Source organism: Motilimonas sp. E26, from assembly GCF_021278025.1.
GTDB lineage: Bacteria > Pseudomonadota > Gammaproteobacteria > Enterobacterales > CBDFNC01 > Motilimonas.
The window spans coordinates 1-57,671 of record NZ_JAIBHJ010000003.1; the positions used below are offsets into that span (position 1 = coordinate 1).

Annotated in this window: 52 protein-coding genes and 1 pseudogene; 30 read left to right on the top strand and 23 right to left on the bottom strand. The window is 43.2% G+C overall.

Annotation, left to right across the window (positions count from 1 at the left end; translation table 11 throughout):
• The 11 genes and pseudogenes from K1M91_RS02810 to K1M91_RS02860 all read left to right on the top strand — a co-directional run.
• A pseudogene (locus tag K1M91_RS02810) lies at positions 1–234 on the top strand (hypothetical protein); the annotation flags it as partial.
• 262 nt (positions 235–496) lie between these two features.
• On the top strand, positions 497–1,609 hold the full coding sequence (locus K1M91_RS02815) for a DUF6708 domain-containing protein (protein WP_232800046.1): 1,113 nt from the start codon (positions 497–499) through the stop codon (positions 1,607–1,609).
• 144 nt (positions 1,610–1,753) lie between these two features.
• Positions 1,754–2,113, top strand: a complete 360-nt coding sequence (locus K1M91_RS02820) for a hypothetical protein (RefSeq protein WP_232800047.1) — start codon at positions 1,754–1,756, stop codon at positions 2,111–2,113.
• Between the two features lie 11 nt (positions 2,114–2,124).
• Positions 2,125–3,405, top strand: a complete 1,281-nt coding sequence (locus tag K1M91_RS02825; RefSeq protein ID WP_232800048.1) for a hypothetical protein — start codon at positions 2,125–2,127, stop codon at positions 3,403–3,405.
• A 498-nt stretch (positions 3,406–3,903) separates the two neighbouring features.
• A complete protein-coding gene (locus tag K1M91_RS02830) occupies positions 3,904–4,119 on the top strand; it encodes a hypothetical protein (protein ID WP_232800049.1) in 216 nt (71 codons plus the stop codon).
• 202 nt (positions 4,120–4,321) lie between these two features.
• Complete coding sequence (locus tag K1M91_RS02835; RefSeq protein WP_232800050.1) at positions 4,322–5,296, top strand: hypothetical protein; 975 nt, start codon at positions 4,322–4,324, stop codon at positions 5,294–5,296.
• A 45-nt stretch (positions 5,297–5,341) separates the two neighbouring features.
• Entirely contained in the window at positions 5,342–5,713 is a 372-nt protein-coding gene (locus K1M91_RS02840) for a contractile injection system protein, VgrG/Pvc8 family (protein ID WP_282561077.1), read from the top strand.
• A 276-nt stretch (positions 5,714–5,989) separates the two neighbouring features.
• Complete coding sequence (locus K1M91_RS02845; RefSeq protein ID WP_232800051.1) at positions 5,990–6,955, top strand: hypothetical protein; 966 nt, start codon at positions 5,990–5,992, stop codon at positions 6,953–6,955.
• A gap of 630 nt (positions 6,956–7,585) precedes the next feature.
• Positions 7,586–8,314 carry a hypothetical protein gene (locus K1M91_RS02850; RefSeq protein ID WP_232800052.1) on the top strand — a complete coding sequence of 243 codons (729 nt, stop codon included), beginning with the start codon at positions 7,586–7,588 and terminating at the stop codon, positions 8,312–8,314.
• Between the two features lie 115 nt (positions 8,315–8,429).
• Positions 8,430–8,807: a VOC family protein gene (locus K1M91_RS02855; protein WP_232800053.1), complete on the top strand. Its 378-nt coding sequence runs from the start codon at positions 8,430–8,432 to the stop codon at positions 8,805–8,807.
• A 113-nt stretch (positions 8,808–8,920) separates the two neighbouring features.
• On the top strand, positions 8,921–9,412 hold the full coding sequence (locus K1M91_RS02860) for a hypothetical protein (protein WP_232800054.1): 492 nt from the start codon (positions 8,921–8,923) through the stop codon (positions 9,410–9,412).
• 161 nt (positions 9,413–9,573) lie between these two features.
• Here K1M91_RS02860 and yegQ read toward each other — a convergent pair whose 3' ends face one another.
• The 3 genes from yegQ to ppk1 all read right to left on the bottom strand — a co-directional run bounded on the left by yegQ (position 9,574) and on the right by ppk1 (position 15,303).
• On the bottom strand, positions 9,574–10,953 hold the full coding sequence (yegQ, locus tag K1M91_RS02865) for a tRNA 5-hydroxyuridine modification protein YegQ (RefSeq protein ID WP_232800055.1): 1,380 nt from the start codon (positions 10,951–10,953) through the stop codon (positions 9,574–9,576).
• Between the two features lie 313 nt (positions 10,954–11,266).
• Complete coding sequence (locus K1M91_RS02870) at positions 11,267–12,400, bottom strand: Na/Pi symporter (RefSeq protein WP_232800315.1); 1,134 nt, start codon at positions 12,398–12,400, stop codon at positions 11,267–11,269.
• A gap of 719 nt (positions 12,401–13,119) precedes the next feature.
• Complete coding sequence (gene ppk1, locus K1M91_RS02875; RefSeq protein ID WP_232800056.1) at positions 13,120–15,303, bottom strand: polyphosphate kinase 1; 2,184 nt, start codon at positions 15,301–15,303, stop codon at positions 13,120–13,122.
• A 416-nt stretch (positions 15,304–15,719) separates the two neighbouring features.
• On the opposite strand from ppk1, the gene K1M91_RS02880 reads away from it, so the two are divergent.
• The 7 genes from K1M91_RS02880 (at position 15,720) to K1M91_RS02910 (ending at position 27,208) form a co-directional block, all read left to right on the top strand.
• Positions 15,720–17,945: an ABC transporter permease subunit gene (locus tag K1M91_RS02880; RefSeq protein ID WP_232800057.1), complete on the top strand. Its 2,226-nt coding sequence runs from the start codon at positions 15,720–15,722 to the stop codon at positions 17,943–17,945.
• A gap of 13 nt (positions 17,946–17,958) precedes the next feature.
• Positions 17,959–19,611 carry a phosphate ABC transporter permease PstA gene (gene pstA / locus K1M91_RS02885; RefSeq protein ID WP_232800058.1) on the top strand — a complete coding sequence of 551 codons (1,653 nt, stop codon included), beginning with the start codon at positions 17,959–17,961 and terminating at the stop codon, positions 19,609–19,611.
• 35 nt (positions 19,612–19,646) lie between these two features.
• On the top strand, positions 19,647–20,465 hold the full coding sequence (gene pstB, locus K1M91_RS02890; protein ID WP_232800059.1) for a phosphate ABC transporter ATP-binding protein PstB: 819 nt from the start codon (positions 19,647–19,649) through the stop codon (positions 20,463–20,465).
• A gap of 16 nt (positions 20,466–20,481) precedes the next feature.
• Positions 20,482–21,186, top strand: coding sequence for a phosphate signaling complex protein PhoU (gene phoU, locus K1M91_RS02895; RefSeq protein ID WP_232800060.1), 705 nt, complete (start codon positions 20,482–20,484; stop codon positions 21,184–21,186).
• 167 nt (positions 21,187–21,353) lie between these two features.
• Positions 21,354–24,305: an HD domain-containing phosphohydrolase gene (locus tag K1M91_RS02900; RefSeq protein ID WP_232800061.1), complete on the top strand. Its 2,952-nt coding sequence runs from the start codon at positions 21,354–21,356 to the stop codon at positions 24,303–24,305.
• Between the two features lie 144 nt (positions 24,306–24,449).
• Complete coding sequence (fabV, locus tag K1M91_RS02905) at positions 24,450–25,652, top strand: enoyl-ACP reductase FabV (RefSeq protein ID WP_232800062.1); 1,203 nt, start codon at positions 24,450–24,452, stop codon at positions 25,650–25,652.
• Positions 25,653–25,774: 122 nt separating this feature from the next.
• Positions 25,775–27,208, top strand: coding sequence for an AraC family transcriptional regulator (locus K1M91_RS02910; protein WP_232800063.1), 1,434 nt, complete (start codon positions 25,775–25,777; stop codon positions 27,206–27,208).
• Between the two features lie 74 nt (positions 27,209–27,282).
• Here the strand turns inward: K1M91_RS02910 and K1M91_RS02915 are convergent, their stop codons facing one another.
• From K1M91_RS02915 to opgC, 3 genes are all read right to left on the bottom strand, one after another.
• Complete coding sequence (locus tag K1M91_RS02915; protein WP_232800064.1) at positions 27,283–27,657, bottom strand: PH domain-containing protein; 375 nt, start codon at positions 27,655–27,657, stop codon at positions 27,283–27,285.
• A gap of 283 nt (positions 27,658–27,940) precedes the next feature.
• Positions 27,941–28,381 carry a DUF2141 domain-containing protein gene (locus K1M91_RS02920; RefSeq protein ID WP_232800065.1) on the bottom strand — a complete coding sequence of 147 codons (441 nt, stop codon included), beginning with the start codon at positions 28,379–28,381 and terminating at the stop codon, positions 27,941–27,943.
• A 29-nt stretch (positions 28,382–28,410) separates the two neighbouring features.
• Positions 28,411–29,544: an OpgC domain-containing protein gene (opgC, locus tag K1M91_RS02925; RefSeq protein WP_232800066.1), complete on the bottom strand. Its 1,134-nt coding sequence runs from the start codon at positions 29,542–29,544 to the stop codon at positions 28,411–28,413.
• Between the two features lie 150 nt (positions 29,545–29,694).
• Between opgC and K1M91_RS02930 the strand changes: the two genes are divergently transcribed.
• Entirely contained in the window at positions 29,695–29,928 is a 234-nt protein-coding gene (locus K1M91_RS02930) for a DUF6500 family protein (RefSeq protein WP_232800316.1), read from the top strand.
• A 43-nt stretch (positions 29,929–29,971) separates the two neighbouring features.
• Positions 29,972–31,201 carry a DEAD/DEAH box helicase gene (locus K1M91_RS02935; protein WP_232800067.1) on the top strand — a complete coding sequence of 410 codons (1,230 nt, stop codon included), beginning with the start codon at positions 29,972–29,974 and terminating at the stop codon, positions 31,199–31,201.
• Between the two features lie 19 nt (positions 31,202–31,220).
• Here K1M91_RS02935 and K1M91_RS02940 read toward each other — a convergent pair whose 3' ends face one another.
• The 3 genes from K1M91_RS02940 to K1M91_RS02950 all read right to left on the bottom strand — a co-directional run bounded on the left by K1M91_RS02940 (position 31,221) and on the right by K1M91_RS02950 (position 34,157).
• Complete coding sequence (locus K1M91_RS02940) at positions 31,221–32,282, bottom strand: calcium/sodium antiporter (RefSeq protein WP_232800068.1); 1,062 nt, start codon at positions 32,280–32,282, stop codon at positions 31,221–31,223.
• Positions 32,283–32,420: 138 nt separating this feature from the next.
• Entirely contained in the window at positions 32,421–33,302 is an 882-nt protein-coding gene (locus K1M91_RS02945; protein WP_232800069.1) for an AEC family transporter, read from the bottom strand.
• Between the two features lie 165 nt (positions 33,303–33,467).
• Positions 33,468–34,157: a hypothetical protein gene (locus tag K1M91_RS02950; RefSeq protein ID WP_232800070.1), complete on the bottom strand. Its 690-nt coding sequence runs from the start codon at positions 34,155–34,157 to the stop codon at positions 33,468–33,470.
• A gap of 185 nt (positions 34,158–34,342) precedes the next feature.
• Between K1M91_RS02950 and K1M91_RS02955 the strand changes: the two genes are divergently transcribed.
• A complete protein-coding gene (locus K1M91_RS02955; RefSeq protein ID WP_232800071.1) occupies positions 34,343–34,642 on the top strand; it encodes a DUF6482 family protein in 300 nt (99 codons plus the stop codon).
• A 130-nt stretch (positions 34,643–34,772) separates the two neighbouring features.
• Here the strand turns inward: K1M91_RS02955 and K1M91_RS02960 are convergent, their stop codons facing one another.
• From K1M91_RS02960 to K1M91_RS02990, 7 genes are all read right to left on the bottom strand, one after another.
• Positions 34,773–36,758 (bottom strand): BCCT family transporter, encoded by a 1,986-nt coding sequence (locus tag K1M91_RS02960; protein ID WP_232800072.1) that lies wholly within the window; start codon positions 36,756–36,758, stop codon positions 34,773–34,775.
• Between the two features lie 351 nt (positions 36,759–37,109).
• Positions 37,110–38,816, bottom strand: a complete 1,707-nt coding sequence (locus K1M91_RS02965; protein ID WP_232800073.1) for a glycosyltransferase family 39 protein — start codon at positions 38,814–38,816, stop codon at positions 37,110–37,112.
• Entirely contained in the window at positions 38,816–39,484 is a 669-nt protein-coding gene (locus tag K1M91_RS02970) for a VTT domain-containing protein (protein WP_232800074.1), read from the bottom strand. The genes K1M91_RS02965 and K1M91_RS02970 overlap by 1 nt, the downstream gene beginning before the upstream one ends.
• A gap of 9 nt (positions 39,485–39,493) precedes the next feature.
• Positions 39,494–40,231 carry a glycosyltransferase family 2 protein gene (locus K1M91_RS02975; RefSeq protein WP_232800075.1) on the bottom strand — a complete coding sequence of 246 codons (738 nt, stop codon included), beginning with the start codon at positions 40,229–40,231 and terminating at the stop codon, positions 39,494–39,496.
• A 160-nt stretch (positions 40,232–40,391) separates the two neighbouring features.
• The gene (locus K1M91_RS02980; protein WP_232800317.1) at positions 40,392–40,802 is read right to left on the bottom strand and encodes a DUF1801 domain-containing protein; all 411 of its coding nucleotides are present in this window, start codon (positions 40,800–40,802) and stop codon (positions 40,392–40,394) included.
• Positions 40,803–40,824: 22 nt separating this feature from the next.
• The gene (locus K1M91_RS02985; protein WP_232800076.1) at positions 40,825–41,553 is read right to left on the bottom strand and encodes a glutathione S-transferase family protein; all 729 of its coding nucleotides are present in this window, start codon (positions 41,551–41,553) and stop codon (positions 40,825–40,827) included.
• Positions 41,554–41,852: 299 nt separating this feature from the next.
• Positions 41,853–42,647: a transporter substrate-binding domain-containing protein gene (locus tag K1M91_RS02990; RefSeq protein WP_232800077.1), complete on the bottom strand. Its 795-nt coding sequence runs from the start codon at positions 42,645–42,647 to the stop codon at positions 41,853–41,855.
• A 292-nt stretch (positions 42,648–42,939) separates the two neighbouring features.
• Between K1M91_RS02990 and K1M91_RS02995 the strand changes: the two genes are divergently transcribed.
• Both K1M91_RS02995 and K1M91_RS03000 read left to right on the top strand, forming a co-directional pair.
• Positions 42,940–43,794 carry a helix-turn-helix domain-containing protein gene (locus tag K1M91_RS02995; protein ID WP_232800078.1) on the top strand — a complete coding sequence of 285 codons (855 nt, stop codon included), beginning with the start codon at positions 42,940–42,942 and terminating at the stop codon, positions 43,792–43,794.
• A gap of 92 nt (positions 43,795–43,886) precedes the next feature.
• A complete protein-coding gene (locus K1M91_RS03000; protein ID WP_232800079.1) occupies positions 43,887–44,432 on the top strand; it encodes a YbhB/YbcL family Raf kinase inhibitor-like protein in 546 nt (181 codons plus the stop codon).
• A gap of 88 nt (positions 44,433–44,520) precedes the next feature.
• Here the strand turns inward: K1M91_RS03000 and K1M91_RS03005 are convergent, their stop codons facing one another.
• A complete protein-coding gene (locus tag K1M91_RS03005; RefSeq protein WP_232800318.1) occupies positions 44,521–44,931 on the bottom strand; it encodes a MarR family transcriptional regulator in 411 nt (136 codons plus the stop codon).
• 226 nt (positions 44,932–45,157) lie between these two features.
• Between K1M91_RS03005 and K1M91_RS03010 the strand changes: the two genes are divergently transcribed.
• Both K1M91_RS03010 and K1M91_RS03015 read left to right on the top strand, forming a co-directional pair.
• A complete protein-coding gene (locus K1M91_RS03010; protein WP_282561080.1) occupies positions 45,158–45,580 on the top strand; it encodes an organic hydroperoxide resistance protein in 423 nt (140 codons plus the stop codon).
• Positions 45,580–45,969: a DoxX family protein gene (locus K1M91_RS03015; RefSeq protein WP_232800081.1), complete on the top strand. Its 390-nt coding sequence runs from the start codon at positions 45,580–45,582 to the stop codon at positions 45,967–45,969. The genes K1M91_RS03010 and K1M91_RS03015 overlap by 1 nt, the downstream gene beginning before the upstream one ends.
• A gap of 139 nt (positions 45,970–46,108) precedes the next feature.
• Here the strand turns inward: K1M91_RS03015 and K1M91_RS03020 are convergent, their stop codons facing one another.
• The 4 genes from K1M91_RS03020 to yidD all read right to left on the bottom strand — a co-directional run bounded on the left by K1M91_RS03020 (position 46,109) and on the right by yidD (position 48,338).
• Positions 46,109–46,549: a hypothetical protein gene (locus tag K1M91_RS03020; RefSeq protein ID WP_232800082.1), complete on the bottom strand. Its 441-nt coding sequence runs from the start codon at positions 46,547–46,549 to the stop codon at positions 46,109–46,111.
• Between the two features lie 121 nt (positions 46,550–46,670).
• Positions 46,671–47,096, bottom strand: coding sequence for a nucleoside diphosphate kinase regulator (gene rnk / locus K1M91_RS03025; protein ID WP_232800083.1), 426 nt, complete (start codon positions 47,094–47,096; stop codon positions 46,671–46,673).
• A gap of 216 nt (positions 47,097–47,312) precedes the next feature.
• On the bottom strand, positions 47,313–47,852 hold the full coding sequence (locus K1M91_RS03030) for an isochorismatase family protein (RefSeq protein WP_232800084.1): 540 nt from the start codon (positions 47,850–47,852) through the stop codon (positions 47,313–47,315).
• 117 nt (positions 47,853–47,969) lie between these two features.
• Positions 47,970–48,338 (bottom strand): membrane protein insertion efficiency factor YidD, encoded by a 369-nt coding sequence (gene yidD, locus K1M91_RS03035; protein ID WP_232800085.1) that lies wholly within the window; start codon positions 48,336–48,338, stop codon positions 47,970–47,972.
• 351 nt (positions 48,339–48,689) lie between these two features.
• On the opposite strand from yidD, the gene K1M91_RS03040 reads away from it, so the two are divergent.
• From K1M91_RS03040 to K1M91_RS03050, 3 genes are all read left to right on the top strand, one after another.
• Positions 48,690–49,094, top strand: coding sequence for a hypothetical protein (locus K1M91_RS03040; protein ID WP_232800086.1), 405 nt, complete (start codon positions 48,690–48,692; stop codon positions 49,092–49,094).
• A gap of 148 nt (positions 49,095–49,242) precedes the next feature.
• Positions 49,243–50,244 (top strand): transposase, encoded by a 1,002-nt coding sequence (locus K1M91_RS03045; RefSeq protein WP_232800087.1) that lies wholly within the window; start codon positions 49,243–49,245, stop codon positions 50,242–50,244.
• An 848-nt stretch (positions 50,245–51,092) separates the two neighbouring features.
• Positions 51,093–51,509, top strand: a complete 417-nt coding sequence (locus K1M91_RS03050; RefSeq protein ID WP_232800088.1) for a GFA family protein — start codon at positions 51,093–51,095, stop codon at positions 51,507–51,509.
• Positions 51,510–51,720: 211 nt separating this feature from the next.
• On the opposite strand, the gene K1M91_RS03055 is transcribed toward K1M91_RS03050, so the two are convergent.
• Positions 51,721–54,189 (bottom strand): FtsX-like permease family protein, encoded by a 2,469-nt coding sequence (locus tag K1M91_RS03055; protein WP_232800089.1) that lies wholly within the window; start codon positions 54,187–54,189, stop codon positions 51,721–51,723.
• Positions 54,186–54,857, bottom strand: a complete 672-nt coding sequence (locus K1M91_RS03060) for an ABC transporter ATP-binding protein (protein ID WP_232800090.1) — start codon at positions 54,855–54,857, stop codon at positions 54,186–54,188. The genes K1M91_RS03055 and K1M91_RS03060 overlap by 4 nt, the downstream gene beginning before the upstream one ends.
• On the opposite strand from K1M91_RS03060, the gene K1M91_RS03065 reads away from it, so the two are divergent.
• Together K1M91_RS03065 and speA are read left to right on the top strand one after the other, a co-directional pair.
• Positions 54,856–55,464, top strand: a complete 609-nt coding sequence (locus K1M91_RS03065) for an arylesterase (RefSeq protein ID WP_232800091.1) — start codon at positions 54,856–54,858, stop codon at positions 55,462–55,464. The genes K1M91_RS03060 and K1M91_RS03065 overlap by 2 nt on opposite strands.
• A gap of 226 nt (positions 55,465–55,690) precedes the next feature.
• Positions 55,691–57,604, top strand: a complete 1,914-nt coding sequence (gene speA / locus K1M91_RS03070) for a biosynthetic arginine decarboxylase (protein ID WP_232800092.1) — start codon at positions 55,691–55,693, stop codon at positions 57,602–57,604.
• Positions 57,605–57,671 lie beyond the last annotated feature (67 nt).

Below are 57,671 nucleotides of genomic sequence, written 5' to 3' on the forward strand. Positions count from 1 at the left end.
GCGGTTTGGAACTTTATTCAATGCTACATGGATATCAGCCAGCCATTACCTGATTTACCGCAATTTGAGCCTTTTCGTCATACCGACCCCTTTACCAAAGCGTGGGATATAAAGCACAACCGCGACCCGCATTATTGGCGCAATATGAGCAAAAAAGAAATAAACCAAGCCTATAAGCGCCAGCACAGAATCAATGTTGAGCACGCAGAAGCAATTTTGCAGGGCTCTCAATAAAGTGGGGCTGTTTGATGATTAGGCTTGTTTTGCAAATAATGGCATAAAATTGTACCCATCAAGACTGCAGGGCTCATTCAGGTGCTGCCATTGACTTTTTACATGGATTCAATGAATTAGATGTCACAGTGGGCAATAAAGATATATCTATCAATTAAAATGAGTTAGGATTTTATGTTTTTGTGATATTGGGGGCTAGTGGGTGAGGCAAGTTACTCGTTAAGGCAAGCTTTCACTGCCCGCTATGTTGACGAGAGCAATCATGACAGATAAACAAGAAATGCCCTTTAAAGCGGGGCGCAGTGAAGTGCAAGGCACAGGGCAACGCATTACCTTAAGCCCCTTGCCAGTCGTCACTAACATCCCTAAGGCCAATGCCTGTGATTTATTAGCTAAGAAGTGCGACCATTATATTGATATCGGCGGGGCGAAGGGTAGCATTTTTCAGGCGCAATATGTACTTATCTTAGCTATTGTATTCGGCTGGGCAAGTTACAGTGCTACTTTTGGTATCAGCTTCTACAACTGGTTTGAATGGAAGCAAATATCGGAGGACACATGGGGGGTAAATGTAGCTTGGGATGCCATTATGTGGGATGAGGTCTTGACTTCTTTTGCTTATGCTAGCCCCGTTATTATTTTAGGGCTAGTACTCACCTTTGGGATAATTATCAGTAGCAATAAAGATATTGCCCGCGCTGCCCCCCTTCGCTTTCATCGCCAGCGCCGCGAGGTGATGTTTTCTCGTTGGAATGAAAAACTAAAACAAACCGAATACAAAGTGGTGCCTTGGGAAAAGGTGGTGGCCTTAGTAGGTCAAGGCAGTGGTTTTACCGGCCATGCCATGGTGCACAGTGCTACCTTGTTTATTGGCGCTAATGATGAAGACGATCACGGTCATTTTTGGTCTGCAGCGCAAGTGGGGGCGGGCAATATGCTAGTGGCAGCGGCGCAATGGGAAATGATCCGCCACTTTATGGAATACGGCCCCGATGACATCCCCGAGCCCAGCCCCGAAAGCTTCGCCGCTATTCGCCGAGAATACTGTGAAGGGCATAACTGCGAAGAAAAAGACATTCCCCTTTGGATCAAGATTTGGTGGTACGTGAACGGCACCCCGTTTGGTATTTTGTTAACCAACTACCGCCTTAAATATGTGATTCACCGCGGCGTCACCCCCGCCATGCAAGCTTGGAGCGAGCCGCTCCCCCGCGACCAATGGGCCAAACCATCAGCAGAACTGCAGCAAGCCAACAAACTTGTTAACGCCGAGTATCGCTACTATGGCAAAACCCTGTTAAATATCGGTGATATTGAGCTGCTGGCTAAAGCCAATAACGACGCTGAAAATAACCAAGATGTGAAGGCTTATTAACAAGAGCCCTTAATGAAGGAGGTTATGCAAAGTGCGGGCCGGTAGGAGCTGTATTTATACAGCGAAGCAGCGTGTTGAGGGTGGATTTTTCGCGATAAAAGAATCGCTCCTGATTTTGGTGGGTGTCCAACCTTTCCTCAGGAGTTGGTCGCCACTGATGAATTAGACAGTTATGACCGCGATTATAAAGTTAAAACACCGGCCGTGATCACCCAAGGGTGGTTAGATACCGATAATGGCACCGAATTTTTTCTTGCCGTGTCATGTTTAGGGCTAAATTTTGTTAACAAGGTGGATTTAGCGGTAAGGTATCGCTTTGAAGTAACAGAAAAGCTACTTGATTTTACAACCAAAGAAGAAATTGCCACTGTGATCAGTTTTCCTGCACAAGAGCCCACTGCGGATGATTTGGACTGGCTCTCTGAAAGTGAACAAAAAAATCAAGGGTATTTTATTTATCGTCGCTTGGAGCCTCAAAAGCATGACATTTTATTAACGATTTAGGCTGATTAAACATGTTAGATGAACACTACAGTGCCACCGCATGGCAACAAGATAAAGCAAACCAAGTTAAACGGCCAGAAACAGGATTGCGTTACGCCACTTGGAGCAAAGGGAGTATCAAGCTGCCTTGGTCACAGCACTATGCTAATGTTGAACCATATCACCAGCTATCATTTGGAGTTAACAACTCTAAAAGGATAGGTGCAGGTGAAATCGGCTGGAACCATTCTCGCCTTCAATACACAGATTATAAAGGCTTCACTTCTTTTTTAATGAACTTATTGGGTGGAGGGTATGTTTATGCTTTATTGGGAGTACTTTATCTTCTTTCAGGTTTCTTGTTATATTTTAGCAACTATGAAGATCCTACTCCTCCAAATTTAACGGATTTACTTATAACATTTAGCATTGTCTGTTTTGGCGTTAGTTGCCGCATTTTGTTTTCTTACTTAGAAAAACACCCCGAATGGTTTGCTACCGATAATGGCGATGGCTTTTTCCGCCAAACTGGCATGGTCAAGGTAAAAAAACGCTTTGGTTTAGTCAGTTACCCTTTTACCGATTTTGATGCCTTTGTCGATTTACATGTAGATACCACCTCAGGGCAAATTTATACCAATCTGGCCGTGGTACACCGCAATCAAAAGGCGGTGTTTTATCTTAACTTAGCCGGTGAGTTGCAGGCTACGCCGCAGCAGCATTACCTTTGTTGGGAAATGTTGCAACGTTTTATGGATGTCAGCCAGCCGCTGCCCGATATTCCCCAGCTTGAGCCCTTTAGGCCGTTAGACGCGACTACCGCTGCTCATGATAAGGCCACAGGCCGCAAAGCGGATAAATGGAAAAAAATGTCACCGAAATGGTTTGAGCAACGCGTGGCCAAGAAATTAAAAAAAGAGCAGACTCGCTTTAATTGGGAAGACATCCCCGACTTATTTGATCAGCAAACTCAGCAGCAAAAGCAGCAACAAGCCCTAAAAGCCGAGCAAGAGGCAGCAGCCTTAAAAAGCGGCAAGGTAAAGCGCTGTCCAAGCTGTAAAGAGCTGGTTGCCAAGCTGGCAGCAAGCTGTGAGCATTGCGGTTATCAAATAAACCAATACGACGCCAGCCAGTTTGTGATGACACTACACCAAGCTATCAATATGGGTGATTGGGCGATGGCCAAGCAGCACCTCGAGCAAGGCGCCGATGCTAATGGGGTTGACCCTAAAGGTCATACGCCGTTACAGATTGCAACTAAACGTGGTGATCAGTTAATCATTTCACTGTTATGTGATTACGGTGGCAAATAACATGTGGGTAAATACACATTAGATCCGCTATGTGAGGCGTGTTGAATCGACAAGCTGATTGACGTTTTCATTCACCCTGCAAGCCAAGTGCACGGCATCACCAGTGCGTTAGCTTTTTGCCGTGCCCGTCAGGACGAGATAGTAAAGTATGTCATTGTATTCAAATGAAAGCTATAAATCTGAATTTGCCAAAAGCTTGGCTCTAAATAAACCAACGCAGCTTGCTGAAACCTTGCAAAAGACCCGAAAGTTATATGCTGGTATACCTCGTAACTGGCTAAATAAAGAAAGTCTTGAAGAATTCATTAGAGAGGGGATGTAGATGAAGAAACGCTCAAGGAAGCACGTGAGGCCCCCATGTGTTTTGATCATGAGTATCTTAAAGTCCAGGCATTAGAGAAAAGGCGCGGCTTATATTATGTGCTGTTGACTCTTACAGGAATTGGGCGACTAGGTAGTGTTCATTTATTGCCAATTCTTATCGCTGTTTGGATGTACATGGGATACTTGTCATACTCAATGGGTGATGGCTATTGGATTGTTGTTGACAGCAGACAAGATGCCACCACAAGACGTTTTGATGAGCGCTCTGGACGCAACCCAAGATACTGGCGGGAGCTGAGTAAAGATCAAATAGAAGACGTATTATCACAACAGGATAAGTTAAATGAAGCCGTTTATCTTGCTCGTCTAAACCAGCTCAATGTGGCCTAACGCTAGAAGGTGAGCCTGTTTATTTGCTTATTAGTGGCCGTGTTTTCGTTTTTCCGGCTCCTACGCCAGATAATCCAATGCGTTATGATTATTTAAACCCAGAGCAAAACAACCCAGAGTTTGATAGCGTAACTTTCATCGGTAAACATGAATACTGGTTAAAGTCAGAGGATTTTCGCCCAGCAAAAACGAAGGAGACTTAATGTTTAAACAAATTAACCAGTACAGCCCTAAGGCTTATCGCGCTGACCAGGCTGCGAATTTAGCGATTAGCCAGCCAACTCGTTTTGCTCAGCCGCTACAGAAAAGTGCAAGGTTAACGAAGGCCATCCCTGAAAAATGGCTAAATCAAGAAATACTAGAGGAATGTCAGCAACTTGATAAACAGTTGCTAACTGAGTCCGTCGATGAGGAAGAGTATCGCACCAGTGAAATGCGCTTTGATTCAGAAGTGTTGCGTCTGCCAAGTTTTGGCCGCTTTGGTTTATTGCAGCAATTACTGACACTATTTTGGGGGGTAGGAAAAGTGGGGACTTATGCCTTTCCCCCTTTGTCTATTTTTGCGGCTTTAGGGTGGGGGGCAACCGCCTATTCGGCTGGAGACCCCTTTTGGAACCACTTTCTTGAATCGCTGTTTATTACAAATACCATGATGACTTTACCTTGTTTTATCGCTTTCCAAGGTGTTCCGCTATTTGAAAAATACCTTGGCCCCAAAATATACGGCGACATGAAAACTGAATATGAGTTTAATCGTGTTACCGGTCGAGTGAAAATCTTTGATGATAAGTCGGGTGAGTTACTGCACGACTTTCCTTTTAGTGAATGCGTGGCAGAAACGTGGGCGCAAGCGGGGCATCAAGGCGTGGTGGTTAAAAACACCTTAAATATTCGCCATTATCAAGATCCTAAGGCCTGCATTGAAGGCGGCCGTATCGGCGACGAATATCGCCTTGCCGATACTTATGCAACGTGGAACTTTATTCAGTGTTACATGGACACCGGCCAGCCACTGCCCGATATCCCTGCGTTAGAGATGTGGCGCCAAAGCGATCCTGCCAGCATCGCCAGTGATGCCCAAAGCGGGCGCAACCCCAGATATTGGCGCGATATGAGTATGGATGAAGCCGAGCAAGTGTTTGCAGCGCAAAGTTTACTGAATTATCAGTTGGCTTGAGTATAAACGAGCAAGAAAAAGGTGGCCAATAAACGCTAAGCCGATTTGGGCAATGGCGACCCTGATGTACATCATACTTTTTATCGGCTTGAATTAGTGCCCAGCGCTGCGCGTTTAACCCTACGCCAAAACAGCCGCATTTTTCAGCAGCAAGATGCCTTGAGCATTATCAGTATTTTACTGCAAGAAATGGGCATCACCGATTATGCCTTTGCGTGTCAGCAGGCGTGTGCGGTGCGCGAGTATTGTGTGCAATACCGAGAAACGGATCTGGCGTTTATCGAGCGTTTAGCCGCCGAAGAAGGCTTGTTTTATTACTTTGAGCACCATGCAGATAAACATGTGATGGTGTTTAGTGATCATACCCATCAAGTCTGTAGATCTCGTTCAGGATGCTGTCATTGTCTTTTTTCATGAATTCAATGTATTAGCTACTATGATTTGCAATAGCGATATAACTATCAATTAAAATGAGTTATAGTTTCACTTTTTTGTGATATTGGTGGGTGAGGCAATGAGCATGCAAAATGCTGGTGGATTTTGATGGGTGCCCAGTCTTTGCCAAGTTTGCCTAAACTGGAGTGGGGCCAGGTAGGAGCGCAATTTATTGCGCGAAACAGCGCGTGAAATGTTTGATTATTCGCGGTTTAAAAACCGCTCCTACAGTATCGCGAAGAATGTTTAGGTTAAATAATGAGCAGTGAAAATAGCATTTTTAGTTACGAACCCAGCGCTTATCGCAGCGAACAAGCCCAAGAGTTATATTTGGCTAAACCATCCCATCGCGCCATGGTGCTCAATAAAAGCCAAGAGCTATGGGATGTGTTTCCCCCTAACGCCCTCGACAGTCATGAAGTGGACGATCTCTTTGTTGAAGATAAAAAAGGCGGCCCTAAATTTTCAGATAAGCAAATAGAGCGTTTTGATGCTGAAATGATCCGCTATCCCACCTTAGGTAAGATCAACGATAAGATCTTTTTTGTGTTACTGGCTGGAAGTGTAGGAGCGATAAAGCTAGCTATGATTGCATTATTTTTTACTTTATTAGCAGGAGTCGTCTCTGGACTAGCAACTGAAAGTTTTTGGCCTAGATTTTGGCTTTATGTTGATCACACATTCATGTATTTTGTTTTACCATTTATCGTTTCTGCAGTTATTTGCACCCCGATACTGCTTTTTTGCATCAAGAAATTCGCTAAACATGTTAAACCCCATTTTGAGTTAAATCGCCGCACTGGGCGGGTAAAGCAGTGGTGTAAAAAAACCAATAAATTACTTTACGATGTGGCGTTTAAAGATTGCGTTGCCGAAACCATTAACATCTCAACCCATCAAGGCATCACGGATTACCACCAAGTGTTTTTGCGCTGCACCACCGAGCCCAAATTAAAGATAGATATTGCACTATTTGGTGATAATAAACTGGGCCATGACGTCACGGCCATCTGGAATTTTATTCAGCGTTATATGGACACCTCACGCCCATTGCCCGACGTGCCCACCTTTGAAATGAGCCGCCACCTTGATCCCGTCAGCGCAGCCCATGACAAAAAGATCCAGCGCAACCCCAGATATTGGCGCGACATGGCCCTAAAAGATCTGTACGAGCAAAAAGCGCAATTGATCCAAGCAGTAAGAGCCTTGCCCAAGTTTGCTTAGCTGGCCGCGTGTTTATTCGCGATTTAAAAATCGCTCCTACTGGAATGAGGATGGGTAGGAGCGCAATTTATTGCGCGAAACAGCGTGTGAATGGTTTAAAAACCGCTCCCGCGGAATCGCGTCGCACGCTTATAGGGACAGGTCTTGCTTTTTGCCTTATTGGCTGGGGGGGGGTTAGTTTTATGCTAGGCCATTTTTGTTTAGGTAGGAGCATGAGCAGACCATTACGTATTGAATATGCGGGTAGCTATTAGGGGAATATTGATGACATCCCATAGCGACAGCGTAGAGTAATGTTTATTTGCAGGATTATGAAACAATGGCAGCTAACCGAAATGATGCCACTATCTTGGCGTTTTCCAGTGGTGGGTATTATCAAAAATAGCTAGGGGAGGACTTTGGTCTATATTATTCCCGAGTTAGCCTCATAGTGGCAAAACACAAGGCCTGATCCTGATGGTACAAATGGTAACTCTGGTCAGCTGGATGTTTGCAAGCAGTCGGTTTATAAAAGAGAGGCGTATAGCAGAATTGTTAAGTAGCGCTATACCGCGCATAAAAAATAATGTGAATGTTTTTGTGGGAATACGCTTCTTTTGAGGGAGCTGGCTTTCAAATAAAGGGATTATCATGGAAAAAGTAGATTGTATCGAATGTAGAGTTAAAATTTTACCAACAACCGCTCAAAAAACTGGTGGAAAATGTATGCCTTGTTTTAAAGGCAAGCGAAAAAATAGTTTTGCAAATGTTCCCGATTCGCGACGAGTAGACACTCATTCATTTCTAGACAGCTTGTCTTTCGCCACTGGTGTACCTAGAAATTCACTTGGTTTAACGGAACCTTTAATCAGCGAATCACCAACGTATCTTTTGCCAAAAGGAACCTTTAATAAAATCAAGGGAGAAGAAGCTTTTCAAAGGTTATTAAAACAAAGCTCTGATCACGCGAATACTCTATCCTTTACGCCTGATTATAATAAATCGCACACTAAAGAGTTACTTCAAGCTTTTGCTCTAGTTGATCTTATTTGTGAAGTTTCTAGTGGTGGCATTTACCAATATTTTTGTAGCGCATTTAATGTGGCAGATGCATTAATAGGGTTCAAGCGGGTTGCAAATGACGATAATTTCAAATTGTTTACTTATGCTGTCGGTTGTGCAAAGCGAAAACGCAGCCTTCCAATATTTGATTATCGAGACACTCCTCAAATCAAAGAATGTAAGGCTAATAAGGATTTTAAAGACTTAGACATTAATGGTGATTTTAATGAATTAGAGAGGTTTATTGAAAATGAACTTCCAGTCATGCTCGGAAATGATTTACATGAAAATAAATTACGTTACCAAGAAGGCTATTAAGGTGATTGAATAAATATTGCAAAACAGTAGTTTATAGCTTGTCTTACTACAGGTTGTAACCCAATCTTTTGTTCTGTGGCGCGGCGTAATGCCATAACAATAGAGGAGAGTAAAGATGAAAGTTAAAAGGTTATTAACGAATATCTGCACTGAAAATTTGTCAGCATCAAAGGCATTTTATACCTCGTTGTTTGACTTTTCGATAGATTATGACAGTGATTGGTTTGTTCATTTAATCTCACAAGGGGGAGAATTAGAAGTTGGATTAATATCGCAAGAAAGTGATGTTGTTCCCAAAAGTGTTGGCTGCAAGCCTAGCGGGATCTATCTTACAATTGTTGTTGAATCTGTGACCGTTGTTTACGAAAAGGCTTGTCAGTTAAATGTTCGAGTTGAACAACCACCTAAATCTACACCTTACGGACAAAAAAGAATGTTAATTTTGTCACCAGAAGGAGTAACCATCGACGTATCATCGCCAGATAGTGCATAACAAAATACTCCAGCCGCCAACGTAGCTTTTGCAGTATATTGCAAAAACGACCCACATTGCTTTGCAGCAGATTGGGACGCTAATTGTGTTGGGGTAAGTCTGAGGAAACTATCGTGTTAGGGAAAAATATAAATGCTTGCATACCGGCCTATAAAAAGGCATTAGCTAGTGGTGAAATCCAGAAAACGTATCAAAGCCTCGTGGGAATAGTTCAAACCTTAAGGAGTGAGTTTCATAAAACCTATAAAGGTGAATTTTCAATTGCGAATGTACTCCATGGTTATATCGATTTTACTTACTTTTATTTGCAAAATGATTATCTTAAAAAGAACAAGCTTAAACTGGCTCTCGTACTTAATCATCAAAAGGTCTGCTTTGAAATTTGGCTGCTGGGGCAAACAAAGGATGTTCAAAAAGGTTACTGGGAGAAGTTGAAGGGGGTGCAATGGCTGAACGAAGAGTCAATGCCAGAATGGTCAATTTTTGAAATTGTAATGCTTGCTGATCCTGATTTCGAAAATCCTGAGAAACTATCAGAGTCTATTCACGGTTTATTTAGAGCTCTGTCAAAGGAGATTTTTGACACGCTAAAAGCATACGAGTAGTAGCATATAACCAAGCAATCACGGTATTGTTGTTATAGCTGATATAGCTGCAATGGTCGCAGGGGCAATTTTGTTCTCGCAAAGTAGGTTGAAAAATAGGCCAATGGGTAGCCGAAGGTCTCTAACCTCCAGCTTCCACGCTACCTTTAATGGTCAATCCGTTAAGCTGACTTAGCTTGATGCGGGTTGCGGGTATCTGCATCTTCAGGCAAATTTCTCATCAGTAATGCAAATTCTAGCTCGATATCACTTGGTAATGGAATGTAAACAATATGGCCTGAGCCTTTGGCGTCATCAATGGCTTCTCCTTTGCGGTTTTGCATTTGTTCTAACGTGAAAGTGATATTGCCTTTGGGCGTCATTAATTCCATGCTGTCACCCAACAAAAACTTATTTTTCACGGTCACTTCAACTAAGCCTGTTTCGGCATGGCGGCCAGTGATTTCACCGACAAATTGTTGATGGGTACTAACAGAGTAGCCATAGTCGTAGTTTTGATATTCGCTGTGGTTATGGCGGCGTAAGAAGCCTTCAGTGTAACCGCGGTGAGCCAAGCTTTCTAAGGTGCCTTTCAAGTTTTGATCAAACGGGCGACCCGCTACGGCATCATCAATGGCTTGCTTATAAATTTGCGCGGTGCGGGCGCAGTAATAGAAACTTTTAGTGCGACCTTCTATTTTTAATGAGTGCACGCCCATTTGCGTTAAACGCTCAACATGCTCAATGGCGCGTAAATCTTTTGAATTCATAATGTATGTGCCGTGTTCATCTTCAAACGCTGGCATGTATTCACCTGGACGGCCTTGCTCTTGTAGCAGCACGACTTGATCCGTTGGCTGACCTTCCCCTAATGTTGGCGCGACTTTTTCTGGTGTGTAGATTTCTGGTTGTACCGCGACAATATCGCCTACTTCGTTTTCTTTGGCTTCATGAGTGTCGTATTTCCAGCGGCAAGAATTGGTGCAGGTGCCTTGGTTAGGATCGCGTTTGTTGATGTAGCCAGAGAGCAGGCAGCGCCCTGAATAAGCCATGCACAATGCGCCATGCACAAACACTTCAAGCTCCATTTCTGGTGCGTGCTCGCGGATATCTTCAATTTCTTCTAGGGATAACTCACGTGACAGAATAACGCGTTCAACCCCTTGTTGCTGCCAAAATTTCACCGTTGCCCAGTTAACCGCATTGGCTTGCACCGATAGGTGAATAGGCATTTGCGGAAAGTGTTCACGTACCATCATGATAAGGCCGGGATCAGACATAATTAACGCATCAGGCCCCATATCAACCACTGGCTTCATATCACGAATAAAGGTTTTTAACTTTGAGTTGTGGGGCTGAATATTACACACCACATAAAACTTCTTACCTAAGGCGTGGGCTTCATTAATGCCTATTTGAAGGTTTTCATGATTAAATTCGTTGTTACGTACACGTAGTGAGTAACGTGGCTGACCCGCGTAAACGGCGTCTGCGCCATAAGCAAAGGCGTAACGCATGTTTTTTAGGGTACCAGCAGGGGAAAGCAGTTCAGGTTTAAACATTATTAATCTCTCTTGTCTGATCTCAAGTCAGGCTAAACCACCACATGGTTTAGGGGGCGCAAATGTTACTGGTAATTTATTAACGAAGTAAGCCGCTTTGCTAGCGAGAGAGAGAAATCTAATCAGACATTGATTTAGATCAATTTCGTTTTAAGTGCTGTTGGCTATAGGTTTATCAATAGAGAGGAGTACTGTTAAGAGTGAAGCTAATTGTTAATTTAGTTGTCGTGTTTAGATGGGCATGGTGTGTTGATAGTAAAACGCCGCAAGTCAATGCGGCGTGAGTTAATGCAAGTCGTTAAAACTGGGCTAATTAGCGAACCGCCACTAACATTAAGCCGGGGATAACAAAGAAAGTGCCGACGACGTAACTAAAGGCCAGTAGTTTGTTTTGAGAGCCTACCTCTGCAAGGCGCTCTGCCGCCTTAATGGGTAAGTCGCGTAAAAATGGCAAGCCATAAATCAAGGCCACAGCTAACAAGTTAAACAAAAAGTGTACTAAAGCAATGGTTAATGCTACCTCGGCGGCACTGCCCGTAATCGCTGTTGCGGCCAGTAATGCGGTAATGGTGGTACCAATGTTTGCACCTAAGGTAAATGGGTAAATTTGCTTGGTTGTAAACATACCTGAACCCGCTAATGGGATCATCAAACTGGTGGTGGTAGATGAAGATTGCACCATTACAGTGACCAATGCGCCAGAGCAAATTCCCGTTACAGGGCCTTTACCTATGGCACTGTGCAGCACGTTCTTCGCTCGACCAACCAGTACTCGCTTAAGCACTTTACCTAAGTAAGTCACGGCAAACAGAATAATAACGATGCCGGTGATAACCATGGCGATACCCGTCCAGTTACTCGGTAAAAATGCCCAAACATCCTTGACCAGACCTACTGCAGGTTTAGTTAAAGGCTTCATAAAATCAAGGCCTTTCATTGATACATCTGAGCTTCCAACGAGCAGGTGAGCCGCTGCGGCAGCCAACTTTTCTAACAAGCCAAACATTAGCTCAAGGGGTAAGAAAATAGCGACTGCTAGTAGGTTAAAAAAGTCATGTACTGTCGCAGCACTAAAAGCGCGCTTAAAGTCTTCTTTTTGGCGGACGTGACCAATGGAAACGATGGTGTTGGTAATGGTGGTTCCCATGTTGGCACCCATCACCATAGGAATAGCGATAGAGATAGGAAGACCGCCCGCCACTAAGCCGACAATAACAGCGGTGACAGTAGAGGAAGATTGTACTAAAGCAGTGGCTAAGGTACCGAGTATTAACGCTATAAATGGATTACTGGCAAATTGAAATATTTGCTCTGCGCCACTGGCTCCGCCTGAAACAATTTTGAAGCCACTGCCCACAGTGCTTACGGCCACTAACATGGCATAGACCAGTACAACAACTGCAAGCCAATTTAAGATGTTTTGTGTGACTTGCTTTCCCTGATTCATATTCATTTTTTTGCTTCCTATCACAACCTATTGGGTGATATTTCAGTTTTTCGACGAGCGGATTTAAGCAGAGAAATGTGACAGAAATATTTCAATGTGATCGCACTCCGTTTTTGAACGGGCGTCATTTTGAAGGTATTTGCTGAAAATTAACAGCATATTTGATCTAAAACAGTTATGAACTAGTTTCGTCGATTGCTTAATATACTGCTAAACATTGATTTTAAAGTTTATAAAATTAATTTTAATGGTTTTTGCAAACTTAAATTTTGATGCGTATAGATAAAGAAAAATAGCTAAAAAATAGAGGAAGTTAAAAAATCATCCTAAGAAAACAAAAGGTTAGTTAAAACTTTTGATGAAAAGGAAATAATTAGCAATAAACTATCGGATCCGGTGCTTTTATTTCTAGCAACTTTAGTTTCACTTGCCTTGTTTTCATGGTTTGTTTCCTGGGTTCGTTTTTACCGATATGGTGCTTCGGACAAAACAAGTTATTTAAATCGAAATAGGCTATGTAAAGTTGGCGACTTGGTGTAGATATTGTTATTGCGTTTGCTACTATTGAGCTCGATTTTCATCTGTTGAGGACCTTTAGTTTTTCTACTTTACGTCTTAAATAGGGAAAAACAATGGCCTGACTGTGTTTATTTTATGGCTGGCTGGAACTCAAATGCGAAAAAGTAAGAGGGCTTGAGTGACACTCAAGCCCTCAAAACTTATGCTTGTTCAAGTTGCTTTGATTGAGTGTTAATCGCAACGCTTTGCGGGTTAACTTCTATTCCTGACTCTTCTGGCTCAGCAATCTGTGCTTGCAAGGTTTGTTCTTCTTGGTATGCTTGCACTAGGTGCTGTTCACGTCTTTTCAAGTATTCATAAGTACTTATTTGAGAACGTATTTTACGGCGGTTACCGCGTTGTACATACTCATTGCTTTGCTCTTTATCAATAACGCGAGCTTTAGTGGTGTCCTTAAATTGTAACTCGATACTGTGCTTGATCATGGCTTTGAGTTCAGGGTCATAGATAGGGCAGCCCACCTCGATGCGGTTATCAATATTACGTGTCATCCAATCAGCAGAAGAGATATATATTTTTTCATCACCATTATTGTGAAAAATAAACGCTCGAGGGTGCTCTAAAAAGCGGTCGACAATACTAATTACTTCAATGTTTTCACTAATGCCTGCCACGCCTGGTACCAAGGCACACATACCACGAATGATCATGCGAATGTTAACCCCTGCACTGCTGGCAGCATAAAGGCGGTTAACCACCCCTTTGTCGACTAAGTTATTTACCTTAACCGTAATTGCTGCCGGCTTGTTTTGTTTCGCACTCGCTATTTCTGCATCTATCATGCGGTAAAGGTAGCGTCGACAGTTGATTGGCGACACTAATAAATGATTAAACTTAGTACGACGATACGGATGCTCAATGAAGTCGAATACGCCCTCTACTTCTTGTGCTAACTCTTGATTCTTAGTGAGTAGGGCGAAGTCAGTGTAAATTTGTGCGGTTTTTTCGTTAAAGTTACCTGTGCCTAAATGAGCATACTTTACCCACTGCTCGTCTTCTAAACGAGTAATAAGACAAAGCTTTGAGTGGATCTTTAAAGTAGGAACACCAAACACCACTTTCACGCCCGCTTGGGTTAAGCGTTTTGACCATTTGATGTTGGCCGCCTCATCAAAGCGCGCTTGAAGTTCTATTACGACGGTTACTTTTTTACCGTTGTTAACGGCGTCAATCAGTGAGCTCACGACGCGTGATTTTTTTGCCACACGATAGAGGTTGATCTTTATGGTACTGACTTTTGGATCGAGTGCGGCTTGGCGGATCAGTTCCGTCACGTAGCGGAACTTATGAAACGGATAGTAGAGTAGAATGTCTCGTTCGGAAATAGCGTCAAAAACCGTATCGCATTTTTCTATTTGATGACAAGAAAGTGCCGGTAAACTTGGGTTTTCAAGGTAAGCTCGGCCGACATTTGGAAAGCCAATAAAATCTTTAAAGTTATGGTAACGGCCGCCAGGTATGACACTATCATGAGAGGATATGTGTAATTTATCTTTAATAAAATCAACCATGTGTAGAGGCATTTCGCGGTCATAAACAAATCGTAACGGTTCATTTGTTAAACGCTGTTTTAAACCTTCCGACATTTGCTCTAACAAACCATGCTCTACCATACCCTGCATATTATATTCAGCATCGCGGGTCATTTTGATTGAGTAAGAGTTGAGGCTATCAAACTCGTAAAAACCTTTAAATAAGTCTTCAATGCAAAAGCGGATAATGTTATCGAGCAGAATGAGTGATTTTTTACGCTTAGTTTGTTCACTCGGTAATTGGATAAAGCGTGGTAAATCATTAGTTGGCACTTCAACTAATGAATACTTGGTATCATCGCCTTTACGAATCTCAATCGCGAGATAAGTGTATTCATCTTTAAGGAAATCTACTAAGTCGATGCTTTTGGTTAACTCTATAGGGGCTAGGTGGCGCAGTAATTTGTCTTTGAAATAGCTTCTTATCCAGCTTTGTTGATTTTCCGAAAGCTGGCTCTCGCTGACTAAAAAGATATTGTGTCGAGCTAATGCCAAAATTAAGTCTTTATAAGTATTATCAAAATCTTGTTGCAGCTTGAGAACTTTGTTTTGAATCTTTGTGAGTAGATGCTTCGCTCCTTCGTCACCGCCTTGTGCTTCATTAATGATGATGCGGCGCTTGACATCGGCCACTCGCACCTTAAAAAACTCATCTAAATTGTTTGAAAAGATACCTAGAAAGCGAACTCTTTCAACGATAGGAACTGTTTTGTCCATGGCTTCTTGTAATACGCGCTCATTGAACGATAGCCAACTTAATTCCTTTTCTACAAACAGCTTATCCAAACTCACTCTCGACCCCCTGAAGCTAACAAACTTAATTAATCATCGTTATTATATTCAATCTACAGTTTTATTTGCTTGCGACTACTAGCACAAAATCCATTACATGGATGAATTTTTAATGACAGAATAACGTATCTTAAGCATAGAACTAGAATGTGACACTTTTATTAATATTGTCATAAATATTTAATGTAAATTTGGCCTTTTAAATGACATAAAAATGTAACTTTATCCAGCTGTCGCCAATACTTGACACCTTATCAAGATAATTGATGTATTTGTCGGTAATTGATGTTTTTTACTCCTTTCCCATGTTTCTTCCGCTTTTATCGTTTTAGCTAAATCATTTCGTTCCACGTAACAAAACTGTCATCATTGAGAAATATAATGCCCACAGTTTAAATACCATTCAGAGGATACCAATGGCAGAGGAATTTTCCCTGTCGCTTGCTGGGAGTCGCAAGCGGTTGGTAACAGATAAATTAGCAAAGTATGGGGTTACCACTGGCGCTGTTTTAGTGTTGACTGCCTTACTGTTGATTTTTGTTTACCTTCTTTACGTTGTGCAGCCAATTTTTGAAAGTGCTGACATCGAAAAACAGACCACGTTAAAGGTGCAAAGCCAAGGAAAAACATTGGCCTTGGGCATGGAAGAGCAAAATGAAATCGCCTATCGCATGACGGATGGGGGCCTAGTTGAATTTATTTCGCTACAGGGCGAGTCGTCAGGCTCGGTTATCTTGCAAAAGCAATTAGCGGGTAAGGTGACAGCGTTTAGTCAAACCATTCCATCGAAAGGGATGATGGTATACGGCTTTGACGATGGCACCATTCAAATTATTCATCCAGATTTTGAGGTTTCATACCCAAACGATCAGCGCTTAATTGAGCCTTCGGTCTCTTACCCATTAGGTGAGTCACATCTAACGATAGATGAGTCTGGCGGTGCGATTAAGCACTTAGCATTTGAAATGTCCGACGAACAAGCTGGTATTGCTGCTGTTATGGCCGATGGTCGCGCTGTGTTTATGGCTCTAACGGCTGAGCAAAACATGATGACCGAAGAGGTCACTTGGACGCCAGTTAGCACTGTGTTGCCGGATGCTCCCGCTAAAGTTGATCAAATACTGTTATTGCCAAACCTTCGTAACTTATATCTACGCAGCGGCAATCGTTTGGCTATCTATGATATTTCAGATGTTGACGATGTTCATCTCACTACCATGATGGATATTAATTCACCGGGTGCTAACGTAACAAAAGTTCGTCTGTTAACCGGTGCGAGTTCATTGATTGTTGGTAATGACAATGGTGACATATCGCAGTGGTTTGAAGTCGTTAAAGATGGCAGCCGTAAGTTAACGTTAATTCGTGAGTTTAAGGCCGAAGCAGGCATTATTGATATCGCTCCTGAGTTCTTCCGCAAAGGTTTTCTTACACTTGATGATGAGGGTTACCTAGGTATTTTCCATACCACAGGTAATACACGTTTACTTTCTGAAAAACTGTCAGACAAGCCATTAGAAGCCGTTGCTATTTCACCGCGAGCAAATGCTATTTTAGTTGAAGAGCCAGGTCTTTTGAGCCTTTATCATCTTGATAATGAGCACCCAGAGGTGACTTGGTCAGCATTATGGCAAGAGGTGTGGTACGAAGGTTATCCTGAGCCGGATTATGTTTGGCAGTCAACCTCTGCCAGTGATGAATTTGAGCCTAAATTAAGCTTAGTGCCGATTTCGTTTGGTACCATTAAAGCGGCTTTTTACGCGATGTTATTTGCCGTGCCAATCGCATTAGCTGGCGCGATTTATACCGCTTACTTTATGTCTGCGCCTGTACGTTCAATAGTGAAACCCACCGTTGAGCTGATGGAAGCATTACCTACGGTTATTCTCGGTTTCTTAGCTGGCTTATGGCTAGCGCCGATTGTTGAAGAAAACCTGCCTGGTATTGTGATGCTGATTATTGGTTTGCCTATTGGTGTGCTGCTGGCTGCGTTTATTTGGCATAACTTGCCAAAATCAATTAAACAAGCAACGCCTGAAGGTGCGCATTCACTCATATTAATTCCTGTGGTTATCCTCGTTGGTTATGCCGCGTTTGCCTTGAGCACGCCAGTTGAATATTGGTTGTTTGGAGGCGATGCGCGTAAGTTTCTTACTAATGAATTAGGCATTGATTTTGACCAACGTAACTCATTAGTGGTGGGGATTGCGATGGGCTTTGCGGTTATTCCAACTATTTACTCCATTGCAGAAGATGCGGTATTTAGTGTGCCGAAACACTTGACCAATGGTTCACTTGCCTTAGGGGCGACCAGCTGGCAAACCTTAGTTCGCGTGGTTATTTTGACTGCTAGTCCAGGTATTTTCTCTGCTGTCATGATGGGTCTTGGTCGCGCAGTTGGCGAAACCATGATTGTATTGATGGCAACGGGTAACACGCCATTAATGGACTGGAGTATTTTCCAAGGTATGCGAACTTTAGCGGCTAACATCGCGGTAGAAATGCCTGAATCGGAAGTAGGTAGCTCTCATTATCGAGTGTTGTTCCTAGCTGCTTTCGTATTATTTGTTTTCACTTTTTGTTTTAACACTGTCGCCGAGTTTGTGCGCCAGCGTTTACGTGAAAAGTACTCTAGCCTGTAACTGAGAGATTAAGATGAGAAATTGGTTTAAATCGGGTGCGCCATGGATCTGGATGACCGGAGGCGCCGTCTCTATTAGCTTAGTGGCTGTAGTGGGTTTACTGGTTCTGATTGCTTGGCGTGGACTTAGCTTTTTTTGGCCAAGCACCGTCTATGAATTTGACCTAGAAGAGCTAAATGGCCAGCGTCACACAGTGATCGGTGAGTTATATGACTCGGAAAAGGTCAGCGCCGAGCGTGTTTTATCGTCGGGCGTGAAGCTACCAGAGCAACATGATGAAGTTATCACACGTTACCTACTTAAAACCGGTAACCGTGAATACGTTGATTTGGACTTCCGTTGGATAATGGAAACGCAAATTAAAACTAAAACGGCGCCACAAGATATTGCCGTATTTGAACGTTCAACCAACGGTAATTTTTATGGTTATGTTGAAGGTTTACTTGAAGCTGGTGAAGCTGTTAATGCCACGGACAAACGCGCTGAGTTAATCAAGCGGATGGAGCGTGCTATCGCGCTGAATCAGCAAGCCGATGATTTGCAACATGGCCCTATTGGTAGCATTAACTACGAGCTTGAGCGTTTACGCTTAAAAGAGCGTGGCTTAGCGCTTAATGGTGAGCTTGATGAGGCTGCTAAAGCTGATTTTGAAGCCCAACGCCAAGCCTTACATGATGACTACTTGGTGCTGGAAAAGGAACTATTTGCATTTCGTGACCAAGCTTCCCGTGATGCGGTGATTGTGCGTGACATGGATGGTCGCCAAGTTACTTTACCGATGCAAAAAGTATTAGATGTTCATTTTCCAAATGACATGGGATTTTTTGCAAAATTTGGTCATTGGGTTCATCAGTTAGCCAAGTTTGTAAGTTCAGACCCACGTGAAGCAAATACCGAAGGCGGGGTCTTCCCTGCTATCTTCGGCACCGTATTTATGGTGATGTTAATGGCTGTAATCGTCACCCCATTAGGTGTGGTCGCGGCTATTTATCTGCATGAATATGCTAAAAAAGGTCCGATTACTAAGATGATCCGTATTGCGGTGATTAACTTAGCGGGTGTGCCTTCAATTGTTTATGGCGTATTTGGCCTTGGTTTCTTTGTGTATATGGTTGGTGGTAGTTTAGATCAAATTTTCTATCCAGAAGCGTTGCCAAGTCCAACCTTTGGTTCACCGGGTGTTATTTGGTCAGCCCTGACGTTGGCGATTTTGACGCTGCCTGTAGTGATAGTATCGACCGAAGAAGGTTTATCTCGTATTCCTTCATCGGTACGCCAAGGCTCATTGGCACTGGGCGCCACAAAAGCAGAAACCTTATGGCGCATTATTGTGCCAATGGCAAGCCCAGCGATTATGACAGGGTTGATCTTGGCTGTAGCACGTGCTGCAGGTGAAGTTGCACCTTTAATGCTGGTGGGCGTGGTTAAAATGGCGCCGACATTACCTCTTGATGGCAACTTCCCATACTTCCATTTAGAGCGTAAATTTATGCACTTAGGTTTCCACATTTATGATGTTGGCTTCCAGAGTCCGAACGTAGAGGCGGCACGTCCGCTGGTGTACGCAACGGCATTCTTGTTGGTTACTGTGATCATTGGCTTAAACATGTCAGCGATTAGTATCCGCAACCGTTTACGCGAAAAATTCAGATCCTTGGATCAGTAATCCAGGTCATAAAGAACAGATAAAAGGTAACAAACATGATTTCAGTAGCACCTACTACGGCGAATGCCCAAGCGCTAGACCTGGCTAATTTAACTGAAGCGCAAACAGCGTTAGAAATAAAAGATCTGAATTTATACTATGGCAGCAAACAAGCGCTGTTTGATGTCAGTATGAAAATACCTAAGGGCCAAGTGACTGCTTTTATCGGTCCTTCTGGCTGTGGTAAATCAACCTTATTGCGCTGTATTAACCGCATGAACGATCTGGTTGATATTTGTCGTATCGAAGGCCAAATAGACCTTCACGGTACAAATATCTATGATCGCAATGTTGACGTTGCGGCTTTACGCCGTCGCGTTGGCATGGTGTTTCAGCGTCCGAACCCGTTCCCTAAATCCATTTACGAGAATGTGGTTTATGGGCTACGTTTACAAGGCATAAAAGACCGTCGTACGTTAGATGAAGCTGTTGAGCGCTCTTTACGCGGCGCGGCATTGTGGGATGAAGTGAAAGATCGTTTACACGATAATGCATTTGGTTTATCTGGTGGTCAGCAGCAACGTTTGGTGATTGCTCGTGCCATTGCGATTGAGCCAGAAGTATTGCTACTCGATGAGCCAACTTCAGCACTTGATCCTATTTCAACTTTAGTTATCGAAGAATTGATTAATGAGCTAAAGAGTAAGTACACCGTTGTGATTGTTACTCATAACATGCAACAAGCCGCGCGCGTTTCAGACCAAACGGCGTTTATGTACATGGGCGAGTTAATTGAATACGCGGATACTAATACCTTATTTACGACGCCAAGCTTAAAGAAAACCGAAGATTACATTACTGGCCGTTACGGCTAGGCCCGAGGAGCAAACAATGGATAACATGAATTTAAACAAACACATCTCGGGTCAGTTTAATGCTGAATTAGAGAATGTGCGTAACCAAGTGTTGGTTATGGGTGGTTTGGTTGAACAGCAAATGAACGACGTTATTGATGCTGTACATGCTCAAGAAAAAGAAGTCGCCAAGCGTGTGGTAGAGCGTGACCGTAAGGTTAACTCATTGGAAGTGTCGATTGATGAGGAGTGTACTCGTATTATTGCCAAGCGCCAACCTGCAGCCAGTGATTTGCGCTTAGTTATCGCGATTATTAAAACCATTGCTGATTTAGAGCGTATTGGTGATGAAGCTAAACAAGTGGCACATATGGTGATTGATAATGCCAATAAGACCCAGCCGCCATTAGTGAGTGTTGAGCACATGGGTCGCAATGTGGTGAAAATGCTACATGATTCATTAGATGCATTTGCTCGTATGGATGTGGAAGCGGCCATCAAAATTCATGCCTCAGATATTAAAGTAAACCGTGAATACGAAAGTGTTGTTCGTGAACTGATGACATTTATGATGGAAGATCCACGCTCGATCCCGAACGTCTTAAAAGTACTATGGGCGGCGCGGGCAATGGAACGAGTGGGCGATCGTTGTAAAAATATTTGCGAGTACATTATCTACTTTGTAAAAGGTAAAGATGTACGCCATATTGACAGTAATGAAATGGAATCGTTGCTGAAGTAAATTGATGTAAAAGCGGCTTAGTCCATAAAAAACGGAGGCAATGCCTCCGTTTTTTTATGGCCTATAAATAATTTAGATTAGGGCAATTAAAGTCAGAAAATATAATCGGTTAGCCCTAGTAAAATTGACTAATATTATCTTATCAATAATAAGTCATGAGTCTATTTATGATGAGAATTAAACAAGGTATCGCGCTGCACATTCATATCACAGGCTTATTTGTTTGTTTAATCTTAGTTTGTGGGCTCACCCTTGCGGGGTACAGCTATTCCCAAATCAGCAAGTTGATTATTGAAGCTTCAGAAGAGGTGTTTCAACGAGCAGATCGTGAAATTGAAACCAATGTTGAGTCAAGCTATCAAAAAGTGCAAAAGCTTTTAAGCTTATTATCTCAAGGCCAGTTGGGGCAGGGGAAAACGCTAGAGCAGCGTCACACCACTTTTGCTCAGTTATGGCAGATTATACAAGTTAATCCTGATATGAACGCTGTTTATGCTGGTTACGATACTGGTGACTTTTACTATTTAAGCAAAATTCACCCGCATCAGAAAGAGCCATTGCCTATCGCGGCTCAAACAGCCAGTTATTTGCTCACGACCGTTGAGCATCAGCAAAGTAAGCGGCAAGTGTGGCATCAATACTACAACGAGCAAGGGCAGTTTGTTTATGGCGACGAAGGCCGTGGCTATGATTTTGATCCGCGCTTAAGGCCTTGGTATCAAGGGGCGATGACGAAAGATGAGATCACGATAACTGAACCCTATATTTTTAATAGCTCTCAGCTACTTGGTATTACTTTTGCGTTAAAGGCGCCTAATGGTCATGCTGTGGTCGCGGTTGATTTTACCTTGGCTTCTTTATCAGCTTCCCTCGTTAATCGAGATCTTCCTTTAGGCTCTGAGTTAGTTATTTTAGACAAACAAGCTCAGGTCATCGCTTATCAAGATCCTAGCCTGTTAGTCGGGAATGATGAAGCCAAATTAATCCATGTCAACGAACTCAATAATGCCGCGCTAGATTATGTTTTCAAGCACTATGAAATTAAAGAGCAAGAATTCAGCTTCGATTTAGCAGGGGAAAACTGGCTTGGGAATGTTTCATTGCTGACTTTTTCTAATCAAGGGGACTACTATTTGATGGTACTGACCCCCACCAGCGCGCTATTAAAAAATGCCCATCAAATTCGTAATAATGCCGTCTATATTGCTGTTTTTATCATTATATTGACGCTGCCTATTGCTTGGTTTTTTTCGCAGCTAATCTCACGTCCACTTAAACGATTAACCATTGAGCTGCAGAATATTAAAAATTTTGATTTCAGTACGTCCATCAATGATAAATCCATTGTCAGTGAGGTCTCAGAGCTAGCCAGTGTCGCGGCATCAATGAAAAACACCATTAGTCAGTTTCAACAATTATCAAGCAAGTTATCTGCCCATCAATCGCTCGATGGGTTACTTAATAGCGTGCTGATGGAAAGTGTTGCGATGACTAAAGCCCAAGGTGGCATGATCTTTCTCTACGACAAGGCAACACAAACTTACCTGCACAGTAAAACGTTATTGCCAGATTGTGGCTACAAGCAATCGAAAATTATCGCTAAGGCCAGCGTTGATGAGGCGGATAAAATTTTACAAAAAAGTGGTTTTCTGGCAAAACCCAACAGTGTGTTGGTTAGCCAACATCAGCTTAGTCAAGACTCATCCTTACTAGAAGGTCTGTTTAAAGAAGCGCTCAATATTCAAAATATTGCCATCACTTGGGTTAAATTAACTAATCGTAATCAAGAGCCGTTAGGCATTTTGGCAATGATAGAAAGCTCAGATCAAGCGAGCAGTCATGAAACCAGTTTTATTGAAGTGCTGTCGGGCTATTGTGGCTTAGCGATAGAAAGTCAATTGTTGTTAACCGAACAAAAAGAACTACTGGACAGCTTTATCGAATTGATTGCCAGCGCTATCGATAGTAAGTCTCCTTATACTGGTGGACATTGCTCACGAGTACCTGAAATTACCCAAATGCTTGCCCATGCCGCTTGCAGTGAAACAAAAGGCCAATATAAAGATTTTGAGCTCAGCCAAGAGCAATGGAAAGAACTGCATATTGCGTCTTGGCTGCATGACTGCGGCAAAATCACCACGCCTGAATTTGTGGTGGATAAAGCCACTAAGCTTGAGACCATTTATAACCGCATTCATGAAATAAGAATGCGTTTTGAATTATTGAAATCACAAGCCCATTGTGACTATTGGCAAGGTGTGGCAACAGGGCAATCACAAGTTGAATTAGCGAAAGTAAGAGATGAGCTACTTAGCCAGTTAGATGAAGAGTTTGCTTTTGTGGCCAAATGCAATATCGGCAGTGAATATATGTCGCCAGAGTATGCTCAGCGCTTGGCACAGATAGCGCAACGAACCTGGACTCGTACTCTAGATGATCGCTTAGGACTATCTAAAGAAGAAATGTCACGCAAATCCAGCACTGCAGCTACATTACCTGTTACTGAACGTTTATTGGCCGATAAGGCCGAGCATTTAGTGCCAAGAGATGATGCCATGTTAACGGCTCCCGGTAACCCTTGGGGTTTTGATATGACGGTGCCTGAATACATGTATGATCGCGGCGAATTACATAACCTGTCGATTCAACGTGGCACGCTGACTGCTGAAGATCGCTTTATCATCAACTCGCACATTGTCTATACCTCGGTGATGTTGTCTAAATTGGCTTTACCACAGAACTTGAAAGATGTGCCAGTGATTGCAGCCAGCCATCACGAGAGAATGGATGGCACCGGTTATCCGAAAAGAATTCCAGCAGGCGAGCTTCCCTTAACGGCGCGAATGATGATGATTGCCGATGTGTTTGAGGCCCTAACTGCTTCAGATAGACCTTATAAGGAGGCCAAAACACTCAGTGAAGCGATTAAAATTATGAGCTTTATGGTGCAAGATAATCACCTTGATGGCGACTTATTTGAATTGTTTTTACGATCTGGCGTCTACCTTGACTATGCACAGATGTATTTACCCGATACGCAAATTGATGCTGTTGAATTAGCTGACTACGGGATTGATGTGACGTCAGTTGAATCGCCATCGCCGTTGATAACGGCGTAAGTTGCTAACAAAACGTTTAAATTACGGTAATAGCGAGGTAATTGTTCGCTTTTTGAGCCAGTTAAATAAACAAAATTTTCGTCAATGGCGGAAATAAGGTATCGTTAGCGCGAAAATTTATCTTTAACCGAACCAGAGTTAACTATGATCATTAAACCTAAAATTCGTGGCTTTATTTGTACTACTACGCACCCTGTTGGCTGTGACGCTAACGTGGCAGAGCAAATTGCATTTACTAAAGCAAAAGGTCCGGTCACCAACGGTCCAAAAAAAGTATTAGTATTAGGCTCGTCAGCAGGTTACGGCTTGTCTTCACGTATTGCAGCGGCATTTGGCTCAGGCGCAGCAACGATCGGCGTCTGTTTTGAAAAGCCAGGCACAGAGAAAAAGCCTGGCTCAGCAGGCTGGTACAACAGCGCTGCATTTGACAAATACGCGAAAGAAGCGGGTTTGTACGCAAAAACCATTAATGGCGATGCATTTTCTCATGAAGCTAAAGCGAAAGTTATCGAACTGATCAAGCAAGATCTTGGCGAAATCGACCTGGTGGTTTACTCATTAGCATCGCCTGTTCGTAAAATGCCTGACACTGGTGAAGTGGTTCGTTCAAGCTTAAAGCCAATTGGTCAAACTTACACGTCTACTGCTATCGACACTAACAAAGACGTTATTATTGAAGCCAGTGTAGAGCCTGCGACTGATGAAGAAGTGGCAAATACAGTAACTGTCATGGGCGGCCAAGATTGGGAGCTTTGGATTGAAGCCCTTGCTGAGGCGGGTGTATTGGCTAAAGGTGCACAAACCGTTGCTTATTCTTACATTGGCACCGAAATTACTTGGCCAATTTACTGGCACGGCGCGTTAGGTAAAGCGAAAGAAGATTTAGATCGCGCTTCAGCTGAGTTAAATAAAAAACTAGCCGCTGTAGACGGCGCCGCTTATGTTTCGGTACTGAAAAGTGTTGTAACACAAGCCAGTGCTGCCATTCCTGTGATGCCGTTATACCTTGCTATGGCATTTAAAATTATGCGCGCACAAGGTATCCACGAAGGGTGTATGGATCAAATCTATCGCCTGTTTGATGCTCGCCTTTACAAAGTTGATGGCAGTGCGCCAGAGACTGACGATTCTAACCGTTTACGTTTAGATGACTGGGAGCTTCGTGATAGTGTACAAGATGCTTGTAAAGCGCTTTGGCCACAGGTGACCACGGAAAACTTATTTGAATTGACCGACTACCAGTTATACAAAGATGAGTTCTTAAAACTGTTTGGCTTTGGTGTGGCAGGCGTTGATTATGATGCTGATGTGGCAACGGAAGTCGACTTTGATTGTATTGAGCTTTAAGCCTAAATACTCTCAATAAAGCTTTGTTGGATCAAAAAACGCGCTGACCGAGAGGTTCGCGCGTTTTTTGCTTTCTAAGCGTTGATCTTACAAGCGTTAACATCACTGGTTTATGGTATATTTTGCTTAGTTTTCAAAGCCAGATAGACGACATGGATAGTTTAAGTCGAGTAATTAAATTAACGGATTATATTGAAGCACATTTACCTCAATGTTTTACTTTAGAGCACTTGTCTCATTGGTTGGGTGTCAGTAAGTGGCATTTGCAGCGCGAGTTTAAAGAGTTAACAGGGCAATCCATAGGTCAATACAGTACTGGGCGAAAACTGAGCCTTGCAGCAGCAGAACTGGCCGATTCCCCTCTTAGAATCATTGATATTGCTTTGAATTATGGCTTTGAGTCGCAAGAAGCGTTTGCCCGAGCGTTTAAGCGTCACTTTGGTATTTCACCAAAAAATATTAAGGGGCAACCACTTTGGGCACAACAAATTAAGTCACAGCCACTGACCCGTGCCTATCTTGAATGTTACGCCGAGTTGCGTGCAATTACGCCTACTGTTGTTACTTTACCTGCGGCAGAATACTTAGCTTTACCGGCTACACTTAATTCTATTCGTCATGGTTCAAACGATTTTTTTCAGGATTTCTCTGCACTCTGGCAATCATTTGAGCAGGAAGTTTCAGCACTTGGACTGGACACATCAATGGACCGCTATTACTCAATGGAATTTATCAACCGTTGTCATCATGAAACGGGACTCTTTATGATGTTGGCGGCGATACAGGTTGAAGGGTTAGGTGTTGCTCTACCTAAAGAGTATGACTTGATCTTGTTTCAGGTAAAACAGCAACGTTACCATTGTTTTGAGTTGACTGATGTTTTTAAGGTAAAGCACTTTTTACGTTATTTATTCGAGCACTATTTACCTGAGCAACAGTTAGCATTGGTAGAGTTTCCGGTATTGTGGCAGGGCACTGAAGATGGCAAATTATTAGGCTATTTTCCTTTAATTGATGATCTTAGCAGTGAAGCGTTGCCCGTTGGCTTGAGTATTTCGGAGCAGTTGATTCAAATACCTGACCTTAACATGCGGATTTTATCCACTCAGTTACCTTTTAGTTTAAGCCAAGTATCAGAGCGTTTAGTGGCACTATTTGAGCGTTGGCCTGAGGTGACTAATATGGCTAATGGTGATATTTCACCAACGTTAAATCAAGGTAAAGCCGTTTTAATTGGTGAACATGGCTCGGCACAGTTTAGTCCTGAGCATGAATTTCATGCTTCGTTCATGGATCTTAATTTAGCTGATAAATCAACGTTGCCAAATAGCGAAGTAATAACCCTTACTGCTGCTTCGTACTTGAAATGCCAGCTGCAAGGAACCCTCGCGCAAATTGATTTCGCACTTAACTACGTTTACAACTTTTATTTGTGGGATTCTCCTTATTATCAGGTAAGGGGGCATGAATGGATCAGCAATATCAAAAACGATGGCGAACATTATCAGTTTGAGCTCTGGTTGCCCGTTAAATTGCGCAATGGCCGAAAAGCATAAAGGTCATTTTATGTGTTTGCATATTTACAAAATCAGCATAGGGCCTCAAAGTGAGGCCCTGATAAGCTCGTTTATTAAAACATAAAATTAGCAATCGTCTTCTGAATACCGACTACATTCGTCCCTTTTTTCAGCTCTTTAACGATAGGGGCAGATGAACCTGATACCCAAATTTTTAGTTCTGAGTCCATGTCAAAGGTGCCTGCTGATTCAACGCAAAAGTGCGTAATCGATTTATAAGGTATGGAGTGGTATTCCACTTTTGAACCAGTGATCCCTTGTTTATCTATCATGATCAAGCGTTTGTTAGTAAACACGAACATATCTCTAATGAGCTTGTAGGCTAGAGCCAGTTCTTCGTTATCTGCCATAATTGGTGACAATTCGGCGCTAAGCTCTGCTAAGTTTACTTCAGATGCGTTGCCCATTAAGGCATCAAAAATTCCCATATTGCTTCTCGTTGATGAGTGAGTCAGGGCTTTAGATTAGAACGAACAGTAACAATGAACAAGTATGAAACAGAAGATCTAACTTTATTGGCTTCTTACCAGAGAGATTAATAATAGTAAAATAAGTCCAAATGCACTGCAGCCCAGTACAAAGCCTAGAACTGCTAGTAAGGACTTTTTTATTCCTTGTAAAATAACTGACATGAGTTTTTCCTGATTTTATTTATCACCACGTCCCTAAAAGGGCAGCTAACCGTAACTAGCTGCCAAGGCTTGCAGGGAGTTAATAAAAGCTTATTTTTGCTACTGTATCGGCAGTAACGGCAAATTTGACTTGGTTCATACTTGGCGGCCCCATTAATGTTGGATTTTGTGAGTAACCGTAAGGCTCAAGGGGCATTCCTTGGGCGCTCATTTTTAAGTCGCCATCCTGATCCAAATCTTGCATCACAAAAATAGCGTAATCGCCTGTCGGGACGTCATCAATGATAATAGGTTGGCTGGCTTGAGCTAGACTATAAGTCTGGGTTAATTGAGTGGGATCGCCTCTTAAGTCGTCAGTGCTTTTATACAAAAATACTTTAACATCCCCTTCGTCACGGGTGAGGTTACCTAGCTCAATAGTGAGCTGGTGCGTTTTCCCGTCGTTAATTGTGGTTGGTTGTTCACTACCACATGCGCTTAGTGCTAACACTATGCTAGTTATCAGTAAGGTTTTTTTCATTTTCATTCCTCAGTTTACTTAGTCTTAACTCATGCCAAGTTAGGCGTTGTTTGCTGAACTTTTTCACGCTGTTTGTTTTGCCATTGCTGATGGATAAATGCGGCAATAAATAAAGTGCAGGTTAATAAGATTAGCCAAAGGGTATAGCTACCACTGTCGCCCAATTGCTGCAGATAAGGCGCGACAATAAAAATTAGTAAGGTCTGCCAAGCGAATACTTGCAAAGAGTGACGACCTAATAAACGTAAGCCGGGAATGTTGAGGGCGTTAGGCCAACGGCTGATGACAAAGCCCAATAAGTAAACCCATAGTAAAAGGTTGAGTATGCGTAACCAGCCAAGCTCGGGCTTATCGGCAAATTGATATAATACGCCCTGATGTATACCCATGGATAAAAAAGCGCCATGGTGGGTAATGAATATGGCAGCCACTACAATCAGTGCTATCCATACTGGAACGTTTGAGGCGTACCAATTAATACTTTGTTGACGTTTGCCATAACCAATAGCCGCTCCCATCATAAATAGTAGCTGCCAAGCCCAAGGATCAAAGTAGCCAACACTAATACCGAGTGCGGGCGAAACGCTTTGATATAGACCAGTTAAGCTAGTTTGTGTAAACCAGCTACTGCTCAACCAAAGGGCAACACTGACGGCTAAAGCTAACCAGCCATAGCCGCGGCGAAAGGCAATGATCACCGCAGGTAACACCAGCATAAAGATGATATACAATGGCAAGATATCAAAATAAGCAGGTCTATTTAGCAGTAATAAGGACAACCAGCTCGCATGCTCTGGCGCTTGGAAAAAATTAGGCATTGACGTTTGATATACGTCTCGTGCGCTGGGATAAATGGATATTGCTATCCAAGCCACAGCGAGCACTAATAATAAGCAAATAATGTGATAACAATAAATAGTCCAAGCGCGATGGACAGCCTTGCTAACAACCTGCTTATTGGAGTATTTGTCGGCACTGTAAATCAGGCCAGCAAGTAACCCCGAAATAAAAATAAATCCTTCTGCTGCGCCTACTTGACCTAAAGGCTGCAAAGTAAAATATTGTAAAAATGTATTGCCACCACTTATCCAAACTAAGTGATTTATTGTCATTAGAACTAATAACAGCCCTCTAAGTGCATCTAATGCATGGATCCTGTTCATGGGTGCCTCCTTGTATGATGCTTTTAGCTTAGGAGGAACAACAAAATAAAACTGACCGAAAATGCGCTTTTAACAGTTTTAACGAATTTGACGGTGGTTGAATAATTGTTAACACTACGTTTTTCTATTTCTAAGGTTGTAACAATGACAATACCCGTAACCATGCAGGAAAAAATGACCCGTGTTTGTGATGAAAAAATCGCCAAGAAAGGTGAAGGTGTAGGCCTGTCTTTTTATGCTTTTTTCGCTAACAAAAACACCGAACCAAGTACCTTAATGGCGGTAGCAAAGTGGTGGATTGAAACTCATCAACTTGATCATTTTGAGAAAGCGGTAAAGATTAAAGCGATGGTTGAGGACATAAAAACACCACCAAAACACTGATTTTTGTTACACTGGCCAACCTATTTTTGATCAGCTAGTTGCTATGTCTTTTTCTCAATTAATCAGTGACCCTCAACTTCACCAAGCGCTGTTAGAGCTTAACTATCAACAGCCCACAGCCATCCAAAGCCAAGCTATTCCGATGATTTTAGCGGGGCGAGATGTGATGGCGGGCGCGCAGACGGGCACTGGTAAAACCGCCGCATTTTTACTGCCTATGTTACAACGATTAAACGAGCAACCAGTGCCGGCTGATGGCGTAAAGCCAGTGCGAGGACTGGTACTGACACCGACGCGAGAGCTAGCGGTGCAAGTGGAACATAGCTTTCAGCAATATGCTAAGCATTGTTCGTTAACAGCGGCAGTGGTTTATGGCGGCGTAAGTATCGCTGCGCAAGTTAAACGTTTTAAACAAGGCGTTGACGTGATTGTGGCGACACCGGGGCGTTTACTTGATCACCTCAGGCAGGGTAACTTGACGTTGAATGAACTGAGTTACTTAGTGTTTGATGAAGCGGATCGCATGTTAGACATGGGCTTTGCTGACGAGATTAATGGGATTTTGCAACGACTGCCGAGCAAGCGTCAGACCTTATTATTTTCCGCTACCTTCGACGATGCTATTTTTAAGCTAAGTAAGCGGTTGCTAACAGATCCTGTATTCATTGAAGTGGACAATCGTAATAGTGTCGCCGCACCCGTTGAACAAATTGTTTATGCTGTGGACGATGATAGAAAAGTCGATCTCATCTCGTTTTTGTTGAAAAAAAAGCCCGACCAACAAAGCCTTATTTTTAGTCGTACCAAGCAAGGCGTTGACCAAATTGCTAAGCAGCTGCAAGCAAAAGGGTTGGCGGCTCATGCCTTTCATGGTGATTTATCGCAAGCTGTGCGAGAGCAAGTACTTAATGAGTTCAAAATGGGTGACTTGAACGTGCTGGTGGCCACTGATGTGGCGGCACGGGGTTTGGACATTGCGCAATTAGGTTGTGTGATTAATATGGAGCTGCCTTTTGTTGCCCAAGATTATGTGCACCGTATTGGCCGTACTGGGCGTGCGGGTCAAGCAGGCTTGGCCATTACCTTATTAAGCCCCGATGAAGAATGGCGCTTAGAAGAAATAGAACTGTTAATTGATCAGCGTTTAGCGGCGCAATGGCTCGCGGGCTTTGAGCCTGATTTAACTAAGAGTGCCCCCATTGATAAGAAAAATAGCCGTGGCGCACAAAAACGCCGCGCTAAAAAGCGGGCGTTTGGCAATAAAAAGCGTTGAATAACGTAGTTAAGCAGAATTAAGCTGAGCGTGCTCGGCGTTGCTTCAGATCCCATATCAGGGTGCTCAAAACTAAGATGGCGGTTAATGGAATTATCACATATGCCGCTACTTGACCCAGCGGTGTTTGATAGCCCGATTGTATGGCACTGCTAATTAAATAAGCGGTGTAAACTAAGTACAACACAAAGAAGTTAATCCCTTCCAAACGGCTTAAGGCAGCGCCTGTAAAAAATAACGGTACACACAATAAAGCAACACCCAGCATGACGGGGAGATCAAGGTTAATTAATGCCGCATCAGCAGTTAGCCCGCTTGGCGCAATCAAGCCTGATACGCCCAGTACCGCTAACAAGTTAAATACATTACTACCAATGACGTTACCAACAGCAATATCACGCTGTCCTTTTACGGTGGCAACTAGCGAGGTGACCACCTCAGGTAGTGATGTACCAATGGCGACGATGGTTAAACCAATAACCGCCTCACTCACGCCAAATGACTGCGCAATAGCCACCGCATTTGCTACGAGCAGTTGCGCGCCGATAACCAACAAGGCAAAACCCGCGATAACCCAAAGCACGTTTTGCCACCAAGGTGCTGCAGCCATATTGTCATCATCTTCAGTTTCGGGCGGGCTCTTTTTGCCCTGAATAAATAAAAAGCTGGTGTAGCTAATTAACAGCACCACGAGTATCGCAGCATCAATACGGCTTAACATACCGTCGCTAACCAGCCAAAACACTAAGGCTGAAATCGCAACCATGATAGGTACATCTTGCTTTATAAGCTGCTTAGAAATCACTAAAGGAGAAATAATCGCGGCTAAGCCAAGAATAAACAGCACGTTAAAGATATTACTGCCGACGACATTGGCTATTGCCATCTCGGTTTCGCCAGAAAAGGCTGCGCCAATACTCACCGCTAACTCAGGTGCACTGGTGCCAAAAGCCACCACTGTTAAACCAACCACCAAGCTTGGAATACCTGCGCTTAAGGCTAATCGCGCCGCGCCTTTCACTAAACAATCTGCACCGTAAATCAGTAACACTAGGCCTAACACTAACAATAAATAAACCACTATTTTGCCTCTAAAGTTGGCGTTGTCATGATCGCGATAGTAAGGCTTTTTATAGCGCGAAGATAGAGGCTAATAAACAAATAAATTTGTTTTGATTATCGCTCAACTTGTTACTCTAAGTTTTTGTAATATAAAGAATTAAAGTGACAGTGATATAAGTAGCAGAATAGGTAAGCTAACTAAGGCTGAAGCGTTACCAAATAACACCATTGCAGCCACCTTATGGGGCTCATTTTGGTAACGCTCGGCGTAGAGGTAGTTCATTACCGCAGGCGGTAGCATACTAAATAACAAGATCATTTTTAGGTGTAAGCTAGGTAAGGGAATAAACAAATAGACTAAGGTAAACGACACCGCGCCAGTGAGTAAACTCAGACCAATATTAATAAGCCCTATTTTTAAGCCATCAAGTTGCAACTGAGTCATCTGAGAGCCCAGCGCTAATAGCATTACAGGAATCGCTGCTTGACCAAGTAATTGGGTCGCCTCGGCAATGGGCTGGTAAATGTGTACTTGGCCAAGATTAAGGGTTATAGCCGCCAAAGCAGCAATAAATAGCGGCGTTTTAAAGGCGCTGACTAAGTTTTGCCAGCCCCGCTGGTTACTTAATATCAAGCTGCCAAAAATCACATGCAAACAAGTAGACACCACAAACAATAATACCGCAGCCTCAGCCGCAACGGCGCCGAAAGCATAGCCAAACAAAGGAATGGCTAAATTGCCACTGTTGCGGAACATTAAGGTGGGCGCCCAGCTTTTAAAGTTCATTGATTTTGGCGCAAGGCAGATAAAAAGGACGCCCGGCAACAGCAACACAGACAAGGCGGCGATAATTAAAGGACCTTGGCTCATGTTTAGGGGCATCGCCACCAAGGATGAAAAAACGAGGGCGGGCACAAATACATCGATATTAAGGCGATTGATTGGCGCAAAATTAATATTCATGGTTTTGCCCACCCAAAAGCCCACTAAGACCAAGGAAAAAACGGGCAGTAAAATAGCGATTACTTGGCTAAGCATAAAAGCAGGCTTCTATTACAGTAAGAAACTCATGACGTTATCTTAATTTTAAGCAAAATGACAGGAGCGAAGAGTGTGAGTTGTTGAATGCATAAGCAGCCTTAAGTGACTTTTACTAGATGCTGTAAGCACAAAACGAAGCACTCGTATGCCTGTGTTATAAGGTTAAACCAATGTACTGATCCTAGGGTTTAGGGCGTTCATAAGAAAGTGAGCAAATAAGCCGGTATCCACATTTAACCTTGCTTCCATGGTCAGATAATCTTGGCCAAAGCCATTAGGTTGAAATTGATTATTATAACGTTCCGTTAACTCGTTGAGCTGCAATGAGCCGCGCAGCTCATCTTGCTGTAATTCGTTATAGCCAACTGAGTCTCGGTGTTTTAAGCCATAAACGATACCAGTATGAAGCTGAGTAAACGCCTCTTTTAACTTATCATTGTTAGCAATCTCCTGCTCCAGTTCAGATAAGGTTTCAGGTGATAGGTTTGCCCCTGATAGCTTTAAAGTGCCATCTTTTTGCAGCGACAGATCCAGCTCACTAAGATCTAGATCAGGGTTTTCAGCCATTTGTTTTTCTTTAAATGCTGCGAACTCGTACACGCTAGTTTGTAATGCTGACTGAGTTTTGGTCATTTCTTCCATATAAAGAAGCATACGTTGCGACACTTCTTCATCAAGGCGCTGAGATAACTCAGTTGAGATCCCATGAGCTAGATCGAAGGACACTTGCTCCTGACGAGTCGAGTGGGTCACTTCGTGATTTTTATCCTTTATTTTCTCTATCGGCTGCTGCTCACTTCGGTTCAATTGTGGCTGAACTGGTAGCCTATTTGATTGCTTAATAACCACCATGTTGATGCTCCCTTACGTATGTAAACTTACTTCTGTTGGGGGTTGAGTACCATGACTTGGAATTGTCGTCTGTAACATCGCTTTCTTTGGCATCGGCAAATACAGCAAAAAATTTACATTTATGGCTGGCAATGTTTATATTAACTACCAAGCTTTAAGCAAGTATGCCAACTATTGGAGGTTTTATGCAACAGAAGCAAATAAAGAAGTGGTTAGCTCATGGTGGAGAAACTGATTGTATTTTATATACTTATGCTGACTCTTCCTATTATCGACCAGAAGTCATTGTGCATAATGCGCCTGAGCCTATCACCAATAGTAGTGGTGAAACTATCCATTTTAACAGCTTGGTTAATGCCAAGGAGGGAATGAAAAAATTAGGCTTTGATTCGGTAATCTTAAAACTCGATTTACCTTACGATGAAATGCTGGGTGAAAAAGTATCAGCTAATGAATGTTTTCAAGAAATGAAAATTTGTCTCTAATCGACCCTTAGGGTGGAGTCATCAGTGCTTAGCCCTGCATCCTGCGATGTGTAAAAGCAATCATAGAAGCTTATTTTTAATGGCTTGAGCTATGGTGATCAATGCCATAGCTCAAGCCAGTCTCAGGTTACTATTGTTGACCGGTATTAACTTCACCTTCTTCTTCTAAAATTTCAGAGCTGGCTAAGTACAAGAAATGTAAATGGCGCTCATACTGGGTGATCGCATCCGCAATAATTTGCTCTTGGGTATAGCCGAAAACATCATATTGCTGGCCGCCTTGTAGTAAGAATACTTCAGCGCGGTAGTAATCATCATGCTTTTCTTCGGCATAGGCTGGCACCGCAAAGTGACGTAATCGAATACCATAAGAGAAATTTTCTGCTTCTTCTTTGTAGATAGTTAAGCGGATTTTTTCACTGTCTTCAATCAATTTTGCTTTAAGACCCGTTTGCTCAAACTGCTCACAGAGTTCAGTTAATGCTGGGCGAACGATATGTTCAATAAATCGCTCAGCCTGATTTAAACCAGGGTGAACCAATAACGTATTTAAGCGCTCTTTCCAGTGGATCTGACTTTGGGTAAATTGAACTGACGTATTGTGGCTTTGCACACTTTTTTGCAACATTAAATCATGACGTAGCGCCTTAAATAAACCATAGCAAAATAGCATCATGATGAACATGAATGGGAATGCGCTGGCAATGGTTAAGGTTTGCAGGGCTTGTAAGCCTCCCGCAAATAGCAGTGTCGAAGCGATGATGCCAATCATGCTGGTCCAAAAAATACGCTGCCACAATGGTGTGTCTTGCTCGCCACCTGCGGTTAGGGTATCAATAACCAGGGCGCCAGAGTCTGCAGAGGTAATAAAGAATGTTGTTACCAGCAATACAGCAATAAAGGACAAGAATGAAGAAAGCGGAAATTGCTCAAAGAAAATAAAGATAGCAATAGCCACATTATCATTTACTGCTTGAGCTAATAAGTGCGCAGTATCACCTGCAATCATGTGAATGGCACTGTTGCCAAATACGGTCATCCATAAGAAGGTAAAACCAGCTGGGATGAAAAGCACGCCGACGATAAATTCACGAATGGTACGACCACGAGAAACGCGCGCAATAAATATTCCAACAAAAGGAGACCAAGATATCCACCAGCCCCAATACAACATGGTCCAGCCACCCAGCCAGTCTTCTTTTGGATCATAGGCGTACATATTAAATGTGCTGTTCACCAACTCGCTCATATAGGTGCCGGTATTTTCTACAAATGATTGCAGAAGTAATTCTGTTGGCCCCAATAGTAAAATGCCAACTAATAGGGTAAGTGCCAATATCATATTGAGATTGGAGAGGCGCTTAATCCCGCCATCTAAACCTAAGATCACCGAGCCTGTGGCTAAAACGGTGATAATAATAATCAGCCCTAGTTGGATTAAGGGGGTTTGAGGTAATTCAAATAAATGCATTAAGCCAGCGTTAAGTTGCTGCACGCCAAAACCTAAAGATGTGGCTACACCAAATAGTGTCCCCACAACTGCAAAGGTGTCCACGGCGTGGCCTAGGGGGCCGTATATTCGATCGCCTATTAATGGATATAAAGCAGAGCGTGGCAACAGTGGTAACTTGTGGCGATAAGAGAAATAAGCCAAAGATAATGCGACCACGGCATAAATAGCCCAAGCATGTAGGCCCCAGTGGAAGAAAGTGATGCGCATGGCTTCTTTTGCTGCCGCTATGGTGGCGGCATCGCCAATTGGCGGGCTTAAATAATGCATCACGGGCTCAGCCACACCGAAAAACATTAAGCCAATGCCCATGCCAGCGGAGAACAACATAGAGAACCACGACACATTGGTGTAATCCGGCTCACTGTGATCGGGACCAAGCTTAAGGTCGCCTAAGCGGCTGACCATAATGCAAACGGTAAAAATGAGGAAGATAGCGACAGCTAAAATGTAAATCCAGCTGACTTTACTGACCAGCCAAGATTGAACTTCGCCAAAAAACTGACCACTAAGATCAGGCTTTAAAGCGGCAATAAAAGCGATAGAAACCGCAATAAGTAACGAAGAGATAAAAACGGGTTTATTTATTTTTGTTTGTATTTCCATAATAAGTCTTTGGTTGAAGGCGCGCCCTAAGGGTCATTTCCTTAGATCACGATGACTGCTTAACAGAGCGCGAAGCAAAAAGGGCTTCACAACGTAAGCAAATACTCACTAATAAATGAGTGTAAAACAGCCAAAAGATACACAGAGATAACGGTTATCGGTTAAGTTATCCTGCTTACATGTGTTTGTTCAGTAGCTAATGCTAGCACAAAACACCATTCTTTTGTTAAATAGCGATGGATTGTTTTAGTTTTCGTGGCAGGTATTACCGCTTTACAGCAGCTTTATACTGGGGCAAAAAATCACTTTACCCCTTACAAAACAACTATTTCGAAACCTATTGATTATTGACTATAGGTTATCGTAAAAATGAAGTTGCGGCGTGTAATAGCGCTTAACCTCTTTGGGAGCTTGACACTCAGATGTCATTGTCGATTTATCTAATAAAATCCAATCTCTGCGATGCGCGTTGCCAATCAAGACTCCTTTATTGAGATCAAAGCAAACCACCCCTTTATCACGCGCTTGAGTTAAAATGTAGCGATTATCTTTTTCGTTCATCCATAACCAAGCATTTCGATATTGTTCGGGATGGCTGCTCAAGTAGCTAAAGTGAGTCATCGGGATGGTTGAAAATAGTAAAAACTGTTCTTTTAATAAGGTTAAGCCTAGCTCGCCTTCTGCGCCGATACGCTCTTTAACGGTTGCCATTATTTGCTTCGCGGGCGTTCTGGTTGGGTTCATTAATACATACCCTAATGAACCATAAAGCAACCAAGTTACGGCAAGCGCCGCGCCAAAACGAGGTAATGTTAATTGCAGTTTATAGCGCCATAGGGCTGCGATCCAAGTTGCTGCGGCCAAAGCGAATAAAGCGGCAAATGGCAATAACTCGTCACCGAGCTGTTTCGTCAATTTTGATGAACCTATTAAGCTCATTATCGTGGCAGTGATGAATACCAAGGCAAATATAGCAGCAAAACCCGTTAGCACTTTATTCACCCAGCTTGCCACCCTAGTTTGGCTGATGATAGCTGCCATCGCGAGCGCTAGCATTGGCAGCGCGGGTAAAATATAAACGCCGCGCTTACCCGGGCTAATACTAAAGAAAATAACCACACAGACGACCCAAACTAATAGCGTTTGTAATAATGGCGATGCCTTTATTTCAACCCAACTTTTTTTACTAAATAGAAATAAATAAAGTGGGAACCACAATAACGGCACAACACTCACTATAAAGTAATACCAAGGCTTTAAGTGGCCGGTTGGGTTCGCGTAACGTTGCGCTGTTTGCTGCAGCAGAATGTTATCTCGATAAGCAGTAAAGTCGGGGTTATCTTTGCTGGCTGCAAAATACAACACCGGCAGCAGCCAGAGCATTAAAGTACCTAGCATGGTTAATGGGCCAAACCATAGTTTGAAATTGATAGGTGCTGCAAATTGTTCCTTTTTTACAAAATGAAGAAAAAGCAAAGGCACAAAAATAAGTAAGGGTAAAAAGCCAACTCCTTTGGTGAGAATGCCAAGCGCCATACACACCCAACTAAATAAATACCAGCGCATGTTTGGCTTGACAAAAAAATGCCGAACTAAACCATACATAGTAACCGTGATCCAACAAGCCACCATGGCATCTATCTGCGCGGCTTTTGCCTGAATGACAAATTGCGGTGCTATTAATAGCAGCATCGATGCATTTCGCGCAGTGTTAACATTCCAAAGTTTAGCGGCAAGATCAAACACACATAGCAAGGTGATTAATCCCGCGATGGCGTTAGGAATTAAAAATGTCGCGGAGAGATTTCCTGTGAGTTTATAAAGTAGCGCGATGGACCACATAAAAATCGGTGGCTTGTCGGGATAAAGCTCGCCTCCTCGTAGTGGGAAAAACCAGCGACCCGAATCAACCATTTCTTTAGCAGCTTCAACAAAACGAGGCTCGTCCGCTGGCCAAGGGTCACGCAGTCCGATACCCATAAAGATAATGCAAAAAGCAATAAATAGAATGAACAGCAAATTGCTGTAATAGCGGTCGTTAAAAAATGATTTATCCATTAGTTTGAAACTTCCATTTTTAAATTTTCTAGGCGCTGCTTGATGTGATCACGGTAAAGTAGGGTTGATAAAATGAAGCTAATTAATGCCATGATAATACTGATATAAAGCATGGTGCTGTTCGCATCATTCATGCCATCGCCAACGAGAGAAAAGATGATTGTTTGTGGCAAATAACCAACTAAGCTAGCAGTAATAAACGGGAAGAAAGGAACACTGCCGCCACCTGACAAGGTGTTGGTGAGTAAATTGCTGCCAAAAGGAAATAGGCGGAGTGTTAGGATTTTTAAAAATGGCTTGTGCTTAGCAAAGCGACTAAATTTTTCCATCCGTAGAGGTAGCTTTTTATGTAAGGTATTTTTTAAATACAGGTTGGCGATAAAATAATTCGCCGCAGCTGCAACGAGGCAAGTAAATAGCGCAAGGCTTACTCCTATCATCACGCCATATAAATAAGCAAATAAAAAAGCCACGACTTGGCGAGGCCCACCGATAAAAAGAAATAAAATGCTGGTGATGAAAATGGTGAAATGAGCACTGTTACCATGCTGAGTAATGTAATCTTCTAGCCATAGAGAATCGGCGAGGTGGAGCCAAATGGGGGAATCTATGCTGACGGCCAATACGCTCAGTAGCGTGACGAATAAGGTGATTTTGACCCATTTCATATACCTGTGTTACTCAATTTCTTCGCTAATAATTCGCGGTAATTTGGTTCGCTTGCGCAGCCACATCACGCCAAACATATCGACAACACCCACCCACGCTCGGCTCCATGCGGTGTAGTTTGATTGCCCTACTGCACGGTTGCGATGATTTACTGGACAGACCACAATTTTGCCGTTGATTCTTTTAACCAGTGCCGGCAAAAATCGATGCATATGATCAAAATAGGGAAGGGCTTGAAAAGTACGTTTGGGAAAGACCTTTAAACCACAACCAGAGTCGGGCACGCCATCATTTAAAAAGCGTTGGCGAATACCATTGGCTATTTTTGATTGTAGCCTTACCCAAGGCGTATCCAATCGTTTATTGCGAAATCCGGCAATACAAAAATGCTCTGTTTGTACCTGCTGCGCAGCTTGCAATAATGCGGGAATGTCAGCCGGATCATTTTGGCCATCAGCATCAGACGTTACAATCCATTCTCCTTTGGCATGAAAGATACCGGTATGCAGTGCTGTGCTTTGTCCACAACTGGCTTCATGACTGATTACTTGCAATTGGCATTGACTTTGAGCGGCAAACTCTTTTGCTTCTATCACTGTGTTATCTTTGCTGCCATCATTGACCAATACCACCTCAAACTGAATGTTACCTAAGGCGTGTAATACTTCGCTGATTTCTTTAATCAGTAGGCCGATGTTGCCTTGTTCATTTTTAGCTGGAATGACGACTGACACAAATGGATGCATAACATACTCAGTGAGATAGATAAAAACTGACGGCCTGCTGTGGGGTGAAAGCTTAGTCTTAGCGTTTTCTAGCCGCAAAATTAGTATAGTATTTTCAATAAGCTGTTAAGAATATAGCGCCAAGATGACAAAAATATTAAGTGGTAGCGCACATTCTGCTTTATGCTCCCAGCAAGGGGAGGTGTTTGATTTTGCGATAGGTAAGTGCCATTAACAAACACTGCTTAAGCACAGCATCTGGTAGAGGTTGGCTTAAAGGCAATAGCATGGCGCGATTACCTGCAAAGGTGATGGTTGGATAAGTGCTAAACAATTCTCGAAAGGTATCTATCAAGCGGGTTTTGCAGTTAAAAAATAAGCAGTAATGATCGGGGTGATTGGCTTTCCAGTCGAACCGCACTGGACTGCCATGCTTAACAGCATAGCTGGGCTCACCCCACTTCAATGATTCTTCTACTTTACCCAGTTGGTGTTGCTGACAAAGCTCGAAAATGATCGCCCTGAGTTGCAGCAATTTGGGCTTTACCGAACTGGGGTAATCATTAAATTTATCTTGTACATCAGCTGGCATCTCAGTTGGCATGGCAATCCTTTTATGCTGAAAGTGAAGTTAAGCTGTGAACTGAACCTGCTTTATTTTTTAATGCTTGCTCAACACGGGCTTGATACAGCTTAAGTTGGCTAAATCCCTCAATGATAGATGCCAGTGGCGTTGGCATATCATGGTTATCAATGTTCTTAACAATGGCATAAGCAAACAAATCAAAACGGCTAAATGTATCGCCACAAATAAACGTATTTTTACTGAGGTGTGCTTCCAATGCCACAAAGCATTGCTCAGCAGCTTGCAATACTTGTTTAAGACTAAAGCGTCCTACCCCCTGTGAATATAGATTTTTTAGCACTAACTTTCGAGACTGCTTGGCAATAAAAGGTCGGGCTGGCCACTTTAAACCGCTGAAAAATGCTTGTTCTAATATTTTCCAACTGGCTTCTGGGTGCCAACGACAATATACCATCAACCAGTATAAATGTTGTTCAAGAGCCACTTGCCAAACGTAACCTTGGCTTTGTTGTAATGAGGTTAAGCCTTCATCAATGGCGTAATCATTGATTAATCGCTGCAATATGAGCTCAGAATCGCCTAAGGTTTCCCCTTGGTAAACAGCAAAAGGAATTTTCTTATAGGGCCCATCCATGGGCAGAGCAGCTTCTATTTTGAATGGGATTTGGTAGTAGCGTAAAAATAACTCAACTTTGGCACAAAATGGGCTGGCATTAATGCCGTCAAACTCAACGGCAGTCTGTTTTAAAATTAACATGGCGCTCTCCTTGAAAGTGAATTTCATCATAGCGCTAGCGAGTGACAATATGTGTCAGTAGTAAAGTTGGGCTGCTACTTTTGCTAATTTAATCGCAATGTAATTTATCAAGGGGGGCTGCAGGGCAAATGCGTGAGTGTTTTTTTGAACGATAAGTGACGTTTTCTTAGACGAATATCTGCCGCAGCGAAGCGGTAGTTAAGTCATCAAGGATGATTTTAGGACGTTTCGTTTAATAAAATGCTACTTATTAGAAGGTCATGCTCAAATATTGTTTGTTCATGCGTTCGCCCTTGGGATTACTGGATCTGACTAGGTTGCGTGTAGCGGTTGATGATGGTCTCTATGGTGCCATCTTGCCACATTTGTTCAAGAGAGTGATTAAGTTTGTTGATGAGTTGCTCTTTATTATGGATTTTTGCTGCTTTAGAAATAATTAAATAGGCTGGTTTAGGTTCATGCATAGGCCTGCTCATGTCGTACAGTTGATTCGCTACTCCCATTTCTTTTGCTTTATTTAAGACTACGGTTTTGCCATTGATATAAAAGTCGATTCTATCCATTAACAGCATCCGAATGCCTGATTCGGTCGACTTTATTTCTGAAATCGCAAAACGCTGCTCAGCTTTAGCTTGATCAAATTCAGGGTTGACACTGTAGCCGCTGGAAATACCAATGCGCTTGCCATACAGATCACTGGTTTGGCTATAGCTGTTGATGTTACCTTTATGAGTAAAAATGCTAAATACACTGGTATGCAGTGGATAATCTAAGTAAGTCGCAAAGGCTTCACGCTCGGTGGTTTTGTAGGCGGAAAACAAAGCATCGACAGTACCGTTTCGAAGATAGGTAAGCGCTCGTTTCCAAGGCATACATTCAATTGTAAAGGGGGACTCAATACGGTGAAATAGCTCAGTAATGATATCGATATCAATACCTTTTGCTTGCTGTTCATCACACCAAATAAAAGGTTTGAAGTCTTGGAGAGTTACGATTCTAAGTGCTTTCTCAACGGGCGCTGCGACAGTAAAGAAGGGGAATATTAAACTCAGTAGTATGATGAAAGTGAGGCGGGATTTATTCTGAGTCGGCATAAAATTAACCTGAAATATATGAATTTTAACTGAAATATAGCTTGTTCAATATTTTTTAGCCATCTGTTGTGTTGCTTCATATTGCTCTGGGGTTCATTTGATTATGCTTGTAGGTTAATCTTTTTAGGCTATGTCTTATGTGAGGCGTTTGTTTTACATGGTTTTTTACCTATTTAGGCACCGCTTGGCGGGTTCTAGATATGTTCTTTATGATGTTAATTTAATACTTGCGCTGGGTATATTTTAAAGGGGTTAATGGGGTGCATTAACATGGGTGATAGTGGGGAGCGAAATGATAGCGCAAAGTAAATGGCAAAATTTAAAGCGTTGGGTTCAGAAGGCTGAGCCTAACGAGCGCATACTTGGTTTGGGTTATGTGCGCTGTGTTAGTGCGCAACAAATACGTGATTTACAGTCTCAGCATAATTTCTTGGTGATTATCGTACAAGGTACAAAATGGGTTTCGTCTTCCTGTAGTGATATTGCTGTGAAAGCGGGACAGGGGATCGTTTTTCCCGCTCACGTAAACTTTACTATCACCAACACCCCTAAAGACGGCGCTTTCTACGCTTTGGTGTTATTTTTTACGCCAGAGCAAATTAGCTCAGTACAGCAGCAGTACGGAAAAATCCTTCAACAGTCGCAGGCCAAAAAACAAACGTTTATGCCTTTTACCGTTGACGAAACGGTACTTTCAGCGGTGTTACACCTGTTGGACGCTTATCAATCGGGGCTTGCACCAGCGTTATTAGACCATAGATATACGGAGATTTTATTGTCATTGCTACTCAGTGGCCATGGCAATTCCCTGTTTCAACTGCCGCAATCTAAGTGGAGTGACAAGGTCTCACAATTGTTCAGTTTAGATCCTGCCTTTGACTGGTCGGTAGCAAATGTATCAGCACGTTTGAACCTGAGTGAAACCACCTTAAGCCGACGCTTGAAAGAAGAACAAACCAGTTTTAGACAGTTATTAGTCGATGCACGGTTAGGCCATGGTTTACATTTGTTACAAAGTGGTATTGAAAAGCGACCTATTGCTTTTGTTAGTGAGCTTTGTGGGTATCAATCGGCTTCAACATTTAGCGCCAAATTTAAACAACGTTTTGGCATGCTACCGTCAGAATTGCAAAAAACGGTGATTTGAGCTTTTCGCGTTAATTGTTGGCTGTTTCTCGGCCTTGTTTGGTTTTACGTTGCTTTATTCTGGTTGCATCTTAAATAGAAGGGAGCATCAAGATGAAACGCTTAAGTACGTTAGTTTTATTATCTGGGTTAGCCGCGTCGGCACAGGCCCTAGAGTTACAAAGTAATGATTTAGCAGATGGTGGAACCATCAGCGCTAAGCATGTTTTTGATCAATGGGGTTGTGAAGGGCAAAACATATCTCCCCATTTAAGTTGGAGTGATATTCCAGAGGGCACCAAAAGTTTTGTGTTAACGGTGTATGATCCTGACGCGCCAACCATCAGTGGGTTTTGGCATTGGGTGGCATTTAATATTCCCGCCAACGTGACAGAACTAAAGCAAGGCGCAGGCGCGATGGATGGCCAAACAATGCCCGTTGGCAGCGTACAATCTAAAACCGATTTTAATCAAGTTGGCTATGGTGGTCCATGTCCTCCGCAAGGTCACGGCCAGCACCGTTATCAGTTTTCAATTCATGCCATGAAGGTTGAAAAAATTGATTTTGGACCTGAGATTAACCCTGCTTTAATTGGCTATCAAATCTACCTCAATGGTATTGAATCAGCCACTATTACCGCCACTTATCATCGCGATTAACAGGTGCCGCCTCAGTTTCGTCTGAGGCGTAACTCGCTCAGCTATTAAAACCTTATTCAGTGATGACGTGGGGATATATCTGTATCGATTAATTAATATTACTTAATAGTTTATCGCAAGTTGCTTTCAATGCAGCTAGCTCTTCAACAGGTAATTCACTTTTGCAAAACATTGTATAGGGAATGGATTTCGCCTGTGTCTTTAGTGTTTTACCTGCCTCGGTTAACCATATTTCACGTACCCGTTCATCTGTTAAACCACGCTTTCTATCGAGTAAACCTTTTGTTTCAAGGCGCTTTAATAGGGGCGTTAACGTACCTGAATCAAGATGTAACTTAGCGCCCATGTCTTTTACGTTAATGCCATTATTGGCCCATAGCACTAACATAGCGAGGTATTGCGGGTAGGTTAAATCGATAGCTTCGAGCAGGGGGCGATAAGCTCGAATAATCGCATTTGCCGCGCTGTATAGCGAAAAGCATACTTGATTTTCAAGCATTAGTTCACCTGACTCATTTGTGGTCACATCGGCTTGGTGCGTAACATGGGCTTGCTTGTCGGTCATGAAATACTCCAAAAGAAAATAGTGATGCAATTAAATTGCGCACAATATACTTGCATTATAAATCCAGATCGACCTATACTGCGACATAAATTGAATTGTGCGCAACTTAATTGCTGGCAATTATATTAAATCAGTAACCATACCCATGAGAGGAATCATTATGTCTGCATTATATTCAACCACTGCATCCGCATTATCAGGCCGTAACGGTCAAGTTTCTACCGATGACGGTAAATTGTCTTTAAGCCTTAGTTATCCTAAAGAGCTGGGTGGCACCGGTGAGGCGACTAACCCAGAGCAGCTGTTTGCTGCTGGTTATGCGGCGTGTTTCTCTAATGCCATTTTGCATGTGGCGCGCGAGCAAAAATTAGCGCTTAGTCAAGCACCGGTTACGGCTCAAGTTGGCTTAGTGGCCAATGAAGCGGGCGGCTTTGCTTTAACGGTAAGCCTAAGTGTCACGCTCGAGTTGGAGCAAGATGCCGCACAGCAACTGGTCGCGGTCGCTCATCAAGTTTGTCCTTACTCAAACGCGGTTAAAGGCAATATCGATGTAAAACTGAGTGTGAATGGTGCAGCGCTGTAATGGATAAAGCATTAATCACGACTGGCCGAGTATTATTAGCGCTGTATTTTTTATTGCCCGGCATTATGAAATTTGTTGCTTGGGACATGCATGTTGCGCTAATGGAAAAGCATCAAATGATGTTAATCCCAGTTTTACTTGCAGCGGCAGGCATAGTACAGATTGGCGCAGCTCTGTTCATTCTAGCTAATCGCTACACCGCCATCTGTGCATTAGTACTTGCGGGCATGGTGCTGCTGATCAACATTAATCTGCATGATTTTTGGAATTTCACTGGCATGGAAGGCGCGCACGAGCAGCAAAACTTTGTTAAAAACTTGGCTATTTTTGCAGGTTTATTATTACTGGCAGGGCACAGCTGGAAAGGCAGCTTTAACCGAAATAATTAAATCGAAAACAACAATTTGTTAGCTCCGTTGGCCGCTACTTAAACAGCGGCCTTTTTGTTGCTAATGCTCATCTCGGGTTCAATGGCGTTGTTAATGCCGATTTGAACATTCCTTTCACTTCGTCGTTATTGACTCTATTTTAGCAGCAGCTTAATTCGCCGATTTTGGCTAAACCCATTAACTCTCCGGCTCTAGCTTTACTCGATAAATAAGTGAATTTTTGATCGCAAGAATATTTTGGATTGATGCTAACAACTAAGTCTAATTTGCCATCGTCATCCATATCGCCCGCCCAGTGCATGTTAACATTCGGTTCATCAATGAACACGGTGTCGTTGGTTGATGTTTCATCCCAAAGTACTTGTTTTTGTTTCGCACAGGTTAAGATTATCGCCATTTTGTCTTGTATAACATCATGTTCGCTGGTGAGAAGGCAGTGTTGTTGGTTAAGCTGCAATGAAATGGCTTCATTTGGTGTATGAAAAGTTAACTTGCCACTCACTATGGCATCAACGCGTTCATTTGCAATGGCGTGACAGGAGATCAGTAGACCAAGAAATGAAATTAATTTAGGCTTCATCTGTGTTATTGGTCTGTATAAAAGAAGTAGGGGCATTTTGATAAATACTAATATAGCTAAGGTTGATAACATTAGCTGATTATTATTACCAACCGCCTGGTGAGAATGCCCCTTTCGTTAGTTACCGATGTAGCTCACCTTCACGCTCTGGTTGATACAGCACCTCGATAATTTCTACCTTAACTAAGCCTCCACCAGGTTTAGGCCACTCTATTTGGTCGCCTTCAGATAGGCCTAATAAAGCAGTGCCAATCGGCGCAAGAATAGAAATTTTTTCGCTATTATCGCCTGCTGTATTATTTATCGCACTTGGATAAGACAAGGTATAAGCAAGCTCTTTGTCTGAATTGGCTACTTTAAAGCGAACAGTTGAGTTCATGGTTACCGTGTTAGGTGGCATCTGCTCGGGCTCAACAATATTCGCGCGATCTAGCTCAGCTTGCAGTCCATCCTTGCCTGGAAATTCTTTATCCCCCAAGGAATCAAGTAGTTTTTCTAGTCGATCGGCATCGAGAGATGAAATGGTAATGCTAGGGCTTTGGGTCATTTTTTACCTACAGAAGAAAAATCATGGTTTGGTTTATCCTGAAATAGACTGAGTTAACTGAGTCAATCCATTGATGATGCTAGACAAACCGACTTTTACGCGCATTTATCAGTTGCGTGATAGCAACGTATTTTTTTAATTAATTTAACAAGTTAACACCAAGTTAAATGGGGTTCAATAGGTGTTTGTATGGATAGCGCTAATTGGACTAAACGATTATTTGATAAGCTGCAAAATTGCTTTGAACTCCGGTGCTCGGCAATCGGCGACCAGTTCGTATAAGCACATTTCAACGCAGCTGATGCTGGCCCCTTGCGCCATCAGCTTTTTAATCGCGAGGCTTTTATTGGGTGATGAGCGAGAAGCGACGCCATCTTTCAATAGCTCAATTTGATAGCCAAGTTGTAATAAGCTGGAAGTAGTTTGATAGACACAAATATGGGCTTCAATACCGCAGATTATCCAAGTGGTGACAGTGGAAGCTTTTATTGCGGCCACAAATTCTGGCTCAGCGCAGGCATCAAAAGTATATTTTGCTATTGCTTCAACCGGGTCTAAAGCGCTTTGTAACAAGGGGCTGGTGGAGCCTAATTTAGCTGGGTTTTGCTCTAGATAGATGATCGGCAGATTGAGCGCTTTAGCGCCGCTGATCATAATGTGAATTTGTTTTAACAGCGCTTCACTATCCGTAACAATATCAGCCAACTTACCTTGTACGTCGATGACAATGAGCCCCGTTTTATTTTTGTCTAACATGTTCATGCTCCTGCTACGTTATGTCGGCGCTTTGATAATCATGGTTAACTTAAGCTTATCTTTAGTAATGCCAAGTTCAGCCTATTAGATCTGTGGGCTTAATCAGATAGCTAGACGTTAAGGCCAGCAGTCACAAGGCAAATCGGGCAGATCGCAATGCTTACTCTTGCTACAGCTCCATGCATCACAAGCGATGCTTGGATCGCAGCAATCATACCACTTGTCTTTTTCTTTACGCTTTTTGCCTTTATCTGAGCGGTTGAGGTTATTCGCACTTTGTAGCGTTTGATAGGCTTGCTTACAGTCTTTGATACGCAAACGAATGGCGCGGTAGCCATGGTATAAGCCATCGGCTTTGACTATCTCCAGCACCGCATGAGAGCAAGATGGGCCTTGATGTAAATGGGCATGCGCGCAGCGAAAACCTTTGTAAGGTGAGATAAAGCGTTGATAGCCACGGATCATGGCAATGGCTAATAGCTTCAAGGTTACTTCCTGTTCAAGTTGGAATGGCTAACCATCATTAACATTATGTTTTATTGATGTTAATTCGGCTTGTTGAATTGTTCAATAGCTACCGCAGAGTAATATCAGTTCCATACTGGGCGTAATATACCTTTGGAGCGAAGTGAGTTAACACCTGCCCCTGTCGCATAACATTATTAGTCGCCGTTTTGTCGGAATATAACAGAGATGCTGAACTAGAACGGTAAGGCGCTGTTTACCTTAGATAAAAATAGTGTAAATATTGAGGGTATGTTTAGGCGCTGTTTTGGGGCGTTTTATCACCCCATTATGGGGCTAATAAGCTGTTAGAAATAAATCGGAGTATCGGTAATGAAGCAAGTTTTGGTAATTCTTTTCATTTTATTAATAGTGGGCTGTAACACCACCCCACAAGTACCTCTTCCAGTAGAAAGCTTTCACTTAACATCAACAGATCCAGAGTATGGTTATATTGCAGAAAAACCTATAGAGCTAGGTGGTTTTTTACGAGGCTCAAAAAGTGAAGGTGCTCATGTACAATATTTTGAAGGTCTTTTAGGTCCAAATGGAGAACAAGTAAAAGTTTCACGAATTGGTAGTTGTTGCGCATTTGAAGATAAGTCTATGCCTTTTGGCGGAGGTTTACTTGACCGCTACCAACTTACATATAAAGGGCAAAATAAGCCCGCGATTATTTACGTCAATTTATACAAATTTAATAAACCCTTAGCACCTAAAGGATTTGCTCTGCTGTAAATTATTTCTAAGAGAAAGACAAAGACAGGGCACCCTCCTAAATTTGACCAAGAAAGACAGGAAGAAAGACAGGACACCCTCCTAAATTTGAAGCCTATCACATCTTGCGCCATAGTTAAGTGACCATCTATCAAGCTGGATAAAGGTTATGACACTACCGCGCAAGCAGCTTATTTGCCCAGAATCGACCCCTTATTATCATGTTACTAGCCGCTGTGTACGCCGCGCTTTTCTGTGTGGCGTTGACCGCTACACACAGCAAAGTTACGAGCACCGCAAGCCTTGGGTGGTGGATAAGGTAAAGCAACTAGCTAGCATCTTCACCATCAATATTTGTGCCTATGCCATTATGAGCAATCATTACCACCTGATTTTGCATATTGATACCAAGCGTAACCGCGACTTAACTGATGCTGAGGTGGCCTATCGCTGGCAGCAATTATTCGCTTTGCCATTATTGGTGGGTGATTGGTTAGCCGAGAAACCACAAAACAGTGCTGAAAAGGTGGTGGTTAGTGAGTGTATTGCCAAATGGCGTGGCAGACTGATGGACATCAGCTGGTTTATGCGCTGCCTTAATGAAGATATCGCACGCAAGGCCAATAAAGAAGACGGCTGTAAGGGCCACTTCTGGGAAAGCCGCTTTAAAAGCCAAGCATTACTGGATGAAAAAGCGCTGCTGACTTGCATGGCCTATGTTGACCTGAACCCGATTCGCGCAGGTATGTGTCAGACGGTTGAAGAGCAAGAGTTCACTTCAATACAAGCGCGTTTACAGCAATGGCATGCCAATCATCACAACGCGGAAACCAGCCCAAGCAAAACCCAGTTACTCCCCTTTGAAAAGCAATTCGACACTCAACAACCCACCGAAATCCCTTACTATTTCGAAGAATATTTACACCTTGTTGACTGGACGGGTCGCGCCATTCGCGATGATAAGCGCGGTTTTATCCCCGCCAACCAACCTAAGCTGTTGCAAAGCTTGGGCATTGAGCAAGAAATTTGGTTACATTTGGTGAAAGATTTTAGTCGCAGCTTTGGCAGTGCAGCAGGTAGCTGGGAAGCATTGACTCATCACAGTGAGTTCGCGGGCCATTGTTGGTCTCGCGGTCAGGTTGCTTGCCACCAACTGAGTGGTTACGGCTAAGCCATACTCATTAATTTATCGTTTGATATCAAATGCTTTGAATAAGTAGGTTTTGGTGCGCCGATATTTCAGATAATATACATTTGTTCGCTTATGTTGAACGCTTATGTTGAACGCTTAGGTGCTTGCTCGCATCGCTTATGATTAGAAAGAAGCGGCTTTTTGACAGCGCTATAAGTTCAATTGGGCGGGTAAAGTTGGTCAGTTTTTAAGAGGGTGTCCAGTATTTATTCTGTATTTATTCCTGGTAATTCAAAGCCCCATTTTACTACAGCGGCAATAATGCCTTGGGCACCAAGGGCGGCGGCAAAGGCAGGACACCCTCTTAAACTTGAAGCTGGCCGTGGAGAAGTTGCTCTGCATTTAAGAGGGTGTCCAGTTCGTCGTTTCGGAAGATGACGTGTAAAACGGTGTTATAACAAACAAGAATAGGTGTCGCGCAGCCGACACTCCAGCCAAGCGGTCAAACAAGCTCAACACTTGGATGCCACAACTGAAACGCAAACTGATGGGATACCGAAATTACTTTGGCTTGCCTGACAACTGTTTCAGCCTCGATAAACTGTAGACTTATCTGCTGCACAGTCTGTATAAATGGCTGAATAGGTGAAGTGGTAGGTGCAGTTAAAATTGTTTTATTTTCAATGAGATATTGATGTATTTCGCGATGGAAAGGCCAAGGGTGTGTAAGCGATTTATTCATGTAGACTGGTACTGGGTGCGTGTTGATTTACACGCGTGAATATATAACTGAAGAGCCCAAAAGCTCGATGCGGTCTTGTGTTTTAAATGAAGCGCACGTCCGGATCTGTGTGGGGTAGGCCCAGTAGTGGGTCGCTCTACCACGATTGAGTAATGCCAATATTGAGGTTTCAATGGTAACTGGAAGTTGTTTGTGCGGTAATGTTAAATATGAAATATCCGGTGAAGTCGGCGATATAGTTCATTGTCACTGTAAAACCTGTCGTAAAGCTCATGGTTCTGCATTCTCAAGTATTGCAGGTGTTAAAGATTCAGATTTTAAGTTGGTAGGTGATGTAAAATTAGGTTGTTATGAATCGTCTCCTGGCAAAAACAGATATTTCTGTCCAAATTGCGCTACTCAAATATACGCAAAAAAGGATGGTACTAAGCATATAGTTTTACGCTTGGGTTCATTAGATGATGATCTTAAATCTAAAGAACTCAATCATATTTGGGTTTCTCAAAAAGCGAATTGGTATACGTTAAATAGCAACCTACCAGAGTACCTTGAATTCGAGTAATACTCATACAAGTCATTACAGTGCAGGACTTCTAGAGAAAGGCAGCCCTTAAACTTGAAGCTGCAGCGGTGTTGGCTATGCTCGTTCACCGCAATCACAAAGTTTATCTATGCTCATGGCATCACTCACTTGCCGCTTACCTGCAACTCCAAATAGTTTGGGTATGTAAGCGCTGGTGGGGTAGTCATCCACCAGCGTTTTATTAAGTTTATTACGCCCGCAATGGCGCCAGCAGTTGTCTAAACATGCTTAAGGTGATCACGTAGATCAAGGCAAGCGCCAACAGCGGCAGGGTAATAAACAGGTAGAAGTGCGGTTGCACCGGCAATTCAAAGCCCCATTTTACCACGGCGGCAATAATGCCTTGGGCGCCAAGGGCGGCGGTAAAGCCTGCTATTAATGCCATTAAACCGTACTCGGCCCACAAGGTGGCGCTAATGCGTTTTTTGCTGGCGCCGAGGGTGCGATAAAGTTTTATCTCTTGCTGGCGTTGCGACACACTTAAGCGCAGTAAAGTAAGCACTAACAACAAACCACTTAACACCGCTAATGCCGCTAATACGGTGAGTGACCAAGCGACTTGCTGGAGCAAGGATTGGATCCTTGTGGCCATGCTGCGTAAATCTAACAAGCTCACGGTAGCGTAATCACGCGCTAACTGATTCAGTAGGCCAGTTTGTTGGTCATCAATACGAAAACTAACTAGCCAAGTGGTAGGCAAATCGGCCATCACATCAGGGCTGAATATAAAGTAAAAGTTCGGCTTCATATTGCGCCATTCTACTTTGCGAATGCTGTTTACTTTGGCACTAAAGCTTTGACTGTTAACACTGAAATGCAGTGTGTCACCGAGCTTTATGTTGAGCCGCTTGGCAATATCTTGCTCAACGGACACGCCACGCTCTGTGCTCCATTTACCCTCAAGCACTTCATTATGACTCGGCAGTTGCTGCAGCCAAGTAAAGTTCAGCTCGCGGCGCAGTGCGGAGTCTTTTTCCTTGTCTGCTTCAGTTTCTGGTTTAGCCGCCACCGATGCCGATACCGACTGCAACACTTCATCGTTGCGCTGAGTTAAGCGGCCGCGGATCACTGGGTAAGCTTGTGAGTGATCCAACTGCCATTGGTCCAGTTGATTAATATAAGCGTTAACTTGGTTAGGGGCGATGTTAATGGCAAACACGTTGGGCGCATTGGCGGGCAAGGTTTGTTGCCAGTCATTAAGTAAATCACTGCGCAGTAGCCAAATAACACTTAAAAGCATCAGTGAGCAGGTGAGGGCGCCTAACTGCGCCATGCTGGCAATGCGGCTACGATTTAAGCGGCTTAAAGCCAGCGTAACGGCTGGCCCCCAACGTTTTTGCTGCAACAGTTTAGTGATGAGTAAACCCAGTGCGCCTAATAGCACTAGGATCACCGCTAGCCCGACGAGGGTTAGCCACATCATTTTATTGTTACCAAACCAAACGATTAAGCTGATCAAAGGCAACAGCAACAAAGAGTAAGCCCAATACTGCTTTTTAGTTGGCGCGTCTTGGCCGATGATAGAAGTGGCCGGCGTGGCCAGCAAATGCAATAAACTAATGCCCATGCTTGGTAGGCCAACTAACAGCGCAATGCCGATACTCACCAGCCATGGACTAAAGCCGATACTAGGAAGTGGATCGGGCAGTAAATCCGTCAGTGGCAGGCGTAATAGTTGCTCAAGTAAAAAACCACAGCTAATGCCAATAGCAATGGAGAGGCCAAATAACATCGCCAACTGACCCGCTAACCAACGTCTTAGCCAAGCTTGACTCGCGCCTAAACTTTTCAGCATGGCCACGGTGCTTTGTTGACTATTACGGTAATGTTGACTGGTCAGCACCAGTGTGGCCGACGCCATCAGCAGCACTAACAATAAGGTAAGAGATAGGTATTGCTGCGCCTTGTTAATAAATTCAGCGCTGCGACCTTGGCTTTGTTCGCTCAACCAGCGCTGACTGGCGGTAATGCTTATTTCCTGTTGTAGCTGGTTTAATGCGCTATCTGGACCGGAAAAATACGCGCGATAGCTTAATCGCCCACCCGGCACCACAGCGCCCGTTTTGGCAATATCATCCAAGTGGATAATGGCGCTCGGCATTTGATTGAACGGGTTAAACGACAGCTCTGGGTCTTCCGCTATTTTCCCTGATACTGTTAGCTCAGCATCGCCAATCGCGACGGTGTCGCCGATGCGAACGTCTAACAAATTAAACAGCCTTTCTGCTAACCACAATTCATTGGGCTGCACATGCTGGCGCATGGTAAGGTTTTTTTCATTGGCTGTTAAAGGGCTGGCATCGAGTTGTAACTCACCGCGTAGCGGGTAGTTGGTTTCCATTGCCTTTAAACTGATCAGTTGCATGCCATTGTCACTAAACGCCATGGTGCGAATGCGCGTTTGCTGACTAATGGTTAAGCCAAGCTTCTTCGCGCTGGCTAAGGTGTCGGGCGAAATAGGTTGTTGGTTTGATACCAGCACTAAGTCGGCGCCAAGGGCGCTGCGACCTTGGTCAACCATGATTTTATCAACTCGCGTTACCAGTGCAGATAGCGCGAAGACACAGGCAATAATTAAACTTAAGGCAAGGGTGATCGGCCAAAGCTGGCCTTGCCAGCATTCACGCCAGCGCCATTTTAACAGCAGATTATTTTTCATGATGCCACCTTACCAGCGGCAATTTTTAAGGTGCGATCGCAACGTTCGGCCAAGGTTTGATCGTGAGTGACCAGTACCAACGTAGTACCATGTTCACGGTTTAGTTGAAACAGCAACTCGACAATTTTACTGGCCGTTTGTTGGTCTAAGTTTCCGGTTGGCTCATCAGCAAATAAAATTTTCGGCTGGCTAATAAAGGCGCGCGCTAAGGCAACTCTTTGCTGCTCACCTCCTGACAGTTGTGACGGCAAGTGATGGGCACGTCCCGTTAGTCCAACTTGCTCTAATAATTGGCTAGCACGGGCTACATCTTGATCTTGGCCTTGGATTAAATAAGGCAACATGACATTTTCGATAGCAGTGAGGGTTGGGATCAGCAAAAAACTTTGAAACACAAAACTAATATGTTCACAGCGCAAGGCGGCGCGAGCCTCTTCATCTAATTGCGAAAGAGGTTGGCCGAGTAAACTTATTTCGCCAGCACTGGGCACATCTAGCCCAGCCAATAAGGTCATTAAGGTGGATTTGCCAGCACCGGATGGGCCCACGAGCGCGATACTTTCGCCTGCGCTAACCTGAAGAGAAACATCTTGCAAAATGGTCAAAGTGTCGTTAGCTGTGCTAACTTGCTTGACTAGGTGGTCAGCTATAATTACGGGATCAGACATGGTTAAACCTTTTATTTATTGTATTTTACTTGGCTGGAGCCTGATATCAGGCGCAGTGCACAGCCAAACGTTACTCATTTTGGGCGACAGTTTAAGTGCTGGTTATCAAATGGCAGCGCAGCAAAGCTGGCCGACGTTATTGCCACAAGTGATGGCGCAGCAAGGCAAATCTATTAAGATTGTCAACGCCAGTATCTCTGGTGACACTACAGGCAATGGCTTAGCCAGATTACCTGATTTACTTAAGCTACATCAACCACAGCAAGTATTAATCACATTAGGTGCGAATGATGGTTTGCGTGGCTTTGCGCCAGACATCATACGCAGCAACCTCACTGAAATGATCAATTTAATTCAGCAAGCCGGTGGCCAAGCCATGTTAATGCAAGTGCAAGCGCCGCCAAATTACGGCAAACGTTACAGCCAAGCGTTTGCTCAGGTGTTTCAGCAAGTGAGCGAAGAGAAGCAAACTCCCTTACTGGCATTTTTTCTTGAACCGATTATTTTACAGCCCGATTTAATGATGGCTGATGGTTTGCACCCTAAAGTGGAAGCGCAACCTATTATTGCGGAATTCGTTGCTGGGCAGTTAAAGCAGTACCTGTAAATTAAATTGAGTAGAAAGCTTTAATTAACTTATTAATTTTATTAGGTTATATGAAGTGGAAAATTTTCTTTTCTTAAGGCTAAAATTATTTCGTTGGACGGCACGGAGGCAATCGTTTTTTATGCGGCCAACCGGACTGTTGCGAAGCTAAACAGGCTTAAGAAGTGCGGCTAGTGGGTTGAACAATAATCAGCCTAAAATTTTATCGTATGTATTTGGAACACCCATGAAAAAAGCAACAGATCTAGAAAGCGTTCGCGCTAGCTACAATGTACGTCACTGGAGCCAAGGTTTTTACGGCATTAACGATGAGGGTAACGTGTATGTTGCGCCAAAAGCGAGCCAGCCAGAGCATACCATTGCGCTGAGTGAGATTAGCGCACAAATTCAAGCGCAAGGTTTAACCTTGCCTGCTTTAGTGCGTTTCCCACAAATTTTGCATCAGCGGGTACACAGCTTATGTGCAGCATTCAACCAAGCCATTGCTGACTACCAGTATGACGAAAAATATTTGTTGGTTTATCCGATTAAAGTAAACCAACAGAAAGAAGTGGTAGACGAGCTATTAGCTAGCCAAAAAGATAATGAAGTTAAACAACTGGGTTTAGAAGCAGGCAGTAAAGCTGAATTGTTAGCGGTGTTGGCACTAGCACAAAAAGTGAGCTCGGTGATTGTATGTAACGGCTACAAAGACCGCGAATACATTCGCTTGGCACTGATTGGTGAAAAATTAGGCCATAAGGTTCATATTGTTTTAGAAAAAATGTCTGAACTAGAGATGGTACTTGCTGAAGCGAAAAAACTAAATGTGTCACCGCGTTTAGGCCTACGTGTACGCTTGGCTTCACAGGGTAAAGGCAAGTGGCAAGCCAGTGGTGGTGAAAAATCGAAATTCGGTTTATCAGCATCGCAAGTGTTACATGTTTTAGAAGTGCTAAAGCAAAACAACCAAGTAGAAGCGTTGCAGTTAGTGCATTTTCACTTAGGCTCACAAATGGCTAACATTCGTGACGTGCGCACCGGTGTAAGTGAAGCAGCGCGCTTTTATTGTGAATTGCGTGAGCTTGGCGCTAAATTGTTATGCATGGACGTGGGCGGCGGTTTAGCGGTGGATTACGACGGTACGCGTAGTCAATCATCAAATTCAATGAACTACAGTTTGGCGGAGTACGCTAACAACATCGTTTACACCATAGGTGATATTTGTAAGCTGTATAATCAGCCGATGCCGATGATCATTTCTGAGTCGGGCCGTGCGTTAACCGCGCACCATGCGGTGCTAATTTCAAATGTGATTGGCGCAGAAAGCTATGCGCCTGAAGCGTTGGTGCCGCCGGCTGTGGATGATCCATTATTGCTGCAAAACATGTGGCGCTCTTGGTTGCAGCTAAGTGATCGCAATGACGATCGCGCGTTAATTGAAATTTACCATGACTGTCAAAGTGACTTAGCCGAAGTGCACAGTCAATTTTCTATGGGTGTACTTAACCTACCGCAACGCGCTTGGGCTGAGCAGCTTAACTTACGTTTGTGTTTTGAGTTAAACCAGTTATTAGACAGTAAGAATCGTTTTCATCGCCCGATTATGGATGAACTAACAGAAAAGTTAGCGGATAAGTTTTTTGTTAATTTTTCGTTGTTCCAGTCACTGCCGGATGCATGGGGGATTGATCAAGTGTTTCCGGTATTGCCATTAACGGGATTAGACCAAGAGCAGAGCCGTCGTGCAGTACTGTTGGATATTACTTGTGATTCTGACGGCACGGTTGATCAGTACGTGGACGGTCAAGGCATTGAAACCACTCTGCCAGTGCCAGCATGGTCATCTGAGCAAGAATACCTAATGGGCTTTTTCTTGGTTGGGGCATATCAAGAAATTTTGGGTGATATGCATAACCTATTTGGTGATACCCACAGTGCAGTGGTGATGATGGATGAGCAAGGTAACGCCACAGTCACTGAGATCAACGAAGGGGATACCGTAGAAGACATGTTGCGTTACGTGCATTTAGACGCCGACGAGTTTAGAGCGTCTTACCTTGAGTTGATTAAGGCCAAAATCCCAGCGGATGAACAAGACAGCGTGTTTGCTGAATTGGATTTAGGTTTAAAAGGTTATACTTATTTAGAAGATATTTAAGTTAAATATCGCAGCATAAATGCTGCTCCTACGTGTGTGTCGCACTTTGTGGGAGCGGTATTTATAC

What these genes read in the sequence shown, in the direction of transcription:
- K1M91_RS02815 (WP_232800046.1), top strand. Translation starts at nt 497, where the DNA reads ATGACAGATAAACAAGAAATGCCCTTTAAAGCGGGGCGCAGTGAAGTG.
- K1M91_RS02825 (WP_232800048.1), top strand. Translation starts at nt 2,125, where the DNA reads ATGTTAGATGAACACTACAGTGCCACCGCATGGCAACAAGATAAAGCA.
- K1M91_RS02830 (WP_232800049.1), top strand. Translation starts at nt 3,904, where the DNA reads ATGGGATACTTGTCATACTCAATGGGTGATGGCTATTGGATTGTTGTT.
- K1M91_RS02835 (WP_232800050.1), top strand. Translation starts at nt 4,322, where the DNA reads ATGTTTAAACAAATTAACCAGTACAGCCCTAAGGCTTATCGCGCTGAC.
- K1M91_RS02845 (WP_232800051.1), top strand. Translation starts at nt 5,990, where the DNA reads ATGAGCAGTGAAAATAGCATTTTTAGTTACGAACCCAGCGCTTATCGC.
- K1M91_RS02850 (WP_232800052.1), top strand. Translation starts at nt 7,586, where the DNA reads ATGGAAAAAGTAGATTGTATCGAATGTAGAGTTAAAATTTTACCAACA.
- K1M91_RS02855 (WP_232800053.1), top strand. Translation starts at nt 8,430, where the DNA reads ATGAAAGTTAAAAGGTTATTAACGAATATCTGCACTGAAAATTTGTCA.
- yegQ (WP_232800055.1), bottom strand. Translation starts at nt 10,953, where the DNA reads ATGTTTAAACCTGAACTGCTTTCCCCTGCTGGTACCCTAAAAAACATG.
- K1M91_RS02870 (WP_232800315.1), bottom strand. Translation starts at nt 12,400, where the DNA reads ATGAATCAGGGAAAGCAAGTCACACAAAACATCTTAAATTGGCTTGCA.
- K1M91_RS02880 (WP_232800057.1), top strand. Translation starts at nt 15,720, where the DNA reads ATGGCAGAGGAATTTTCCCTGTCGCTTGCTGGGAGTCGCAAGCGGTTG.
- pstA (WP_232800058.1), top strand. Translation starts at nt 17,959, where the DNA reads ATGAGAAATTGGTTTAAATCGGGTGCGCCATGGATCTGGATGACCGGA.
- pstB (WP_232800059.1), top strand. Translation starts at nt 19,647, where the DNA reads ATGATTTCAGTAGCACCTACTACGGCGAATGCCCAAGCGCTAGACCTG.
- phoU (WP_232800060.1), top strand. Translation starts at nt 20,482, where the DNA reads ATGGATAACATGAATTTAAACAAACACATCTCGGGTCAGTTTAATGCT.
- K1M91_RS02900 (WP_232800061.1), top strand. Translation starts at nt 21,354, where the DNA reads ATGATGAGAATTAAACAAGGTATCGCGCTGCACATTCATATCACAGGC.
- fabV (WP_232800062.1), top strand. Translation starts at nt 24,450, where the DNA reads ATGATCATTAAACCTAAAATTCGTGGCTTTATTTGTACTACTACGCAC.
- K1M91_RS02915 (WP_232800064.1), bottom strand. Translation starts at nt 27,657, where the DNA reads ATGGGAATTTTTGATGCCTTAATGGGCAACGCATCTGAAGTAAACTTA.
- K1M91_RS02920 (WP_232800065.1), bottom strand. Translation starts at nt 28,381, where the DNA reads ATGAAAAAAACCTTACTGATAACTAGCATAGTGTTAGCACTAAGCGCA.
- opgC (WP_232800066.1), bottom strand. Translation starts at nt 29,544, where the DNA reads ATGAACAGGATCCATGCATTAGATGCACTTAGAGGGCTGTTATTAGTT.
- K1M91_RS02935 (WP_232800067.1), top strand. Translation starts at nt 29,972, where the DNA reads ATGTCTTTTTCTCAATTAATCAGTGACCCTCAACTTCACCAAGCGCTG.
- K1M91_RS02945 (WP_232800069.1), bottom strand. Translation starts at nt 33,302, where the DNA reads ATGCTTAGCCAAGTAATCGCTATTTTACTGCCCGTTTTTTCCTTGGTC.
- K1M91_RS02950 (WP_232800070.1), bottom strand. Translation starts at nt 34,157, where the DNA reads ATGGTGGTTATTAAGCAATCAAATAGGCTACCAGTTCAGCCACAATTG.
- K1M91_RS02955 (WP_232800071.1), top strand. Translation starts at nt 34,343, where the DNA reads ATGCAACAGAAGCAAATAAAGAAGTGGTTAGCTCATGGTGGAGAAACT.
- K1M91_RS02960 (WP_232800072.1), bottom strand. Translation starts at nt 36,758, where the DNA reads ATGGAAATACAAACAAAAATAAATAAACCCGTTTTTATCTCTTCGTTA.
- K1M91_RS02965 (WP_232800073.1), bottom strand. Translation starts at nt 38,816, where the DNA reads ATGGATAAATCATTTTTTAACGACCGCTATTACAGCAATTTGCTGTTC.
- K1M91_RS02970 (WP_232800074.1), bottom strand. Translation starts at nt 39,484, where the DNA reads ATGAAATGGGTCAAAATCACCTTATTCGTCACGCTACTGAGCGTATTG.
- K1M91_RS02975 (WP_232800075.1), bottom strand. Translation starts at nt 40,231, where the DNA reads ATGCATCCATTTGTGTCAGTCGTCATTCCAGCTAAAAATGAACAAGGC.
- K1M91_RS02980 (WP_232800317.1), bottom strand. Translation starts at nt 40,802, where the DNA reads ATGCCAGCTGATGTACAAGATAAATTTAATGATTACCCCAGTTCGGTA.
- K1M91_RS02985 (WP_232800076.1), bottom strand. Translation starts at nt 41,553, where the DNA reads ATGTTAATTTTAAAACAGACTGCCGTTGAGTTTGACGGCATTAATGCC.
- K1M91_RS02990 (WP_232800077.1), bottom strand. Translation starts at nt 42,647, where the DNA reads ATGCCGACTCAGAATAAATCCCGCCTCACTTTCATCATACTACTGAGT.
- K1M91_RS02995 (WP_232800078.1), top strand. Translation starts at nt 42,940, where the DNA reads ATGATAGCGCAAAGTAAATGGCAAAATTTAAAGCGTTGGGTTCAGAAG.
- K1M91_RS03000 (WP_232800079.1), top strand. Translation starts at nt 43,887, where the DNA reads ATGAAACGCTTAAGTACGTTAGTTTTATTATCTGGGTTAGCCGCGTCG.
- K1M91_RS03005 (WP_232800318.1), bottom strand. Translation starts at nt 44,931, where the DNA reads ATGCTTGAAAATCAAGTATGCTTTTCGCTATACAGCGCGGCAAATGCG.
- K1M91_RS03010 (WP_282561080.1), top strand. Translation starts at nt 45,158, where the DNA reads ATGTCTGCATTATATTCAACCACTGCATCCGCATTATCAGGCCGTAAC.
- K1M91_RS03015 (WP_232800081.1), top strand. Translation starts at nt 45,580, where the DNA reads ATGGATAAAGCATTAATCACGACTGGCCGAGTATTATTAGCGCTGTAT.
- K1M91_RS03020 (WP_232800082.1), bottom strand. Translation starts at nt 46,549, where the DNA reads ATGAAGCCTAAATTAATTTCATTTCTTGGTCTACTGATCTCCTGTCAC.
- rnk (WP_232800083.1), bottom strand. Translation starts at nt 47,096, where the DNA reads ATGACCCAAAGCCCTAGCATTACCATTTCATCTCTCGATGCCGATCGA.
- K1M91_RS03030 (WP_232800084.1), bottom strand. Translation starts at nt 47,852, where the DNA reads ATGTTAGACAAAAATAAAACGGGGCTCATTGTCATCGACGTACAAGGT.
- K1M91_RS03040 (WP_232800086.1), top strand. Translation starts at nt 48,690, where the DNA reads ATGAAGCAAGTTTTGGTAATTCTTTTCATTTTATTAATAGTGGGCTGT.
- K1M91_RS03045 (WP_232800087.1), top strand. Translation starts at nt 49,243, where the DNA reads ATGACACTACCGCGCAAGCAGCTTATTTGCCCAGAATCGACCCCTTAT.
- K1M91_RS03055 (WP_232800089.1), bottom strand. Translation starts at nt 54,189, where the DNA reads ATGAAAAATAATCTGCTGTTAAAATGGCGCTGGCGTGAATGCTGGCAA.
- K1M91_RS03065 (WP_232800091.1), top strand. Translation starts at nt 54,856, where the DNA reads ATGGTTAAACCTTTTATTTATTGTATTTTACTTGGCTGGAGCCTGATA.
- K1M91_RS03060 (WP_232800090.1), bottom strand. Translation starts at nt 54,857, where the DNA reads ATGTCTGATCCCGTAATTATAGCTGACCACCTAGTCAAGCAAGTTAGC.
- speA (WP_232800092.1), top strand. Translation starts at nt 55,691, where the DNA reads ATGAAAAAAGCAACAGATCTAGAAAGCGTTCGCGCTAGCTACAATGTA.